The organism is Clostridium aromativorans, from assembly GCF_020908015.1.
Taxonomy (GTDB): Bacteria; Bacillota; Clostridia; order Clostridiales; family Clostridiaceae; genus Clostridium_B; species Clostridium_B aromativorans.
Window position 1 is genome coordinate 1 of sequence record NZ_JAJJPB010000023.1, and the last position, 57671, is coordinate 57671.

54 protein-coding genes and 1 CRISPR repeat array (1 of these 55 running past the window's edge) are annotated in these 57671 nt (G+C 33.6%); of the genes, 15 read left to right on the top strand and 39 right to left on the bottom strand.

Going from position 1 to position 57671, the window contains the following annotated elements:
• Positions 1 to 85: 85 nt before the first annotated feature.
• The 4 genes from arsM to sigI all read right to left on the bottom strand — a co-directional run bounded on the left by arsM (position 86) and on the right by sigI (position 3238).
• On the bottom strand, positions 86 to 904 hold the full coding sequence (gene arsM / locus LN736_RS14500) for an arsenite methyltransferase (protein WP_229981809.1): 819 nt from the start codon (positions 902 to 904) through the stop codon (positions 86 to 88).
• A 27-nt stretch (positions 905 to 931) separates the two neighbouring features.
• Positions 932 to 1375 carry a MarR family winged helix-turn-helix transcriptional regulator gene (locus tag LN736_RS14505; RefSeq protein WP_229981810.1) on the bottom strand — a complete coding sequence of 148 codons (444 nt, stop codon included), beginning with the start codon at positions 1373 to 1375 and terminating at the stop codon, positions 932 to 934.
• 248 nt (positions 1376 to 1623) lie between these two features.
• A complete protein-coding gene (locus tag LN736_RS14510) occupies positions 1624 to 2559 on the bottom strand; it encodes an anti-sigma-I factor RsgI family protein (protein ID WP_229981811.1) in 936 nt (311 codons plus the stop codon).
• Positions 2552 to 3238 carry an RNA polymerase sigma-I factor gene (sigI, locus tag LN736_RS14515; RefSeq protein ID WP_229981812.1) on the bottom strand — a complete coding sequence of 229 codons (687 nt, stop codon included), beginning with the start codon at positions 3236 to 3238 and terminating at the stop codon, positions 2552 to 2554. The genes LN736_RS14510 and sigI overlap by 8 nt, the downstream gene beginning before the upstream one ends.
• A 179-nt stretch (positions 3239 to 3417) precedes the next feature.
• On the opposite strand from sigI, the gene LN736_RS14520 reads away from it, so the two are divergent.
• A complete protein-coding gene (locus tag LN736_RS14520) occupies positions 3418 to 4479 on the top strand; it encodes a DUF5667 domain-containing protein (RefSeq protein WP_229981813.1) in 1062 nt (353 codons plus the stop codon).
• A 48-nt stretch (positions 4480 to 4527) separates the two neighbouring features.
• Here the strand turns inward: LN736_RS14520 and LN736_RS14525 are convergent, their stop codons facing one another.
• From LN736_RS14525 to LN736_RS14540, 4 genes are all read right to left on the bottom strand, one after another.
• Entirely contained in the window at positions 4528 to 5013 is a 486-nt protein-coding gene (locus LN736_RS14525) for an NUDIX hydrolase (protein WP_179977461.1), read from the bottom strand.
• Positions 5014 to 5214: 201 nt separating this feature from the next.
• Positions 5215 to 5730 (bottom strand): ferritin family protein, encoded by a 516-nt coding sequence (locus LN736_RS14530; protein ID WP_150356668.1) that lies wholly within the window; start codon positions 5728 to 5730, stop codon positions 5215 to 5217.
• Between the two features lie 112 nt (positions 5731 to 5842).
• Positions 5843 to 6514 (bottom strand): VTT domain-containing protein, encoded by a 672-nt coding sequence (locus tag LN736_RS14535; RefSeq protein ID WP_150356667.1) that lies wholly within the window; start codon positions 6512 to 6514, stop codon positions 5843 to 5845.
• A gap of 127 nt (positions 6515 to 6641) precedes the next feature.
• Entirely contained in the window at positions 6642 to 7811 is a 1170-nt protein-coding gene (locus LN736_RS14540; RefSeq protein WP_150356666.1) for an MGDG synthase family glycosyltransferase, read from the bottom strand.
• A gap of 185 nt (positions 7812 to 7996) precedes the next feature.
• Between LN736_RS14540 and LN736_RS14545 the strand changes: the two genes are divergently transcribed.
• Positions 7997 to 9394 (top strand): MFS transporter, encoded by a 1398-nt coding sequence (locus LN736_RS14545; RefSeq protein ID WP_150356665.1) that lies wholly within the window; start codon positions 7997 to 7999, stop codon positions 9392 to 9394.
• 6 nt (positions 9395 to 9400) lie between these two features.
• On the opposite strand, the gene LN736_RS14550 is transcribed toward LN736_RS14545, so the two are convergent.
• The 3 genes from LN736_RS14550 to LN736_RS14560 all read right to left on the bottom strand — a co-directional run bounded on the left by LN736_RS14550 (position 9401) and on the right by LN736_RS14560 (position 15877).
• Entirely contained in the window at positions 9401 to 11608 is a 2208-nt protein-coding gene (locus LN736_RS14550; RefSeq protein ID WP_229981814.1) for a methyl-accepting chemotaxis protein, read from the bottom strand.
• A gap of 15 nt (positions 11609 to 11623) precedes the next feature.
• Positions 11624 to 13393, bottom strand: a complete 1770-nt coding sequence (locus LN736_RS14555) for a GGDEF domain-containing protein (protein ID WP_229981815.1) — start codon at positions 13391 to 13393, stop codon at positions 11624 to 11626.
• 225 nt (positions 13394 to 13618) lie between these two features.
• A complete protein-coding gene (locus LN736_RS14560; RefSeq protein WP_150356664.1) occupies positions 13619 to 15877 on the bottom strand; it encodes a cell wall-binding repeat-containing protein in 2259 nt (752 codons plus the stop codon).
• A 231-nt stretch (positions 15878 to 16108) separates the two neighbouring features.
• On the opposite strand from LN736_RS14560, the gene LN736_RS14565 reads away from it, so the two are divergent.
• Positions 16109 to 17266: a YibE/F family protein gene (locus tag LN736_RS14565; protein ID WP_229981816.1), complete on the top strand. Its 1158-nt coding sequence runs from the start codon at positions 16109 to 16111 to the stop codon at positions 17264 to 17266.
• 123 nt (positions 17267 to 17389) lie between these two features.
• On the opposite strand, the gene LN736_RS14570 is transcribed toward LN736_RS14565, so the two are convergent.
• From LN736_RS14570 to LN736_RS14580, 3 genes are all read right to left on the bottom strand, one after another.
• Entirely contained in the window at positions 17390 to 18760 is a 1371-nt protein-coding gene (locus LN736_RS14570; protein ID WP_229981817.1) for a sensor histidine kinase, read from the bottom strand.
• Between the two features lie 3 nt (positions 18761 to 18763).
• Entirely contained in the window at positions 18764 to 19444 is a 681-nt protein-coding gene (locus LN736_RS14575) for a response regulator transcription factor (RefSeq protein ID WP_150356659.1), read from the bottom strand.
• Between the two features lie 113 nt (positions 19445 to 19557).
• Positions 19558 to 20193 carry a TrkA C-terminal domain-containing protein gene (locus tag LN736_RS14580; RefSeq protein ID WP_150356658.1) on the bottom strand — a complete coding sequence of 212 codons (636 nt, stop codon included), beginning with the start codon at positions 20191 to 20193 and terminating at the stop codon, positions 19558 to 19560.
• A gap of 248 nt (positions 20194 to 20441) precedes the next feature.
• On the opposite strand from LN736_RS14580, the gene LN736_RS14585 reads away from it, so the two are divergent.
• The 3 genes from LN736_RS14585 (at position 20442) to dapB (ending at position 24167) form a co-directional block, all read left to right on the top strand.
• The gene (locus LN736_RS14585) at positions 20442 to 21569 is read left to right on the top strand and encodes a betaine/proline/choline family ABC transporter ATP-binding protein (RefSeq protein ID WP_150356657.1); all 1128 of its coding nucleotides are present in this window, start codon (positions 20442 to 20444) and stop codon (positions 21567 to 21569) included.
• Positions 21569 to 23131: an ABC transporter permease/substrate-binding protein gene (locus LN736_RS14590; RefSeq protein ID WP_179977468.1), complete on the top strand. Its 1563-nt coding sequence runs from the start codon at positions 21569 to 21571 to the stop codon at positions 23129 to 23131. Before LN736_RS14585 ends, LN736_RS14590 begins: the two co-directional genes overlap by 1 nt.
• Positions 23132 to 23345: 214 nt before the next feature.
• The gene (gene dapB / locus LN736_RS14595) at positions 23346 to 24167 is read left to right on the top strand and encodes a 4-hydroxy-tetrahydrodipicolinate reductase (protein ID WP_229981818.1); all 822 of its coding nucleotides are present in this window, start codon (positions 23346 to 23348) and stop codon (positions 24165 to 24167) included.
• A 78-nt stretch (positions 24168 to 24245) separates the two neighbouring features.
• Here the strand turns inward: dapB and LN736_RS14600 are convergent, their stop codons facing one another.
• Positions 24246 to 25364: a THUMP domain-containing class I SAM-dependent RNA methyltransferase gene (locus tag LN736_RS14600; protein ID WP_229981819.1), complete on the bottom strand. Its 1119-nt coding sequence runs from the start codon at positions 25362 to 25364 to the stop codon at positions 24246 to 24248.
• A gap of 158 nt (positions 25365 to 25522) precedes the next feature.
• Between LN736_RS14600 and LN736_RS14605 the strand changes: the two genes are divergently transcribed.
• Together LN736_RS14605 and LN736_RS14610 are read left to right on the top strand one after the other, a co-directional pair.
• Positions 25523 to 26548 (top strand): aldo/keto reductase, encoded by a 1026-nt coding sequence (locus LN736_RS14605; RefSeq protein WP_179977470.1) that lies wholly within the window; start codon positions 25523 to 25525, stop codon positions 26546 to 26548.
• 238 nt (positions 26549 to 26786) lie between these two features.
• Positions 26787 to 27491 (top strand): CAP domain-containing protein, encoded by a 705-nt coding sequence (locus LN736_RS14610; RefSeq protein WP_150357881.1) that lies wholly within the window; start codon positions 26787 to 26789, stop codon positions 27489 to 27491.
• A gap of 116 nt (positions 27492 to 27607) precedes the next feature.
• On the opposite strand, the gene LN736_RS14615 is transcribed toward LN736_RS14610, so the two are convergent.
• Positions 27608 to 28120 carry a DUF2284 domain-containing protein gene (locus LN736_RS14615; RefSeq protein ID WP_179977472.1) on the bottom strand — a complete coding sequence of 171 codons (513 nt, stop codon included), beginning with the start codon at positions 28118 to 28120 and terminating at the stop codon, positions 27608 to 27610.
• A 162-nt stretch (positions 28121 to 28282) separates the two neighbouring features.
• Between LN736_RS14615 and LN736_RS14620 the strand changes: the two genes are divergently transcribed.
• Positions 28283 to 28831, top strand: a complete 549-nt coding sequence (locus LN736_RS14620; protein WP_229981820.1) for an LOG family protein — start codon at positions 28283 to 28285, stop codon at positions 28829 to 28831.
• A gap of 54 nt (positions 28832 to 28885) precedes the next feature.
• On the opposite strand, the gene LN736_RS14625 is transcribed toward LN736_RS14620, so the two are convergent.
• On the bottom strand, positions 28886 to 29941 hold the full coding sequence (locus LN736_RS14625; protein WP_378062614.1) for a stage II sporulation protein P: 1056 nt from the start codon (positions 29939 to 29941) through the stop codon (positions 28886 to 28888).
• 73 nt (positions 29942 to 30014) lie between these two features.
• Positions 30015 to 31157 carry a YibE/F family protein gene (locus LN736_RS14630; protein ID WP_229981821.1) on the bottom strand — a complete coding sequence of 381 codons (1143 nt, stop codon included), beginning with the start codon at positions 31155 to 31157 and terminating at the stop codon, positions 30015 to 30017.
• Positions 31158 to 31381: 224 nt separating this feature from the next.
• Between LN736_RS14630 and LN736_RS14635 the strand changes: the two genes are divergently transcribed.
• From LN736_RS14635 to LN736_RS14650, 4 genes are all read left to right on the top strand, one after another.
• Positions 31382 to 32305, top strand: a complete 924-nt coding sequence (locus LN736_RS14635) for a metal ABC transporter substrate-binding protein (protein WP_229981822.1) — start codon at positions 31382 to 31384, stop codon at positions 32303 to 32305.
• Between the two features lie 75 nt (positions 32306 to 32380).
• On the top strand, positions 32381 to 32866 hold the full coding sequence (locus LN736_RS14640; RefSeq protein ID WP_229981823.1) for a dihydrofolate reductase: 486 nt from the start codon (positions 32381 to 32383) through the stop codon (positions 32864 to 32866).
• A gap of 131 nt (positions 32867 to 32997) precedes the next feature.
• A complete protein-coding gene (locus LN736_RS14645; protein ID WP_268253912.1) occupies positions 32998 to 34059 on the top strand; it encodes an FAD:protein FMN transferase in 1062 nt (353 codons plus the stop codon).
• A gap of 1 nt (position 34060) precedes the next feature.
• A complete protein-coding gene (locus tag LN736_RS14650; protein WP_229981824.1) occupies positions 34061 to 35281 on the top strand; it encodes a 4Fe-4S binding protein in 1221 nt (406 codons plus the stop codon).
• A gap of 98 nt (positions 35282 to 35379) precedes the next feature.
• Here LN736_RS14650 and LN736_RS14655 read toward each other — a convergent pair whose 3' ends face one another.
• The 9 genes from LN736_RS14655 to LN736_RS14695 form a co-directional block, all read right to left on the bottom strand.
• Positions 35380 to 36288: a LysR family transcriptional regulator gene (locus LN736_RS14655; protein ID WP_229981825.1), complete on the bottom strand. Its 909-nt coding sequence runs from the start codon at positions 36286 to 36288 to the stop codon at positions 35380 to 35382.
• Positions 36289 to 36367: 79 nt separating this feature from the next.
• Positions 36368 to 36700, bottom strand: coding sequence for a thioredoxin family protein (locus LN736_RS14660; RefSeq protein ID WP_229981826.1), 333 nt, complete (start codon positions 36698 to 36700; stop codon positions 36368 to 36370).
• On the bottom strand, positions 36693 to 37520 hold the full coding sequence (locus tag LN736_RS14665) for an ABC transporter ATP-binding protein (RefSeq protein ID WP_229981827.1): 828 nt from the start codon (positions 37518 to 37520) through the stop codon (positions 36693 to 36695). Before LN736_RS14665 ends, LN736_RS14660 begins: the two co-directional genes overlap by 8 nt.
• A gap of 17 nt (positions 37521 to 37537) precedes the next feature.
• Entirely contained in the window at positions 37538 to 38593 is a 1056-nt protein-coding gene (locus LN736_RS14670; RefSeq protein WP_229981828.1) for a taurine ABC transporter substrate-binding protein, read from the bottom strand.
• Entirely contained in the window at positions 38593 to 39405 is an 813-nt protein-coding gene (locus tag LN736_RS14675; RefSeq protein ID WP_229981829.1) for an ABC transporter permease subunit, read from the bottom strand. The genes LN736_RS14670 and LN736_RS14675 overlap by 1 nt, the downstream gene beginning before the upstream one ends.
• A complete protein-coding gene (locus LN736_RS14680) occupies positions 39359 to 39745 on the bottom strand; it encodes a thioredoxin family protein (RefSeq protein ID WP_229981830.1) in 387 nt (128 codons plus the stop codon). The genes LN736_RS14675 and LN736_RS14680 overlap by 47 nt, the downstream gene beginning before the upstream one ends.
• A gap of 8 nt (positions 39746 to 39753) precedes the next feature.
• Positions 39754 to 41745, bottom strand: coding sequence for an alkaline phosphatase family protein (locus LN736_RS14685; RefSeq protein WP_229981831.1), 1992 nt, complete (start codon positions 41743 to 41745; stop codon positions 39754 to 39756).
• A 340-nt stretch (positions 41746 to 42085) separates the two neighbouring features.
• A complete protein-coding gene (locus tag LN736_RS19150; protein ID WP_229981832.1) occupies positions 42086 to 43753 on the bottom strand; it encodes an acyl-CoA dehydratase activase in 1668 nt (555 codons plus the stop codon).
• The gene (locus LN736_RS14695) at positions 43750 to 45024 is read right to left on the bottom strand and encodes a 2-hydroxyacyl-CoA dehydratase subunit D (RefSeq protein WP_150357868.1); all 1275 of its coding nucleotides are present in this window, start codon (positions 45022 to 45024) and stop codon (positions 43750 to 43752) included. The genes LN736_RS19150 and LN736_RS14695 overlap by 4 nt, the downstream gene beginning before the upstream one ends.
• A gap of 105 nt (positions 45025 to 45129) precedes the next feature.
• Between LN736_RS14695 and LN736_RS14700 the strand changes: the two genes are divergently transcribed.
• Positions 45130 to 46842 carry an ABC-ATPase domain-containing protein gene (locus LN736_RS14700; protein ID WP_229981833.1) on the top strand — a complete coding sequence of 571 codons (1713 nt, stop codon included), beginning with the start codon at positions 45130 to 45132 and terminating at the stop codon, positions 46840 to 46842.
• Between the two features lie 133 nt (positions 46843 to 46975).
• Here LN736_RS14700 and LN736_RS14705 read toward each other — a convergent pair whose 3' ends face one another.
• The 4 genes from LN736_RS14705 to LN736_RS14720 form a co-directional block, all read right to left on the bottom strand.
• Positions 46976 to 48145 carry an ABC transporter permease gene (locus tag LN736_RS14705; protein WP_150357866.1) on the bottom strand — a complete coding sequence of 390 codons (1170 nt, stop codon included), beginning with the start codon at positions 48143 to 48145 and terminating at the stop codon, positions 46976 to 46978.
• Complete coding sequence (locus tag LN736_RS14710) at positions 48138 to 48869, bottom strand: ABC transporter ATP-binding protein (RefSeq protein ID WP_179977484.1); 732 nt, start codon at positions 48867 to 48869, stop codon at positions 48138 to 48140. Before LN736_RS14710 ends, LN736_RS14705 begins: the two co-directional genes overlap by 8 nt.
• A gap of 193 nt (positions 48870 to 49062) precedes the next feature.
• Positions 49063 to 50325 carry a methyl-accepting chemotaxis protein gene (locus LN736_RS14715; RefSeq protein WP_229981834.1) on the bottom strand — a complete coding sequence of 421 codons (1263 nt, stop codon included), beginning with the start codon at positions 50323 to 50325 and terminating at the stop codon, positions 49063 to 49065.
• Position 50326: 1 nt separating this feature from the next.
• The gene (locus LN736_RS14720; protein ID WP_229981835.1) at positions 50327 to 52042 is read right to left on the bottom strand and encodes a bifunctional diguanylate cyclase/phosphodiesterase; all 1716 of its coding nucleotides are present in this window, start codon (positions 52040 to 52042) and stop codon (positions 50327 to 50329) included.
• Between the two features lie 313 nt (positions 52043 to 52355).
• Between LN736_RS14720 and LN736_RS14725 the strand changes: the two genes are divergently transcribed.
• Positions 52356 to 52691: a helix-turn-helix domain-containing protein gene (locus LN736_RS14725; protein ID WP_150358823.1), complete on the top strand. Its 336-nt coding sequence runs from the start codon at positions 52356 to 52358 to the stop codon at positions 52689 to 52691.
• 67 nt (positions 52692 to 52758) lie between these two features.
• Here LN736_RS14725 and LN736_RS14730 read toward each other — a convergent pair whose 3' ends face one another.
• From LN736_RS14730 to LN736_RS14765, 8 genes are all read right to left on the bottom strand, one after another.
• On the bottom strand, positions 52759 to 54003 hold the full coding sequence (locus LN736_RS14730) for an MFS transporter (RefSeq protein ID WP_150358824.1): 1245 nt from the start codon (positions 54001 to 54003) through the stop codon (positions 52759 to 52761).
• 21 nt (positions 54004 to 54024) lie between these two features.
• Positions 54025 to 54276, bottom strand: a complete 252-nt coding sequence (locus LN736_RS14735) for a hypothetical protein (RefSeq protein WP_150358825.1) — start codon at positions 54274 to 54276, stop codon at positions 54025 to 54027.
• Positions 54277 to 54288: 12 nt separating this feature from the next.
• Positions 54289 to 54678 (bottom strand): SHOCT-like domain-containing protein, encoded by a 390-nt coding sequence (locus LN736_RS14740; RefSeq protein ID WP_229981836.1) that lies wholly within the window; start codon positions 54676 to 54678, stop codon positions 54289 to 54291.
• A 27-nt stretch (positions 54679 to 54705) separates the two neighbouring features.
• Positions 54706 to 55068 carry a DUF2089 domain-containing protein gene (locus LN736_RS14745; protein ID WP_229981837.1) on the bottom strand — a complete coding sequence of 121 codons (363 nt, stop codon included), beginning with the start codon at positions 55066 to 55068 and terminating at the stop codon, positions 54706 to 54708.
• A 220-nt stretch (positions 55069 to 55288) separates the two neighbouring features.
• Positions 55289 to 55594 carry a LiaI-LiaF-like domain-containing protein gene (locus LN736_RS14750; protein WP_150358595.1) on the bottom strand — a complete coding sequence of 102 codons (306 nt, stop codon included), beginning with the start codon at positions 55592 to 55594 and terminating at the stop codon, positions 55289 to 55291.
• A complete protein-coding gene (locus LN736_RS14755; protein ID WP_150358594.1) occupies positions 55587 to 56111 on the bottom strand; it encodes a flagellar type III secretion system protein FlhB in 525 nt (174 codons plus the stop codon). Before LN736_RS14755 ends, LN736_RS14750 begins: the two co-directional genes overlap by 8 nt.
• Entirely contained in the window at positions 56092 to 56550 is a 459-nt protein-coding gene (locus LN736_RS14760; RefSeq protein WP_150358593.1) for a hypothetical protein, read from the bottom strand. Before LN736_RS14760 ends, LN736_RS14755 begins: the two co-directional genes overlap by 20 nt.
• Positions 56547 to 57059 (bottom strand): sigma-70 family RNA polymerase sigma factor, encoded by a 513-nt coding sequence (locus LN736_RS14765; protein WP_229981838.1) that lies wholly within the window; start codon positions 57057 to 57059, stop codon positions 56547 to 56549. Before LN736_RS14765 ends, LN736_RS14760 begins: the two co-directional genes overlap by 4 nt.
• Before the next feature lie 337 nt (positions 57060 to 57396).
• A CRISPR array of direct repeats spans positions 57397 to 57671; the repeat unit is 30 nt; unit sequence GTTGAACCTTAACATGAGATGTATTTAAAT (it continues 1667 nt past the right edge of the window).

Sequence of the window (57671 nt, forward strand, 5' to 3'; positions counted from 1 at the left end):
AGTTATTATTTTAGGCATCGAACCTAAAATAACAAGGACTATTCATCTCCCACTTATAGAAGATAGGAGAATTACGCCCTTTTTGTTAAAATTTATACGCTTTTACATGTGCCCCTGCAAAGGCCCCATCAACAACCGCCGCATCTATTTTACTATACGTGTCACCCAAATTTTTCTGTTTTGCAATATCCTCTATAACATCTCTGGTGTATATATTTACTGGTGTTATTTCAATATCTTTAAATCCAACTTTTTTAAGTATTTCCTCATATTTTTTAACCGACAAGGCACCTGCAATGCACCCTACCCACATTTCCATGCTATGCCTTATATTTTCTGGTACATCTTTAAGAACAACAATATCTGCAATTGCCAGCCTTCCACCTTTTTTTAATACTCTATATGCCTCAGACAGAGCTTTTTCCTTACTTTCACAAAGATTTATCACACAATTCGATATGATGACATCTATAGTCTCTTTTTGAAGTGGTATATCCTCAATAAAGCCTTTTAAAAATGTAACATTCGTTACACCCATTTTTTCTTTGTTTTTATTAGCAAGCTCCAACATTTCATCAGTCATATCCAGTCCATAAACTTTTCCAGTCTGTCCAACATATTTCGAAGACATAAATACGTTAATGCCACCGCCACTTCCCAGATCAAGTACAGTTTCACCATTCTTCAATTCTGCAAATAGTAATGGGTTTGCACAACCCAAAGATGCCTCCACAGCCTCTTTTGGTAAATCATTCAAATTTTCTCCTTTATAGATAAGTGAAGATCTGCTTACACCGCTGCAGCAGGAAGACGTCGAACAACAATTATTTCCTATTCTACTATTGACTCTCTTTGCAATACCACCATAATATTTTTTTACCTTATTTTTTATATCAGATTCCATTTATATCATTCTCCCTTCATTTTATTATTAACAACATTCATTTTTGCCAATAGCCTCAACAAGCATTTTTATACTTTCTATTACCTGTTCTTGTTTATCTACTGTTATAGAATCATAAATTTTTTCAAAATACAGATTCATTCCTTCCTCAATGTCTTTAAACATTTTTATACCACTTTCAGTAAGTGATATAGTTACATATCTTCTATCCTGGAAATCAATATCCCTCCTTGCCAAACCCCCAGTAACAAGATTGTTTACAGTTCTGCTCATGGTACTATTTTTAAGATCTAGTAATTGAGCCAGTTCATTCAATGAAATACTTTTTGCACGTCCTATCTCCACTAAAGCATGACATTGAGCCATTGTTATTCTACAACAGGCAAGCTCACTTTCACTCAATATCCCAAGCTTTCTCTCAAGTGTTCTAATCATTTCTCTTAATTGTTTTGGTTTACTTACATTATTCATATATAATCACCTCTTACAATAATTATATCATACAACTATTATAATATACAACTATTATTTAATTTTATATACCAAAAATACATAGTATAAATAAAGAGGATTGAAAAATATTTTAAAATTTCTGTTAATTCGCAGATAAAAATAAAAGCAAATAGTACTTGTCCTACTTGCTTTTATTTTCATAAATATTATACAAAATATCTATCAAATATAACAAAATGAGAGAGTTACAGCTTTTTTCACCTGTTTTACCTCATACTTGAATTTCGCTTAGATGAACCACTTTTATTGGAACCATTCTTATGTCCACTTTCTTTAACTTTCCTATTGTTAATATTTTTGATTGAACTTCGATTTGTTTTAATCTTATTTACACCTGGATGCTGCAGCTGTTTTGAATAAGATTTTCTTTTGCTGTTATATCTATTTGAAATAGAATTATGACTGCTATTAGTACTATTTTTCCATTGAAAGCTATTATTATTTGGCTTTTTATAATTACTTTCACTATTCAAATATCTATTATTTATCATATTGTCAGTACTTTTTACATTTTTATTTGGACCCTTATTTGAATTTCCATTCGTACTCTTATTTGATCCTCCATTTGAATTTTTATTTAAAATTGTACTACCGTTGGACTGAATTTTAACCTTCAAATCAGAGGTTTCCATATTTGATTTGAATTTAGAAATATTTACGTTTTTACCATTTATATCAATAGAAATAGTTTTTGTCTTTATATACTCCTCATCAATAAACTTATCTTTTTTGGATTGATCAATTATTATCTTCAAACCATCATTGATATTCACATTATCTATCTTAATCTGACTCAATATTTTACTCCCGTCATCATTCAATGCTTTAAAAGAAATAATTCTGTTTAAAAAATTTACTTTTAACTCAATATCGGGGTTTATATTTACCAGAACTGTAGCTGACGGACTGTAATAAGCTTTAGCTCCACCACTTATAATTAATACAAACATTATACACGCTGCAGCTAGTATTTTTCTTGCACTAAAAGGATAAAATCTATGTACAATTTGATTTCCCATAAATTCTTCACCAATATTAGGTTTTTTACCATTGCAGTCCACTTTAATAAATTCGCCGTAAGGAGTAAGCAAATTAGCACACTTACCATCTATACTTATTACTACACCTTCTCTTTTATTCATTGCTTTCACCTACTTTTATATTTAAATAAGACTTTATATAAATAAATTTTTCACTATTAAATAATATAAATAGAGCAATAATATATTTTCTCCACTTATCGACAAATTTTCTGTTAAATCCAGTATATGCACATATTTTCTTAATAGGAAGCCTCCTGTTATGTAAAATGTAACTGCTGATTTCATCATTGTTGCATATTTTCAAGGCAATTCCTAAGGCACTATTTCTTGTATCCTTATGTTTTGGACTGCTATTTACAAGGTTATTGAACTTAATTTTATATTTTGCGAGCTCTTTGCTAAACTCAATAATTTCGTCCGCTCTATTTTTATTTTCCCTTTCTATCTCAAAACTGTCTATAGCACTACTATTATCCAATTTTTCCATATCATATTGGTCATTATCAAAAGTAAGCAATGGTAAATTTTTATTTTTTCTAAAATAGTCGATCAGTGCATTTTTGATTATAATTTTTGCATATGTATAAAAATTTCCTTTACATTCTGTATAGTTATCACAGGCCTTGTTGAAGGCAATTAATGCAATGCTGAGTTCATCGTCATTTTCCCATTGAAGATATTTTTTTGAAATAGAGTAGGTACATTTATATATAAAATTTTTATTTTCATTAATAAACTGGCTTTTATTTTTACGAATTAAGTGATTAATATTCTGCATGAAATCACCTCATATATTATATTATACGAAATAAATGAGAACTTTAGGGGGTGTAGCGCAAATTATTTCGTAACCCCCTCAAAATATAATAGAGATATCGTATATTTTAGTGATCGATCAAGCTTAATTAAAATGAAAACAAGAATTAAACTTTTATGCATTTAGAAAGGATGAACAATATGAAAAAATTAATGATTTTAGCAGCAAGCGCAGTGATGGCACTGGGTATAACGAATGTAACATTTGCTTCTGAACCAATATCTCTAAAAGATCAAGCCGGTATAACGCCGGACAGCATCTTATACCCGGCAGATAAAGTTATAGATGCTATACAGATTACATTGTCTTTTTCAGATAGTGCAAAAGCAAGTACATTATCAGATATAGCTGAAGAAAAGTTAGGTGAAAGTGAAATTATGGTAGACAAAAACAATCAGAGTCTTGCAAATACAGCTATCGATGATTACAAAAACTATATGGATAGAGCTGAAAGTAAAATTGAGGATACACTAAATAATAATAAAAATACATATAATCAAGATAAACTAAAAAATCTAGAATATGTGGAAGATAAAATTATAATTAAAGAAAAAAAATCCCTGTATATATTGACTAAACTTCAGAATAAGGTTAGCGGTAATGCAAAAACCGTACTAGCAAAGATCATAGAAATACAGACAGCAAAAAGAAATGCCATATTAGCTGTCAAAAAAGAACGTGTACTCTATATTAATGCTAAAAAGCAATACAATGAGGCTAAAATAGCTCTCGAGAAAGCAAAAAAATCAGGAGACGAAACAGCAATTAAAGCTGCTGAAGATTTATTGGGACAAAAACAACAGGCGCTGGATACAGAAAAACAGAATTTTGTAAAAGCTGTTCAAACAAAGAAAGAAGTTTCTAAGATAAGTGTAGGCAAATTAATAAAAGAATCAAAAATACAGAAAAGGAAAAATTTAAAACTTAATGTAATTAAAAAACCAAACAAAACAAACACCCCTGTAACTAAAACAGCTGTAACTAAAAATACAATAACTAATAAAACATTGGGTACGGCTGTAACAAATCCATCTGCATCAAAACCTGCTGTAGTAAATAATAAAAATGTAAAAAAGCGCTCAGTAAAAGTTGTAAAAAATCGAATTAAAAAAGAGTCATGTAATAATAAAATTAGAGAAAAAAATCAAAGCAAGATAACCAGTAATAGCAACAGACAGAAGTCTGTAAAATTACAGCATTAAAACTATTTTTCAACGGGGTCTGACCCCCTTACAGAAAATGGTAAGGGGTCAGACCCTAGATAAAATGTCGTAGATTTCATCATATTTGAATATCTCTCCACACAAAAGCATATCTTTAAACTCTCCCGCTGATACAAACTTTACATCACTGACTTCTTCCTTCTGAAGAGCTAATTTGGATAGTTCAATATTCATGTATACAAAATAAATATCCCAAATAATATTACCCTGAAATATTCTTCTGATAAAATTCAAGTCATCTTTTTTAATACATATTCCCAATTCTTCTTCTACTTCTCTTATAGATCCATCCACTGTATTCTCTCCGCTGACCATGCATCCTGTTGTCAATGTCCAAATATTAGGAAGGATCTTCTTATTATCAGACCTTTTCTGAATCAATATTTCAAATTTATCATTTATTATCCAGACTTCAGCTGCCAGATGATACTGTCCTCTGCTTAAGATATCAGTGCGTTTTTTCATCAAACCTGTTTTATGCCCTTTGTTATCATATATATCCCACAATTCCACTTGAAATACCCCCTTACATTTTCTCTTAATTATAATTCCAATTATATCAATAAACCATTTTACAGTTCCATTATAACTGAACTACAGCTAATTCTAACAATAATTTCTATTTTTAGGACTAAAAAAATAGTTCCCCAGTTTTAAAACCAGAAAAACTACTTTTTAAAATATTCCATATTAAATTTGACACTCAGCAGTCAGTTACATCCTAAAGCACCTATTCATCGAGTACAAAAAATTATAAAAATTCGCATGCCTTATTTCATCTGTAATAATTTCAGTCAGCATATTTATGTGAATTCTACTCTGCATTGCAAATAATATTTTTCTGTACCTTTCAACTGCTGCTAGCTCTCCATATAGTGCCCTTTTTACGCCGTCACAAAAGTGTTCAGGATATTGCATTTCTTCATTTTGAAGTTCAGATATATTTTCACCGGTCAGATCGTGATAAATTTGCCTAAACATCCTATTGTGCTTACTCTCGTTATCCCTGATTCCCACTATAATGTTTCTGGATTCTTCATTAGGAGAATTTTTTATCAGGTAGTCATAGAAGAGTTCATCTTCCCTTTCTCCAGATACAGCCTCTCTTATCAAATTAATCGCTTCAGGTAAATTGCCCGGATAGGTATAAGGTCTCTCATCAATACCGTTTGGCAAATTTGCTGCATGCCTCATAAAGCAGCACTTAAAAGTATATGGACAATAATTCATTTTTTCACTCCTAATTTGTAAACTATACTTATATATTATTATATATTTAAAATAATAGTTACAAATTTTAAATTCAAACATCTTTTACTGAAAATATCCATATACCTAAATATTAGACTTCTGTGCTGGCAGCGTTATTTCTATTTTGATCTTTTTTTCTTTCTTTTAAAAATACAGTAACTGCCGGAATAAGCGATATTATTATAATGGCAATTATTACATAGGAAAAATTATGTTTTATAAAAGGTAGACTTCCAAAAAAGTACCCTCCCCCTAAAAACAGGGACACCCACAGGAACCCTCCAAGCATATTATAAGTTATAAATTTTAAATATCCCATTTCACCAATTCCCGCTACAAAAGGTACAAAAGTTCTTATTATAGGGATAAATCTTCCCAGCACTATAGCCATAGGACCATATTTTTCATAAAACCTGTGTGCCTTATGAATATGCTCCTTATTGATAAATTTCATATTCTCCCTTCTTAAAATACCACTTCCAATTTTTTTACCTATGTAATAGTTGGCAGTATCGCCTATTACCGCAGCTAAAAAAAATACGATAAACAAAGTAAATATCTCCAGCATATTTTCTGAAGCAAGTGCTCCCGCTGCAAAAATAATGGAATCTCCCGGTAAAAAAGGTGTGACCACTAAACCTGTTTCACAAAATATAACTGCAAATATTATACCATATGTCAACATCCCATAATTTTGTATTATGATATTTAAATACTTATCAAGATGCAGCATAATGTCAATTAAATTCACCATAAAATTCATACTTTTTATCTCCTTTTATTATATAAAACCTGTAAATGTACTCTTCTACAAAATAATATATTACACGCACAAGGTTAAAATATAATTAAAAAAGAATTATATTTCAAATAAAATTTTTTAATGCCGCTTACATATTTATTTTGGAGATTAAAAAGTCTGCATCTTTTTCTGTGACTTCATCAAAATTACTTTTTATACTTAAAATAAAATTTACAATGTCCTCTGCCGCATCTGGGTTAGTATAAATTCTCTGGAATCTTTTGATTTTAATTAGCTCTTGCGAATTATTTGCAATTAAATCAGTTACAGCATCTTTTATTTTATCTGTATCCGCACACACTATTCCAAGATTATGTTTTTCAACAAATCTGGGATTGCCCTCTTCCTGTCCCGGCAGAGCACCTGTTATTATTAAAGGCACATTGCAGGCTACCGCTTCCATGATTACATTAGGACTTCCCCTCATAAACGCGATATCAGAACTCTGCATTAAATCCTGTATATTTTCCGTAAATCCATATATCTCAACTCTATCACCATATTTATGGGCAAGTGCTTTTTCAAGTTTGTTCTCAAGAGCCTTATTCCTGCCTGCTACAATTTTTACTGTACAATTAAAATTTTCCAACAGAATTTCAGCTATTTTTTTCATATTGCCAACACCCTCGCCGCCGCTCATTATAATACATCTAAATGGTTCCTTGCCATTATAATTGATATCTTTTTTAAAATTATAAGTATGATTGCAAAACCTCGAGCGCACTGGGAAACCCAAAACTTTTATTTTCTCTTCAGGAACACCAAATTTCATGCATTTATATTTTGCCTCCCGTGTAGGGCTTATTATGTAATCTGCCCTTGGATCTGCCCATAGAGGGGTTATACTTACTAAATCTGCAATAAGCGTAACAAAAGGTATTGTAACATGATATTTTCTAAGTATATTTAAGATAGAACCATTAAAATTCGGATGTATAGTTAAAATCAAATCCGGTCTTGTCTCTTTTAACAAATCCAAAAACCTATCTTTTATCTTTAGCTCAATAATCTCATTGATGAGATACGGTTTGACAGATGATATATCCCATATAAGTTCCCACAAATTTTCTGATTTTCTAGTTATAGGGCCATATGCTTTGGCCACATTTAATAACGTGGTCCCGCCAAGGGAAAATCCATCTACAATATGAATTTTGACATTTTTGTTGTATGAAAATTTTTCGCATAAAGATTCCGCTATGCTTTTATGCCCATGTCCTGTAAAATCAGATGAAATAACAAGTATACTATTAATCATAATCAGTCCCTCTTATCAGTTAATTTATTATAATATAAATACAATTACTACTCTATTTTAATATATTACACAATTAAATCTAAAACAACATTAAGAATTAGTTAAAATTTTATTAAATCTTAATATTAAGCTAAAAAATAGATTACAATAGATAGGACATAAAAAATAAAGGAGCTGTGGATTTCATGAACATCAATAACATAAAGGCAATTTATACTGTTTTTATATTTATAATATTAGCGGCTTTCGACAATGTAGTAATAGGACTATTCCCTCCACTTTTTTCTTCTATCTCAAAAAGTATGAACGTGCAGATTTCCTCCCTGGGAATTGTTTCAGCCGTCAATATCTTGGTCACATCCCTTTCATCGATTCTATGGGGCTACCTTACAAGTAAATTCAGTAGAAAACTCCTCGTCATTGTAGGCACTATTATCTGGTCAATTTCAATATTTCTAACATCACTCTGTGTCAATTATCTTCAGCTTCTTATTCTTCAGATTTTCACCGGCATAGGGCTTGGATGTATAGCATCAATCGGATTCAGCATTTTAACTGACTATATTCCCAATAAATACAGAGGCATGTTGTTAAGTCTTTGGGGCATGGCTCAGGGATTTGGTGGAATAGCAGGAGCACTAATGGCTTCTCTGATGGCTCCTTTTACAAGTTGGAGAAAACCCTTTGAAGTCGTAAGCATTATAGGTTTTCTACTTATTATACTATATTTCTTTATAAAAGAACCTACTGTAGGCCAAGCAGAACCCGAACTACAAACACTCGCTGAAAGAGGCTGCACATACAATTATAATATTGAATTAAGCCATTTATCTCAGATTATATCAAAGCGAAGTAATATTTTCCTGTTTATGCAGGCATTCTTTATGAATATCGCTACAGGGACTCTAATATGGCTTCCTACTCTATATATTTCAAAAATTCAGCAGCAGGGTTACAACCTAAAAGTTTCAATTATCGCTGCAGGATACCTTTTTGCCATATTTCAATTAGGAGGTTTGGCATCTCCTTTATTTGGCCACATAGGTGATATACTTCAGAATAAAACGCACAGAGGGAGAGCTGCTCTTACATCATATTTTGTATTTGCCATGATACCATTTTACATAGCAGTTTTTATACTTCCCATGAACAGGCTTGAACTGATACAAAGCAGTGCACCTCTACCAATACTCATATCATTATTGAAGGAAATAGTGATAAATCCCTGGATATCCATAATATTTGTTTTATCTTTCCTTGCAAGTGCACTGCAATCTGCCAACACGCCAAACTGGCTGGCCCTGATAACTGATGTGAACCTTCCGGAACACAGAGGTACTGCTTTTAGCTTAGCCAATTTAGCCAATGGCCTCGGGAGAACTATAGGAAATGCAGGTGTCGGAATTATACTTTCTCATATAAAAATCGGCGAACCTGCAAATTACATAATCACTTTGTCTCTGCTGCAGCTGTTCCTGCTCCCTTCAGCCTTTATCTACTTATTGATGACAAAAAGCAATATAAAAGACATAGAAGAAGTCAAAAATACGCTTATGAAACGTGCAAAAGGGCTGTCTTTATAAATCGTATTATATTTTAAACTGTCCTACAATATTCATAAGCTTTTCCGCTTCTTTCGCATTCTTATCCGTATTTAAAGCTATATCCGCATCTTTTTCCTTTATAGAATTCATACTGCTGGATATATTTGACACTGCATCTGTACATTTATCTACAGATGCACCTATCTTCTCTATTATATTGGAAAGATCCTGCTGTGATCTATTTATATCCTCCATAAGTCCATAAAATTTTTTTATGACACCAGTCATCTTAATGCCGTCATTTTGGTATTCTTTGCTTATATCTACCACTTTAATGTAGTCTGTCATGACTTTCTTCTCCACGAAGCCAAGTACATCCCGTGAGGAATCCACCAGTATACCCACTGCCATAATTATACTCTTTATATCATTTTGCATGTTATCTGCCATATCTGAACATTTATTTGCAAGTTTTTTTACTTCTTTTGCTACCACCATAAATCCGCTTCCATATTTTCCTGCATGGGAAGCCTCAATAAGTGCATTTAGGGCAAGTATATTGGTTTTCTTAGAAACATCTTTCATCTCATTCAGCATTTTTGAAATATTTTTTACCACCTTTATAGTTTCAAAGGATTCTTTCAATTTTTCACTGGAATCCTCGTAGTATTTTTCTATATTATGGGCTGAATTTTCTATATCATCTCCCATGCTTACAGCTTTTTTGTTTATATTATCGGCTAAATTAAGTCCTGAATTTGCTTCATTTACAGTATTTTCTATCTTGTTTTTTATTGAAAATATGCTTTCTTCAACCTCTTTGATGGAATTCATAACTCCCTGCATGTTGGATGTTATCTCACTGGTTTTATCAGATATTATTTTAATTTCCCATTCTGATTCTTGAAACATATGATTTACATAATTGCTGGAATTTAGCGCTGCAAGGCCCTCATCTTTAGCATATTCTATCATATTCTTTATATTTTTAAGAGCTGAATTCAAATCAACTACGGTCTGCCCAAACTCATCTTTACTTTTAATATCTATTTTATAACTGAGGTTAAAATTCGAGAGTTCACCAGCATATTCCCTTATATTTGACAGAGGTTTTTTTATCTGACGTGCTATTATAATTCCTACAAAAATCCCAGCCAGTATGAATATAAACGTAGCTGCTGCCATCCTGTACTTAAGGGCGTTTACAGAACTCATTATTTCATTTTTATCAATCACAAGCCCGAGATACCAGTTCACTCCGGATATAGGAGCATAGGCAAGCAGCATCTCTTCTCCCTTCTGTCTGTAATAACCCGAGCCACTTTTACCCTGTATCATATTTTTTTCAATGTCGGAAAGTTCCTTAAGTGAACTGTCCTTTAGAGAATTCTTTATGGTATTGTCCTTATTTAATACCAGAGTCAAATTTTTATGTGCAACTTTAGTACCATCTTTATTTATTATAAAACAGTACCCGCTTTTTCCAACTCTCATACTTTGAACAAACTTATTCAACTCCGAAGTGCTTATATTTGAAAACAATACGCCTTTAATTTTATCCTTACTGTCCTTTATCGGAACTGCCACTGATATTATTTCCTCTCCATCTACATTAAAATAAGGTCCATCAATGGCAGGAGTACCTTGAATGGCCTTTTTCAAATATGCCGAATCCACACTTTCCAGATCTATTTTAGTTTTTCCTCCGGTTTGCATGTAAGCCATGCCACTCAAATCCATAGCACAGAGACTTGAATATCCAAGTTTGGATGCCCTTTTCTGTAAAATTGGAAGCTGAATCCCTGGGTTCATGGATTCTATTTCATTCCTAGAAGCTATCTCCGTCATGGAACGAACTTGCTGCTGCAAAATTGAGCTTAAAAGTTTGGAGGATTCCTGTGCTTTATCTTGCAGTGAAGAATTTATGTTTTTCTCCATAGCCGCATAAAAAGTATAATAAGACAGTATTCCAAAAAATCCGCAGATAAATATTACCAGTATTCCAATTTGAAGAATAACTTTAACAACGACGCTGTTTATTCTTATTTTTGAAAAACAATTTATTTTTTTCTTCAGAATACTAATTATTTTTGCACTGCCCATTTTCATTTTTGGAACAGCATTTATTTTTTTCTTCAAGGTACTGCCTATTTTCATTTTTGGAACAATATTTATTTTTTTCTTTAAATAACATATTATTCTTTCCTTTATCCTAGTAAATATATGTAAAATTTTTGAAACCACTTTTCTCATGGTATTTCCCCCAAACTATTCATTTAAATTGATATTATAGATAACATAATTGCTGTTTTTACTTTTCTTGGCCTTTTTTTTGATTTTACTCATGTACACTCCAATATCATCAACTTTTTTAAGTTTGCTGAAATTTCCATACATGCATCCGAGGGCTATGGACGTAAGAGGAAAAACATCCTTATTGCCTTTTCTGTCAAAAGATTCAATATATCCGTTTTTTTTGTCTTTTTCATTGAAGAAATCAAGTATTTTTGCATCAAACTGCGAAATTATTTTTTCACACAATTTACGTCCTTTTTCAATATCATTTTCAATTACACATACAAAATCATCTCCTCCTATGTGTCCTACAAATCCATTATATACTGAGTATTTTTTTACCTGTTTTTCTATAATTTCTGCAGTTAGTTTTAACACTTTATCTCCATTTTCAAAGCCATAGGTATCATTGTATGTCTTAAAATTATTTAAATCTGCATAAATAACAAAGAAATCACTGTGAGAATGTATTATATTATCAATAACCTTATTTATAATTTTATTTCCAGGAAGGCCCGTCAACGGGTTGAGATTTTTAGCATGCTTTTTTTCAAATTCTAAAGTATATTCAAGCAAATCCTTTATAGTGACAATTCCATAATATTTCCCTTCTTTTGTAACTATTACATAATCATATATTTTTTTGTAGTCTCTTGCCATGGCAATTTTCGATACATCGCTTATTGACGTGTTATAGTCCACTACAGTAGGATCAGAATCCATTATCAAAGATACAGGACGCTTAAGAAATACCGAAATGCCATACTGCGTGGCAAGTACATAGTCCAGATCATGCTGCATCATAAGCCCTATAGGATATCCCCCATTCGTAATGCACACTCCTGTTATATTACAAGTGTCAAAAAATTTTTTTACCTCTTTGGCTTGAGTCGTGGATTGGAAATCGGGATTTTGTTTTGCTATATCACCGATACAATTTTTTTCGAATTGAAACCTGTTGGTCTTCATTTTGTTGTATTTCACTATGGTTGTTTTTATATCTTCGGAAATATCGAGAAAAGTTCCCGACGGTCTCTGTAGAAAATATCCTTGTCCCGAGCAGACACCAAGTTCTATTAATTTTGCAAGTTCGCTTTCTGTCTCAATTCCCTCGGCTATGATATTCATATTTGTGGACTGTCCCAGTGTTACAAATGTTTTCACCAGTTCCTGCTTAAAATTGTCTTTGTCTATATCCCTTATAAAAGAAATATCAATTTTAATGTAATGCGGCTTCGTCTCCATAAGGGTTTTAAGCCCGGAATAACCAGTACCCATATCGTCTATTGCAATTTTATAACCTTGATCCACATAGTTATCCACTGCTCTTTTAAAATCCTTATAATCCTCTATGGCTGTTTTCTCCGTGATTTCAAATATAATTACATCTGGAGACATATTGTGCTTTCCCAAAAAATCTCTAGTAAATCCACTTTTAAATCTTTCATCTTTAAATATCTTTGGATCTACATTTATGAATAAAAGCTTATTTTTATCTATCTTGTTTGCCCTTTCAATGGCTTTTTTCCTGCACAGCAGTTCCAATTCCCATATTTTATTAAAAACTTCTGCTGCATGAAAAAGTTTCACAGGCAAATGCAGGGTTGAATTTTCAGGTCCCCTGCTAAGCGCTTCATATCCCACTATAGAAGCATCCTTTAAGGATACAATAGGTTGAAATACTGTAGTGATGTTTTTGGTATCCAATATTTTTTGTAATTCAATTTCATCTTTTGATTCCATATACTTCACCTCATGCATTTTATTTCTAATGAAATTATATAGTCTTTTTGTTAATTGCATGATAATCTTATGTTAATAATACTTAATGCAGCAGTCCATGTTAAAAGCTTAGAGTTTAAATATCAAAATTTAGATAGGGACAAAAAAGAAGTTACGGTACAGGATGTATTCTGTAATAAAGTGATACTCCTTTTTCCGTAACTTTATTGGTTATTTATCTTCTCATTATTGTAAGAGTTTATTAACAGTAACTTGTGAGACAGATGCTTCTCCTCCAAGAATGGTAATTTGACCCACACCACTCAATTTTCCCTGGATGTAATTTTTAGCACCGCTTAGATCAGATTTTCCAATCAACACTACTGGAGCACTCTTCTCTCCTGCTACTGCAGATCCCGAAAGTGCATCTGCAAAATCACTGCCTGATGCCAGGTAGATATTTGACAAATCATACTTATCATTGAATTTATTAAGTATTGCAAGATTTGTGGAATACCTGTCGGAACCAGATATTCTTACAGCTCCAAGGCTGCTAACCACGCTGTCATCTACAACACCGTTTCCGCCAATTACATAAGGTGTACTTGAATTGTCTTTTACATACTTAAGTATGTCACTGCTCAACTGTTTGCCATCTGTTAGAATTATTGGACTCCCTGATAATGATGCATAGGAAGATACGGATAGTCCATCTGCAAATCCTGCTCCTGAAGCTACGAATACCTGCTTTGGACTTTTTATCTGTTTTGCAACTTCCAGTGAAGTGGCATATCTGTCATTTCCGCTTATCCTTTTAACCACCATTTTCATATTTCTCAGGGAACTCTCTATTGAACTGGATACCACCCCAGTGCCTCCGATTATATAAACCGTTCTTACTTTTAATCTTGAAAGCTCTGATTTAGTATTGGAATCCAGAGTATTACTTGATGTCAAAAGTATCGGTGCATTTTTTAACTTTGCAAAAGGAGCTGCACTCAGCGCATCTGCATAGGACTGGCCTGAAACCAACACTGCCGTATCTGCTTCGTTCCAGTTATTCTGAGATATTTTAGCTGCAGTTTCATACCTGTTCTGCCCTGCCAATCTTGATACATTTTTATGAGAAGTGGTTTTATTTATAGTATAGCTGTCTATAGGAGCCATAGTATCAGTCCTGTATGTGGTAATGGTAAAATTCTTATCCGTTACACTTACATTGGAGAATGTAGGAACTTTATCCTGCTCTTTTTTTGCTTCAAAATAGTTGTTGTAGTTTGGTTCCTGAATCTCATAGTACTTACTTCCACTAGCTGAGTTTGTAGTTATATAGAGCACACCATTTGGATCAGTGACACTGGTGTCATCTTTTCCGCTTACTGCCTGTCCGTCTACCATCTGATAGGATCTTGTATAGCAGTGATCATGCCCATCTAAAACTACATCTATTCCAAGTTCCTGAAATACTTCTGGATGCGTTACCCTTCTAGCCGCTATATCAGCATCTGTCTCATGATTTGCAGAACTGTATATGGAATGGTGCATGCTTACTATTTTCCACTTAACATCTGGATTTGCAGCTATGGCCTCCTGCATGAAAGCTTTATGATCCTCTGCATTTATATCATTGCTGTTGAGCATCAGGAAAAGCGTATTTCCATATACAAAGTAATAGTCATTACCAGTTGTTCCATTACTATTATCAGACTCATATCCGTTATTTGTAAAAATACCGTATTTATCAGATTCATTTGGATAATTGAAATGTGTAGTATGACCTACTCCATATCCCTCATGATTTCCGGTAATTGCAGCAACAGGGATATTTTTTAACTGATCTGGCTTGAAAAATCCGTCATATTCAAGTTCATTTGTCTGACCATTGAGCTCCTTTCCGTTGTTAACCTGATCTCCTACAGACAATATAAAACTGCTGCTGGAAAATTTATCTGTTGCCTTTTTAACTGTATCTACCCATCCTGTCGTATCCTTGTCTATATCACCGCCTGCGCCAATCTGTGGATCTCCCGCCAACAGAAAATTGAAACCCTTTGATATATCCTGGGTGGTATAATTATTGGCAGAACTCCAGGTAGTACCGTCACCTACACGATATACATATTCTTTAGATGGCTGTAAATCTGTAACTGTAACCTTATTGGAAGAATAGCCGTCATTTCCATTGGATTTTTCACCTTTGAAGGTTTGAGCTTTACTCTCCGGAAACTCGTTTCCGGTCATATCGGATTTAAGCGCAACCTGTACCTCAGGGTCCGATGTATCTTTATTGGAATACCATGTGAAATTAACCTGTGATGCATCTTTACCTGGCGCAAAAGTTATATCCTTGATATTTGCAGAGGTCTCTCCCCCTGCTGTAATTGATTGACTTGCCGCAGCATTCGTGTCTGTATCTGCATTAACCGACATTGGTATGGCAATACCTGAAAATGCGAACGAGCAACAGAGTACAAATAATGCGGTCTTTTTTAGATACTGTTTCATGAAACTCCCCCTTTTAGATATGTCATTGTGATGGCCAGAATAAATTCAATCCATGCCATTCATTTTTATATTAGCAGTATATATTTTTTCTATCCGTCACATTTATGTAAATTCAATGTAAAATAATCATAACATTCACATACTTAACTTAAACTTTACACAATCTTTATGAACTTGTTTCAATAGAGCAATATAATAAGTGAATGACTAAAAACTTATGGAGGGGCAGGCATGAGAAATTCTTCAAGAATATCTAAGATATTGCTTTTTATAACAGCCACATTTCTATTTGGCGCTTTTTTATATAACTTCAATGTAAGCCATCCTGTAACTTATAACATTCAAAAGGGTAAGGCCAATGTAAAATATGAAAAAGCCCAAGTGCTGGAAATAAAAAATAATTCTCTAAAACAATTCAACGAATCCAAAAACATATATTTTGGCAGCCAGCAGGTAAAATTAAAAATTCTCTCGGGAGAACATAAAGGTGAAATTAAAAATGTTACAAATTATTTAAGCGACACCCACAATGTATATTTGAAACAAAATATGAAGGTTATAGTGGACATAGCTACTTCTGGAAGTGGATCATACAGCATAACAGTATATAACTATTACAGAGCTCCTGTACAATATGCATTTATCTTTATATTTTTTGCCCTGCTGTGCATAGTAGGCGGGAAAAAAGGATTCAGGTCAGTACTGGGACTTATTTTTACTCTATGCTGTGTTATATTTCTGTTCATTCCCATGCTTTACAGAGGATACTCACCGGTTTTATCCGCAATCCTCATAATAGTCATAACCACCTGTGTTTCTCTTTTCCTGCTAAACGGCAGAAGTACCAAGACACTGTCTGCCATACTTGGAACAATGTCGGGAGTTATAATTGCAGGGATAATTGAAGTTATTTTCGGATACTTTGCCCATTTGACAGGCCTGAATCTGACACAGGTGGAAAGTCTCAACATGATCTCAAATGTATCCGGCATGAAGGTGTATGGTCTTCTAACTGCAGGAATTCTAATAGCCTCCCTGGGAGCTGTAATGGACATCAGCATATCCATAGCATCTTCCATACAGGAAATATATATATCAAATCCTAAGATCAGCAGAAGAGAATTGTTTAACTCAGGATTGAATGTCGGAAAAGACATGATGGGAACCATGGCAAATACTCTCATTCTGGCTTTTGCCGGAGCTTCCCTAAGTATGCTTATAATAATTTATTCCTACAATTTAAGCTATAACCAGCTCATCAACATGGACATGGTAAGCCTTGAAATCATCCAGGGGCTCACAGGGAGCATGACAATAATCTTTACAGTTCCCATAGTATCATTTATCTCTACAGAAATTATAACAAGATTGTATGACAGATTTAATTAATTGGTTCTAGTTCAACTATAAATCTAGAGGGACTGTTTACTATTTCTTTCATTTTTTTAATCACCTTCCTATTTTGATACCACTATGTTACGCATCTAAAATTAAAAAAGGATTAAAAAAAGATTAATTCTCTATAATATCCAGACTCACAGTTATTCTGGTACCTTTTCCCACCGTGCTTTTAATATCCACAGTTCCATTGTAGACATCCACAATTTGCTTGGCTATAGACAGCCCTAACCCGCTTCCGCCAATATCCTTGGATCTGGATTTATCTACGCAATAAAACCTGTCAAATATTTTGGGAATTTCATTTTCTGGAATTCCTATACCCGTGTCACTTATTGATATGTTGATATATTTGCCAAACTTAACGGAACTTATATCTATTTTCCCATGCTCCTTGGTAAATTTTATACTGTTGTCTACAATTATCCTAATTAATTGCTTTATAAGTTTATAATCTGCAATAGCCTGTACATTTTCATTATTGATATTTGATATTATATGTTTTTTATCTATCATTCTAGTCTCTTCAGTAACCTCATCTATCAATTCATTGAGATAGAAAACATTTTTTTCTACCTTCTGCGACTTATTATCATTACGGGCTAAAAAGAGCAATTTTTCTACCAATTCTCCCATGCTATGTGATTCAGATTTAATGGCTTCAATAGATTTATCAAGAGCTTCTCTGTCATTTTTTCCCCATCTGTCTAAAAGATTAGCATATCCCTGAATTATTGCTATAGGTGTTCTGAGTTCATGAGATGCATCCGAAACAAATTGTGTCTGTTTGCTAAAAGATGTTTGAAGTCTATCAATCATGTTATTCAGTGTGGTTGCCAGCCTTTTAAGTTCATCGTTAGGCCCCTGTATATTTATTCTTTCTTTTAAATTGTTAATGCTTATTTCATCGGCAGTTTTTGTGATATTGTCAATTGGATTCAGCATTTTTTTACTTATTATATACCCTAACAAGATGGATAAGGCTATTCCGAATAGATCTGCCGCGGCCATGAAGAAAAACAATATTTTCAAAAAATCATATTCATTGTCCATATCTTTAATTATCTGCATATACAAAATCCCATAATTCTTATCTAATATTTTTGTATTCAAATAGGTAAGATGCTTTTCATGTTTTTCTACATGTTTTATTTTCCCATAGGGTTCAGAAATCTTTAAATGATAGTCAAACTTATCTGATACATTTATTATTTTCCCATTTTTATCCATTATCTTTATAAATATATTTTCATTAGGCAATATATCAGAAAATAATTCACTACTTGAGAGCTGTTTCAGTTTTAATCTGTCAAGTATTATTTGATTTACATCTTCCAGACGTTTAGCTGTCTGCATATACATATAGTGCTCTACTCCATGTAATATATAGGCATTGGATACTGCAAGCATCACTGAAAACATCAAAGCAAATATTCCAGTTAATTTGACAGATATCTTTGCATTTTTTATAATACACAAGTTCATAGTCTATTCTCCCTTTATCGCATATCCAACTCCTCTTATAGTTGTGATTAACTTATTCTCAAATCCATCATCAATTTTACTTCTAAGGTACCTTATAAATACACTGACTACATTTGTGTCATTGAAATAATCATAGCCCCAGATTTTTTCTATCAACTGATCTCTTGTTAGGACTACATTTTTGTTGACTAAAAGAATCTCTAAAAGATCATATTCTTTTTTTGTAAGTTCAATATGCTTTCCATTTCTTGTGACTTCGTGAGTTTTAGTATTCATTACAAGATCATCCACTTCATATTTATAATCTTCTGATTTTTTATCATTATTTCTTCTTATGACACGTATCCTGGCCAGAAGTTCTTCTATAGCAAAGGGTTTTGTAATATAATCATTTGCCCCTATATCCAGTCCCATTACTTTATCCATCACATCATCCTTAGCAGTTATCATTATAATTGGGATCCTGGAAAACTGCCTCACTCTTCTGCAAACCTCCATTCCATTTAACCCCGGAAGCATTACATCCAAAAGCACTAGATCATAATTACCTCTCTGTATCTTCTTCAGTCCTTCTCTTCCATTGTATTCAGCATCAGTAGCATAACCTTCATGATTAAGTTCCATTTGCATAAACATGGACATCTTTTTTTCATCTTCAATTATGAGTATCTTATAGTTTTTCAAAAAATCACCTCAAACATCAGTTATAATAATACTTATATTGAGATTATATATTATTGAGATTAAAATCACATTAAAATACTGTACCTTATCCTGCTTTAATTTCAATCATCTATTTATTTGTCTCCATAGAGAAATTTTTTAATTTTATAATAACTGCTTTCTTCACCTATAGCCAATAAAATATCACCTTCCTGAAATACAGCACAGGGTCCTGGAGAAATAATCAAATTTTTTCCTCTTCTAATACCTATTATGGTAGCACTTGTATTTTGCCAAAATTTGCTCTCAGATATAGTTTTACCAATAACTTTAAGTCCTTTATATACTTTGAACTCAAAGGGTATGAAGGGATTAGAATTAATAAATCTATTAGAGTAATCCGTAAATTCATCTATCTTTTCCTTAATTTTTTTCTCCAATTTACTTTTCTCCACAAATAAATCCAATATTTCTTTTTTTGATAAATTTAGAAAATCTATATCTCTAAATTTTTCTATGAATTTCAAACAATTATCTACAGATTTTATAATAATTCCACTGCCTTTTATCACCTCAACTATATCCATATCATTTAAAAGAATAATGGCCCTCCTGATAGTTTCAGGTGAAACATTATAATGACTTGAAAGAGATGATCTCCCATGAAGCTTATCCCCTACTGAGAAATCTCCAATTATTATTCTATTTGCTATGTCTATAGCTATTTTTTGATATATAGGTTTTACCACACATTCTGATTCTACTGACATTTTAAATTTTTTTTAGATATAATTACCTAAAATAAACCTCCCCTTAATATATTTCATTAAATCAATAAATAGTATAGATTATTATTCTTATCATGTAAATACAATCTAAAAATTTACTTATACAGAATATGAATAAATAAACTATTAATGACAAGTAACAACTTTTATGCTATTATTAAATTGTTACTTTGTCAATTTGCGCTACATTAATGTCAAAAATTGGCTAAATGAAATGGAGGACACCCGTTATGATAGAATTTAAAAATATAACTAAATCTTTTAAGGGTAAAGTAGTATTGAACAACATAAATTTAAAAATTCATAAAGGAGAACTAGTAGTACTCATCGGCCCCAGCGGCTGTGGAAAGACAACTACACTCAAAATGATAAATAAGCTTATAAAACCAACTTCCGGTGATATTTTTGTAAATAATAAAAATATCAAAGAAGAGAACAGTATAGAGCTTAGAAGAAAAATTGGGTACGTAATCCAACAAGTCGGCCTTTTTCCCCATATGACCATACAGGAGAATATAACATTGATACCAAGGCTTCAAAAATGGCCTGAAAAAAAGATAGAAGACAGAACTGAAGAACTTCTGGAAATGATAGGAATGAATCCAGGCGAATTTTTAAACAGATATCCAAATGAATTAAGTGGAGGACAACAACAGAGAATAGGTGTAGCTAGAGCATTTGCCATGAATCCAGATATAGTACTTATGGATGAGCCTTTTAGTGCACTTGATCCTATAAGCAAAAGCCAGCTTCAGGATGAGCTATTTAACCTCCAGCAGGAATTAAAAAAGACCATAGTATTCGTAACCCACGACATGGATGAAGCAATAAAACTGGGAAATAAAATATGTATAATGAAAGATGGAAATATACTCCAATTTGATACTCCCGAAAAAATATTGAAAAACCCCTCCCATGGTTTTGTAGAAGAATTTATAGGCAAAAATAGAATTTGGAATAAACCAGAATTTATAAAGGCAAAAGACATAATGATAACCAACCCTGTAGTAACCAATGCGGAAAGAACTATAGTACAAGCAGTAGAAATAATGAGAACAAACAATGTAGACAGCCTTATGATAGTGGATAAAAATCTAACTCTCATTGGAATTGTAACCCTAAAAGATATACGAAAAGGTATGGACAAAACATTGAAATTAAAAAATATAATGGAGAAAAATATATTTACAGTATATGAAGAAGACAGCATAGTGGATGTACTTCAGGAAATAAGTGACAATAACATAGGATATGTACCTGTTTTAACCAAAAAGGGTGCATTAGCAGGACTTATTACCAGAAGCAGCCTCATAACAGTATTAAGTGCTCAATTTTTAGATGCAGAGGAGGAGATTTAATGAATTCGATTATAGGTTTTTATAATTTCATTGCAGGCAGGACAGGCGATATATTAAACCTTTTTCTCCAGCATATCGAGTTGACTTTGTTATCGGTGGTTATAGCTATATTAATAGGTGTACCTTTGGGAATACTTATAGAAAAAGACAAAAGACTGTCTTCCCTTGTAATAGGTATTGCAAATGTAATACAGGCAATTCCAAGTTTGGCATTACTGGGATTTCTAATTCCCGTCATAGGCATTGGAAGCAAACCTGCCATTGTAATGGTAATTTTATATTCACTTCTTCCCATTATAAAAAATACTTATACCGGACTGTCAGGTATAAATCCCAATATACTAGAAGCTGCCGAGGGAATGGGTATGACTGAATCACAAATACTGAAAATTGTAAAACTTCCCCTTGCGCTTCCAGTAATAATGGCAGGTATAAGGATATCTGCAGTTACCGCAGTTGGACTTATGACCATAGCTGCATTTGTAGGTGCAGGTGGACTTGGATATATGGTATTTACGGGAGTTCAAAGCGTCAATAACTACATGATACTTGCAGGAGCAATACCCGCATGTATACTAGCACTAGCAATTGATTTTATTATTGGCAAAATTGAAAAATCAGCAACAGAAAAGTCAACAGCTAAAAGGAAAAAGAGGAAAGTGCCACTAAAATATAAGAGAGCTGCAGCAATTGTACTCTGCATTTTAATAATATCAGCATCCGCATTCTATTATAATAATACAAAAAATAAGATAGTTGTTGGCGGGAAAAACTTCACTGAACAGATCATATTAGTAGACATGGTTGGGGAACTTATTGAAAAAAACAGTAACATTAAAGTAGATTACAGGCCTAATCTGGGAGGAACAAATGTAGTGATGGGTGCAATGAAATCCGGAAACGTAGATGTAAGTATTGAATATACAGGTACTGGACTCATGGATATAATGAAACACAGTCTAATAAATGATCCCGACAAAGCATACAATACCGTAAAAGATTATTACAGTAAAAACTTTAAGATAAAATGGCTAAATCCAATTGGATTTAATAACACCTACGCACTGGCAGTATCTCAGGATACCTCCAATAAATACAATTTAAACACTATATCCGACCTTGCAAAAATAAGTAACAACTTAAGATTGAGCTGTACTATGGAGTTCACTTCAGGAAGAGCAGATACTTTAAAACCTCTTCAAAATGTATATGGTATCAATTTCAAAGAAATCAACAGTGTAGATGGAGGACTCAGATACACTGCATTAAATCAAAAAAAAGCTGATGTAATTGATGCCTTTTCCACAGATGGACTGCTTAAACAATTTAATTTAAAAGTTTTAACTGATGACAAAAAAGTATTTCCACCCTATTATGCCGCCCCTGTAATCAGAGAAGAAACCTTAGAAAAGCATCCCGAACTTAAGGAGATTTTAAACAGATTAGGCGGAAAAATAGATGACAAAACCATGATGGAATTAAATTATAAAGTGGATAGCCTGGGACAGAAGCCGGAGACCGTTGCTCATGAATTCTTAAAAGAACAAAATTTGATAAAGTGATTCTTAGGTTCAGATGGAGTTTACCGATAAGGAATGCTTTTCTTCACCTGAACTTTAGAATAATCTAATTTTCAAGTAAAGGATATATTTGATAATAATGACAACAAACAACTTGTATGATATAATAAAGTTGTTTATATTAATGTAAAAGTTTCTACATTATAATAATACCGGTAAAAAAGTGAAGATAATATTAGTCAAGGAGGTAATTTATATGATCAAAGTAGCATTAATAGGTATTGGCAGGACAGGAAAACATATAGCAAATCAAATCCTAGAACAGGACAATATGGAAATCGTATGCGCAATTTGCAGCCCTAATAGTAGAAAAGAAGGGATGAAATTAGGAGATCTATTAAAAAATGATAGAACCAACGTAAAAATTTCAACTTCAGATAAGCTGGAAGCTTCAATCTTCGAAAGCAAACCTGATGTAGTTGTAGATTTTTCAACCCCTTCAGCAACAATGAAAAACGCTTTAGCACTGTCTAAAATGAAAGTAAATATGGTCATAGGGACAACAGGATTTTCTGAAGAAAGTATTGACAAGCTTAAAAATATGACTTACAAATTCGATAACGGTATAGTTTATGCTCCCAATATTACTTTAGGTGTTAATGTGGTTATGTTATTGTCTAATATTGCAGCATCCATATTAAATAACTATGATTTTCAAGTTCTGGAACTTCACCATAAAACCAAAAAAGATATTCCATCAGGAACTGCCATAAAACTTTCTAAAGAAATAGAACATGGACTTCAATCATCTGGAGTATTCAATAAAGATATTCCTGTCAACGGTGTAAGAGCCGGAGGTGTGATAGGGAAACATGAGGTACTCATAGTTGGTGATGATGATCAGATAAAAATAAGTCATGAATCCTTTTCCAGAAAAGCTTTTGCATCTGGAGCTATAAGTGCCATAAATTATATTTATAAAAAGTCAGGATACTATGAGATGAAAGATATATTAGACCTTAAAAGGATACTACATAAATACATCGATGCATTAGATGAAAATCTAATAGCAAACTAATCCTGCATGTTAAAATCAAACTTCTCGCCATAACTGAATAATGAACCGGGGAAGTTAAAATAATTCCATCAGCTTCCCTCATTCAAAATTAAAATACTGATAATAATAGCATTTTAACCTACCATTATAAAGTTTTCTGTTCTTGTCAGATTTTTTTCCAAAATGTTTCTCAAATTTTTCGTGAGCAGTTATTATAAAATAATTCCAACCTTTAAGTCTTGAAAATACTCTCCCCATATCCTGATAAAGTTTTTCTACTTCTTTAAGCTCCCCTAGTCTTTCCCCGTAAGGCGGATTGCTTATTATAAATCCACAGCTCTTCTTTGAGCTGAACTTCTGTACCGGTATTTTTTGAAATGTTATGTAGTCCTGCACTCCTGCTTTTTTGGCATTTCCCATGGCAGTTCTAATCACTCTTCCATCTATATCCGATGCCAAAATTTTGAACTCCCTACCGTTTATAGAATTTACTGCAAATTCTCTTAAATCCCTCCATATATGCTGCGGAATTATATCCCATTGTTCTGAAACAAAATTTCTATTTAATCCTGGAGCTATGTTTTTTCCAATTAATGCTGCCTCAATTGCAATAGTTCCGGAGCCACACATGGGATCTGCCAATATCCTGCTGGGATTCCACCTACTAAGCAGCACCATAGCTGCCGCCAAAGTCTCCTTGATAGGTGCTTCTCCTGAATTTTTTCTGTATCCCCTTTTATGCAGCCCCTCACCGGAAGTGTCCACAGTCAAGGTAACCATATCCTTTAAAATGCCAACTTCTATCCTATACTCAGCCCCAGTTTCCTCAAATCTTTCTATTCCATATTTATTTTTCATGGATTCAACTACAGCTCTTTTAACTATGGACTGACAGTCAGGTATACTGTGCAGCTTTGATTTTATAGATTTTCCTGTCACATGCATAAATGCATCCTCTGGCATTAAGCTCCCCCAATTCACGGAAAGTGCACCCTGAAAAAGTTCTTCAAAGCTCTCCGCTTTAAATTCCGCCATTCTTATAAGAACCCTTTCTGCAGTTCTAAGCCATAGATTACAGGTGACTATATCAATCTCATCTCCTTGAAAAATAACTCTTCCATTTTCAATTTTCAAATCCTCATATCCAAGAGTTTTTAGCTCCCCGGCAACTACAGATTCCAGTCCAAATGTGGATGTGGCAATCAATGTGTATTCCATCTTGTCCCTCCTACATACTTTTAAAATATTGCACATGTGCGGTTTTTTATCCAATTTAACAATTATAATACATAAAGTCAAAATATTAAATACATTATACATTAATAATTACAATCTGCTGATCTTAAGCTATAATAAATATATTTGGAGGTGTTTTTATGGATAAAATAAGATTGGGAAAAACAAATTTGATGGTAACAAGAAGCGGCTTTGGAGCACTGCCCATACAGAGGGTTTCCTTTGAAGATGCTAAAAAAATTTTGCGTAAAGCCTATGACAATGGAATAAACTTTTTCGACACTGCAAGAATGTATTCAGATAGTGAGGAAAAAATAGGCTACTCACTTTCTGATGTACGAAAAAATATCATAATATCTACAAAGAGTCATGCAAAAGATAAAAAAACCCTGCTAAAGCATTTAGAAACAAGTCTGAAAAATTTAAAGACAGATTACGTGGACATCATTCAGCTGCATAACCCTGATGAATTACCTGATCCTGATGATCCCGAAGGACTTTATGCTGGTCTTCTGGAAGCTAAAAAACGCGGCATGACCAGATTTTTAGGAATCACAAATCATAAAATAGGCAATGCCTTAAAAGCTGCGGATTCAGAACTGTACGATACCATTCAGTTTCCATTGAGTTCTCTGTCCTCAGATGATGATTTAAAACTCATAAGTGAATGTAAAAAAAGAGATATCGGCGTCATTGCTATGAAAGCTCTTTCAGGAGGACTTATAACCAATGCTGCATCTACATTTGCATTTTTAAGGCAGTTCAATAATGTAGTACCTATATGGGGCATACAGAGGGAATCCGAACTAGATGAATTCATTGCCCTTGAAAAAAATCCACCGGTACTGGACGAATCCATGTGGTCCATCATCAAGAAAGATCGTTTGGAACTAGCTGGAGACTTCTGCCGGGGATGCGGATACTGTCTCCCATGTCCTGCAGGAATTGAGATCCCCACATGTGCCAGGATATCTCTCTTCCTAAAAAGAGCTCCCTACAAAGATTTCATGAAAGATGAATTCAAGGGAAAAATGGATCTAATAAATAACTGCATAGAATGTGGCCATTGTAAGGATCATTGCCCATATAAACTTGATACACCAAATCTTTTAAAAAAAGAGCTCAAAAGCTACAATAGATTTTATGCCGAGCACAAAAATGACTGATTTACATCTAAATTTATACTCATATTCAAATATGAACCTTTATTACCAAAATGTTTTTACAATTATTTGAAATGTTTTTATTGTATTTACAAAACATTGACACAATATTCATATTTATTATTTATACTCTAAAATAAGTTTTTTAATATATTAAAAACTTAAATTGAAATTATATTGAAATTTTCAAATATGAAATCAATATAATTTTTTCAAGTCAAAATTTTTGGGGGTTCATTTTATGAATAAAAAAGTCAAATCGATAATCGCAGCAATGGTTATTGCTGGAACTATACCAGCTATTACACCTGCTGTAGCAAAAGCAGCTGAAAGTACATGTCCTAATTCAGTAAATCAACAGGCTCTGTCAAAAAATGTACTAGCTAATTATCCTCAGCTCAGTAATTTGAAAATTTTTACTTCAGAAAAGTCAATTGGGAATAAAAACACTTGTACTACCAAGGTGCAGACAAATTCCAATAAGGCTTCTGCCAACACAAATCAAAATACTTCATCTGCAAAACCGGTACAAAATAGTGGACAATCTTCTAATATAAGCACTGAAGCAAATGAAGTTATAAAATTAGTCAATGCAGAAAGAAGCAAAAATGGACTAGCTCCACTTAAAGCCAATACCGAATTATCCAAAGTGGCAGCAGTGAAAGCCCAAGATATGATTGACAAAAACTATTTCAGCCACAATTCACCTACTTACGGATCGCCTTTTGACATGATGAAAAAATTTGGTATAAGTTACACAGCAGCAGGTGAAAATATAGCATATGGCCAGAAAACTCCTTCTGAAGTAATGAATGCCTGGATGAACTCTGCAGGCCACAGAGCAAATATATTAAATTCTAATTTTACAGAAATTGGAGTTGGAGTTGCCAAAGATAAAAATGGAACTCCCTATTGGGTTCAGATGTTTATAAACCCTGGTAAATAGTCAATCTTAAATATTTGAAGGAAGTGCTGAAAAACTACTTTAAAAGTATCTTTACAGCACTTCCTTGATCTTCTAAAAAATAATATAGTTGCACATATTCACGATTTCAGTACATATTATTCAATAAGAACTAGTCCATAACAATTGAGCTGATCTTTTCTTTCTTTATTCTTTAATACACCTATAGGAAATCCATTTGCCTTTATCGTAGCAAATACATCTATACCACAGGCCTCCATAGATGGCCTTGCTTCACCTGGATGCCTGCAATTTCCCATATCACATTCTTCGCACAGCTTACAAGGGCCTGCTCCAAAACCAAATGCCTTATAATAACCTGATAAAAAAATATTTTTTTCAATTTCCACTGCAATTTTAGTAGTGGAAGCCAAATCCATCTTGCACTGTATGAGAATAGCCTTGTCATAACAATCAATTATCTGCTGTGTCTCCTTATAAGAAGGAGCTTTAGGCGGACAACAATTGCTTCTGTTATAATTGCCGCATCCAAATTTACACTTCATTATTGTCCATGCAGCTGTTTCTATGGTATCTGTATCAATTATTTTGGCATCATATGCTCCAAGCTCCTTGGCTACTTCGATATATTTCTTCAAATCATCCTTCATTTTAAATTCCCCCAAAATCAAATAATATTTTTCATCCATTTCAAATTAATTATATACCAGATAATCATCCCGTACTCAATATATAATTATCAATCATACTTTTTTTCTATATAATATAATAAAGTGCAATATGGAATAACTGATTACAGGAGGATTGATAGCATGAAAAGTATATGTGTGTATTGCGGTTCAAATTCAGGTACACGTAAAGAATACAGTAAAAGTGCACGATTACTTGGAAAAGAATTGGCAAAAAATCAAATACAGCTTATATATGGAGGTTCCAATTCAGGTCTTATGGGGCAAATCTCAAATGAAGTTTTAAAAAATGGTGGTAAAGTTACTGGTGTTATTCCTGAAATACTTCTTTTAAACGAGCCTCCTAATCACAAATTGACTAAACTCATATATGTTAAAAACATGAGCGAAAGGAAAGAAAGAATGTCAGATCTTTGTGATGGATTTATTGCTCTCCCAGGGGGGCTCGGCACCTATGAGGAATTATTTGATACCATAAGCTGGGCCAGGCTCAAAATTCATAAAAAACCTATAGGATTACTGAATATAGAACATTTTTTTGATCCTCTTTTAGACATGCTTAAAAATTCATGCAGAGAAGGTTTCATAAATGACTTAAGCCTCAAATCTCTATTGATTTCAAATAGTCCCCATCAATTGGTAAATAATATGATAAACTACAAGTCTAGTTAAAAACCTGGGGGAAAATTTTATTATCAAAGTTTTCCCCTAACTTTCAATCTTCAGCTATTTGATGATCTGCGCAATTATCCTCGCTATATACTTGGTAGAGGCTTTGGATTCATCCGTAGTATTTATCTGGGACCCTATCTCCATAAGTATTGCATTGTTGCTCATGCCCTGGTTAAAATACCTTGTTCCATAATTATAATACAAATTAACCCCCCTAGAAAGACCCGGATACAGCTTGTTTGAAAGATCTATTATCTGATTTGCCAGTTTCATATTCTTGTCAAAATGAGGATTTTTTTTCGTCATAACCAGCATAAACTTGGATACATTTTCTCCATTTAATTTTACAGTCACTGAATTTTTATCTTCAGCATAATCCCTGTGCATATCTATTATGAGCTTGAAATCTCCATATTTTTTTAAGTATTTTCCCAAGGTTACCGAAGATCTTGCATAACTTTGATTATATCCCTGTGCATCGTGGACAGTGGTATCATTTATTGCAGAAATGCCGTATTTGTTGAGCTCTGTAACCAGCTGCTGCCCTACGGCACAGACATTTTTAGTATCATCAGAACTATTTGCATCTCCTGGTTTATAGCTTTCCGTAGTATGGGTATGATAAATAAGTATATCCGGCTTTTTGCTGTTCATCTTTCTCTTCAGACTTGGATCAAACACATCTGTACTTTCAGCGGAACTATTATCTCCCCTGCTCAAATTTTTGTCATCGTCTGTTTTAGCTATCTGTTTATCATCAAGCTTAAACTCATTCACGCTGCCATCCGATATACCACCCCCTAAAAAGGCCACTTCCCTTCCCAGTATACTAAGTGGATTTTTATAACTTATATTAAAAGGCTCTAAAACTAAATTTTTCAGCGAAAAATTATTTTCTGCCATATCTTCTTCATCAAAACAGGTGGCTTTAACTGCAGGCATCGCATAATTCAGTATTTGAACATATAACATGTTTCCTCTAATATTGTTATTTTGATTATTATTTGCCTCAACCAAATAGGGCAATACAATTACAAATACCAGGCTTATAATCAAATTGAGCATTTCAAATCTAGGCTTATCTTTTCTGCTAAATTTTTTATAATTCACAATATATTTACTGCTTTAATCAAAAAGCAGTTTTTCCCTCCCTTCACAACTGAAATTCACTATGAATCCATTATCATCTCTTATCCAAAATCCAATATGCAAAGACAGTGATGGGAATCGTAAATATAAGCCCTATACTACTCGCAAAAGTCTTTATTACATCCGAGGCAATCATATCCTGGTTTATTATATCTATAAAGCTGCTTTTACTCACCATATATCCCAATACCAGAAACACAGTGCCACTTATATAGGCCAGTACTAAAGTAGTTGTCATTGTTCCTATAGTGTCCCTTCCCACACTCATTCCTGCTTTTATAATATTTCCGTTTGAAATCCTGGGATTATTTTCTCTTAACTCATTCATAGTTGAAGCTATAGACATACTTATATCCATTACCGCACCCAATGTACCTATAAGTATTGATCCAAACAAAATTCCCTTAAAATTCAAAGTGCCCTTTAAAAGAGAATCCATAAGCAGCTGGGCATCTTCCGTTCCAACTCCCGATACCCTTGCAGAGTTAATATAAACATATGCTATAATACCTGCTATAATGACTCCACTGCTTGTTCCCAAAATTGCAGCTGCACTTTTCCTATTAAATCCGCTCACTATAATCAGGCTTATTATTGTTATAGCAATACAAACAGCTGTTGAGACAACAATAGGATTATATCCTTGTAAAATCAGCGGTAAAAATACTTTTACAATTATCAAACAGGTTATTGTTAAAGTTATCAGGGACTTAAAACCTCTTATTCCACCTATTAAAATAATAGATATCATAAAAAATATAAGCAGGTGAAGTAATTGATTCTGCCTAACTACCTGATATACACTTGCTTCGTTTATTTTCCCACTATTGTCTTCGCTTATCGACAGAAACAATTCATCACCTGTTTTAAATTCTATATTATCCGGTTTGGATGGCTGAATAGTATGTGTTATTTCAACTTTTTCACCATCGTGCTTTCCCTCTGTGATCTCTACCTTCAATTTTTGTTGCTTTTCCATAACATTTTTATCCTCTTTATCTGCATCATTGGAAGATATTACATTTATAACTTTGCCCTTTATTATGCTTTCGGCAGTATTACTATCACTTTCACTTCCTTCTGCTCTTACTGAAATAGTACAAAATAGAATAACAGGAATCATAAATAATACTATAAAAAGTAAAAAGCATTTACGTGTTTTAAACAATTTTATCACTCCTCGTACAATTTAATGTTTATTAAATAATATTCAAGTATTTTAAAAATATAACAGCCATATATTTCGAAGTTTTCAGTAAAATTTTTGCCTATTGACATAAACCAGCATATGGAGTATATAATTTAATTACATTTTATTTCTTGACAATAATTCAATACTCCATTATAGTAAATGTGTAAATGCAATTCATATGCATTTACATATTTTAAGGAGGTCATGAAATGTTTAAAAAAAATAAGTTATTTATAATAGCTGCTATTCTCAGCAGTATTATGTTTGTTTTTTCAGGATGCAGTAGTTCAAGTGGGACAAACACCGATAATAAAAGTCAATCGAAGCCAAAAGTAGTGGTATCTTTCAACGCCATGAGGGAATTTGCCTCAGCCATCGGAAAAGATAAGATAGATATTACAACCATAATTCCAAATGGCACAGAGCCTCATGACTTCGAACCAACTGCAAAGGATCTTAAAACCCTTAGCAGTGCCAATGTATTCATATACAGCGGACTTGGAATGGAATCATGGAAAGACAAGGTCATAAATTCAGCAAATAATAAAAATTTAATTGCAGTTGATGCCTCAAAAGGTATAACTCCAATTAAAAATACAGATGCAGACGAGATAAAGGAGCACGGTCAATATGATCCCCATGCATGGATAAGTTTAAAAAACGCTGAGATCCAATCAAAGAACATAAAAGATGCTTTAGTTAAAGCGGATCCTTCAAATAAAGATTTTTATGAAAAAAACTACAAGAGCTTTTCAAAACAGCTAGAGGATCTCTACAGTGAATACAAAACAAAATTTTCAACTGTTAAAAATAAAAATTTTGTAACCGGTCATGCTGCTTTTGCATATCTCTGCAGGGATTATGGGTTAAAACAAAACAGCGTGGAAGGTGTATTTGCAGAAGGAGAACCTTCACCACAAAAATTGGCAGAGCTTGTGAATTACTGCAAACAGAATAATATAAAAACCATATTCGTAGAGGACATGGTAAGTCCCAAGGTTTCCAATACACTAGCCAAAGAAGTAGGAGCAAAGGTAGAAAAAATATATACAATTGAAAGTAAAGAAGATAACAAAAATTATATTCAAAGCATGAAGTCCAATTTAGAAATGATATATAACAGCCTTAAATAACATTTCATCCACATATTATGCTATAATACAGTAAATACATTCTGAATAAGTACAGACAAGGAAGTGAGCTCCCCTGTGATAAGTTTAATTGCAGCTATCAATAAAAATTACGTAATAGGAAAAAACAACAAACTGATATGGCACATACCAGAGGATCTAAAAAGATTTAAAAAAATAACTCTGGAAAAAACTATCATAATGGGGAGAAAAACTTTCGAGTCACTTCCTAAAATACTGCCTGATAGAAAACATATTGTAATAACAAGAAATAGAAATTATTTCATTTCGGACAGTAGAATTGTGGTTGTACATGACATTGAGGACATCTTGAAATACAAAGCTTGTCCTGAAGAGGTATTCATAATAGGCGGAGAAAAAATCTACAGCAGAATGCTTCCTCACTGCAGCAGGCTGTATTTAACTGAAATAATGTCTTCTGAAAGTGGAGATACATACTTTCCAAAATTCAACAAGGCAGATTACAGGGTAATTGAATATGAAAAACACTGTGATAACAACATTGAATACAATTTTTTAACTCTTGAAAAAAAGCTCCCCTGAAATATTCCATTTAAAATTAATTAACATTTTTATAAGAAATTTCTCAACAAATCTTAACGTAATATTAAGGTTTGTTTTTTATTATAAATCTATACTAAAAAAGAATAATTTAAATTTTGCAGGTGATATAATTGTTTCAAAACATAGTAAATATTGTTATAACAATCACTACACTTATATCAGTGATTATTTATGCATTCATAATTCACAATAAAAAAACTTCTATAGTAAAAAACAGTTATGTTCTGGGAACCATAGTGCATATACAGATATTTGGAAACAGATCCGAGCAATTAGCAGAAAAAGCATTGGAAAAACTCATGGATATTGATGACAAAATGTCTGTATTCAAGGACTACAGTGAAATATCAAAAATAAATAGAAATGCCGGGTTATCTCCTCAAATCATCAGCAGCGATACCTATTTTGTAATAAAAAAAGCTGTAGAATATGCCAGGCTGTTAGGCGGATCTTTTGATCCCACTATAGGTCCTTTAACATCTCTATGGAATATAGGTACTGAACGTGAAAGAATTCCGCAAAAAGATGAAATAGATAAAAAATTAAGTCTGGTCAACTATAAGGACATAATTTTAGATGAAGGTACCAGATCCATCAAATTGAAATATAAAAATCAGTCAATCGATGTGGGAGGTATAGCCAAGGGATTTGCAGCAGATACAGTTAAAGGCCTGTTGTCCAAACATCACGTTAAAAGTGCCTTAATCGATCTGGGCGGAAATATCTTTGCCCTGGGTCGCAAATGCAACGGCGATTTATGGAGCATAGGCATTCAGAACCCCTTTAAACACCGTGGAGAATACATCGGAATAATAAATGTTAAAGATAAATCCATAGTCACATCCGGCAATTATGAAAGGTATTTTATGAATAGCGGCAAAAAATTCCATCACATACTGGATCCTAAAACAGGATATCCTTCAGAGAGCAGCATTGTAAGTGCTAGTATTATATCCGGCAATTCCATTGACGGCGACGGATTATCCACAGGCATCTATATTATGGATGTACATAAATCCATGGATTTAATAGAATCCCTGCCGGGCATAGATGCAATATTGATTACCAGTGCAAAAAAAGTGTATATTACATCAGGTATTGTTGAAAATTTCAAGCTGACTGACAACGAATTTAAATATATCAAAAATTATAAGCAAGAAGGGATCTGCTAATATGACAAAAAAGATTAAAAAAATACAAATTTCCAGACACATTATACAGCTGATTTTGTTTTTTCTGCTTCCTGGTATGTACATACTGGCCTTTAGTGAACTAAAATCAATTTTACAGATGATTGCCAGCGGTAATTTTAATTTTATTCAGGCTTTTCCAGGATTAATGGAATTTATAATAACAGCTGTCCTCACCGTTTTAATAGGAAGATTTTTCTGTGGGTGGCTCTGTGCTTTCGGTACTTTCAATGACTGGGTTCATATAATATCAAAAAAGATCTTTAAAATTGACTTTAAAATAAGTGAACAGCTTGATTCTATATTGAAATATGTGAAATATATAATTTTATCTATCATCCTGATCCTCCTATTTAAAGGTGGAAACACTATTTTAGACGGTTCAAGTCCCTGGGATGCCTTTGCACAGATAAGTGATTGGTCCACTGTACTGTCGTCTTTAACCGTTGGATTTATACTTTTGGTTTTAATAACCCTGGGAAATATTTTTATTGAAAGATTTTTCTGCAGATATCTGTGTCCCCTGGGCGCCGTATTTTCCCTGATATCCAGAATGGGCATATTTAAAATAAACAAACCCGGTAACAAATGCGGCAAATGCAGAATATGCACAGATAATTGTTCAATGGGCTTAAAGCTCTACAGCATGAACAGTGTCAGGGGAGGCGAATGCATAAGCTGCCTAAAATGTATAGAAACATGCCCCAGGAGAAATCCCCGTGCAAGCATACTGGGTGAAGATGTGAACCCAGCAATGGCAAGTTCTTTTGCCATTGTCGTCTTCACAGGCATATACGGTTTAACCAATTTGGGAGGTTCAATCTTAACACAGAAAGGCTTAGCTTCCGCAAATAATGTAGTCTCCAGCAGTAAAAACAAAACGTCAAACAGCAATAGTCAAACTGCCGTAAATTCAAATACTTCACAAAAAGCTAAGTACAAAGACGGCACCTATATTGGAACCGGCACAGGATTTCACGGCGGTACAACAAAAGTCTCCGTAACTGTAAGCGGCGGCAAAATCACTGATATAAAAACAATATCAACAGATGATACTCCAAGATTCTATCAATACGCTGAAGGCACCATACCTAATGAAATAATTTCAGCCCAGTCAAGTTCAGTTGACACTGTATCCGGAGCCACCTACAGCAGCAGAGGACTCATCGAGGCAGTTCAAAACGCATTAGATAAAGCTGTTTAATATTTTATAGAAGATTAAACCTGAGTTTGTCATAGGCAAGCTCAGGTTTATATTATTTTTAGCCAAATACTGAAATCTACAAATGATTATATATTCATCTAATCACTAAATTCACATCTTTGGCACAGTGATTTAATTGTATTTATCAAATCTTTTTCAATATTGGAAATTCTGTGTCTCTTGTTAATTACCATTATGACTTCTATTTCCAGGCTTGCATTATTTATAAGAATCGTATTTATTGAATCAGAACCTTTGTAATAATTAATCATCATTTTGGGCACAAAAGATATGCACGTACCATTACCTACAACTTTTTCTATTACATTTAAATTATCAAATCTATAGGCCACCTTTAGATTCCCATATTTGTGTAATGTTTGTGAAATGCCGCATTTCGTCTCATATCCGGTATTATAAAGTGCCACAGGCTGATTTAATGCTTCTTCTATAGAAATTGTCTCTTTATCTCCAATTGTAGAATTCTTGCCTGCAATCACCATGAGATTATCTTTGAAAAGTTTCTTTATGATAATATCACTAGATTTTACATATTGTTCTGTTTTCAAGTTAATACTTATATCCGCTCTTCCTGAAAGTAAATCATGAAGTATGTCATTTGACTCTCCCACCTTTACCATCAAATTTATTTTGGGATGTTTATATTTAAATGTGGTGAGTATATTTACCATTATTGTATTACAAAAGCTAGGTTCAACTGCAATGCTTATATCTCCAGTAAGTTTCATGGCATTATTTCTGGTAATATTTTTTATTTCTTCTACCTTATCTATAATGCCTGCTGCTTTTTCTATCACACTTTTACCTATCTCTGTAGGTACCATTCCCTTATTAGTCCTCTTAAAAAGTGTAACTCCCAATTCAAGCTCCAGCTTTGAGATAGATGAACTAATTGCAGGCTGTGACATATAGTTCCTTTCAGCAGCCATTGAAATGGATTTAAATTGGGCAACTTCCACTATATAGTAAAGCTGATCTAGACGCATAATATAATTTTCCTCCTTAGAATACCTGCACTTTAGGCAATTATATCATGCAGCATTACTGTTTACAAATTTATCCGAATCAGGTCAAAATACCATTTACTATTTCAATTAAACCTTCTTTTGAATTCAATCCACGAATTTTCTTTACAATTTCTTCATCATTAAATATAACTATGTTGGGTATTCCCTGCAGCCTGAACCTGTAAAACAACTCCTCATGTTTATCCACATCCACCCAGTATGCTTCAATCCTGCCCCTGTATTCATAAGCTACCTGCTCCACAATTGGTATTTGTTCCCTGCACACCTTACATCTGCGGGCCCCAAAAAGTACCAGTGAGGGTATATCATTTTCAAAAGTGAATCTATCAAAATCCTTTTCACCAATTTTTTTCAATGCCATCCTATTCATCTTTTTCGTCATCTTCCTGTATCTGATCTATTAAATATTCCCTCATTTCAAAAAACTCTTTTTGTAATCTAATAGATCTAAAATCCCCTTCTTTAGGCCTTGCCACAGGGTTTTTATATTCCCTGACTATTCTTCCCGGATTAGAATGCATAACAATAATTCTGTCTCCAAGTAAAAGTGCCTCATCTACATCGTGAGTAATAAAAAACAGGCATTTTTGAGTCTGCTGCCATATAAAATAGAGATGTTTCTGCATTTTTTCACGGGTAAGAGCATCAAGAGCACTAAAGGGCTCATCCAAAAGTATTATTTTGGGATTGGCTGCCAGTGTCCTTGCAATGGCAGCCCTCTGTTTCATGCCTCCGGAAAGCTGGTGGGGATACAATTTGGCATAATCCTTCAAACTCACTAGTTCCAAATAATGAGAAGCTATTTCGACTCTTCTGCCTTTAGTCATTCCCTTCATCTTCAATCCAAACTCCACATTCTTTTCTATATTTAGCCAGGGGAGCAAATTAGGCTGTTGGAATACCACACCCACCTGTGGATCCGGATTTGTATGCGGACTGCCATCTATAAAAACAGTTCCTTCAGAGGGCGTCAAATATCCTGCAATAATATTTAGAAGAGAAGATTTTCCGCATCCCGAAGGTCCAAGTACACATACAAAATCATTACTATACAGCTGAAGATTTACATTTTCAAGAGCACGGATATCTTTTCCCGACTGATTATAGGTTAGACTTATATTTTTCAGAATTATATTTGATTCAGTACCTTCCTGCTTTAAAAATAAAGGCATACGTGCTGGCTGTATCATAACCATACTCCCTCCATTTATTTATCATATAATTTAGTCAATATAGCCTTCTGATATACGGACAATTCCGGTGAAGATTTTATTGCCTTTTGTGTCAGCAGATAATCGCCTGTGCTCTTTAACAATTTTCCAAAGTTACCTGGCTTGCTTGAGGTTCCAAAATACTTTGGATCCGTCTGATCTTTGGAATCCAGAACAATTATTTCTTTCATGGATTTAAGAGTATCCTGCTCCGACAATCCAAGCTCCTTTGAAAGGGCTGCGGCAGATTTTTCCGGCTGCTCCTTGTATTCATGTACAGAATCATTTAAAACAGAAATATACTGTTTCATGACATCAGGATATTTATCTGCAAAGCTTTTGCTTACAATGCCAAGCTCACCTGTGATAATTCCCTTTTTAGCCAGGTCTCCCGAGCTTACAATGACTTTACCGCCATCAGCCAGAAGTTTTGATTTGGTGGTTTCCCACACATATGCTCCCTGAATATCACCCCTCTGCCATGCAGCCAGTATATCAGGCATCTGCATGTCAAGAAGTGTAAGCTGCGACTCTTTAATATTATTCAGCTTTAAGGCACCCAGCAAACTAAAATGTGAAGTTGAACTGAAAGTAGTAGCTATTTTCTTTCCCTTTATATCGTCAATGGAATTTATTCCCGAATCCTTTTTTACTACAAGTGCTTCACTGTCACCTATAATATCATCCAGATAGTATATATAATATGGAAGTTTATTTGCTATTCCCGTTGCTGCAGGGGGTGTACCTATAGTTGCCAGCTCCAATGATCCACTTGCCATAGCTGTAATTATATCACGGCCTGCATCAAATTTTATCCATGAGATTTTTGTCCCGGGAAATTTTTTCTCCACAGCTCCCGTGGCCTTTGCAAGAAGCTCTCCATTTGGAGATGTCATATATCCAATACGTATTTCTTTGGGCTTGTTTTGTCCGGCTGAAGAGCTTGTTTTATTGCTGCTCTGATCACCACCTCCCTGACATCCTGCTGCAAAAGTCAAAATCACCGCAATTAACAACATAAATACAATTTTAAAATATTTCTTTGTTTTCATCATTTCTCCTCCTCTTCCCCAACCCAGGGTGAAACCTTTCTAAGTGCAAGTCTAATGCAGGCATCAATAAATATGGCAATCAGGCCCATAATTACAATTCCCATATAGACAACATCATTCCTTAAAAATTTACTTGCATCCAGCACCATCCACCCGATTCCAGAAACTGCAGCAACCATTTCAGCTGCTACCAGGGTAGCATAGGATACTCCCACCGCCGTCCTGAAGCCCGTCAATATATCCGGCAGACAAGATGGAAATATCACATAAATAAACAATTTGAATTTAGATGCCCCAAGGGACTTGCAGCCGTTTATTCTGTCCCGGGGTATCTTTTTAACACTGAATACCGTATTGATAAACAATGGGGCAAATCCGCTCAAAAAAAGCAGTATTATTTTTGAAACATCAGTTATTCCAAACCACAACACCAAAAGTGTATAATAGGCAAGAGGCGGAAGCGGCCTGTAAAACTCAATAAAAGGATCCAATATGGCCATCAGAAGCCTTGAGCCGCCTGCCGCAAGCCCCAATGGTACCGCCGTTATAAAAGCAAAAAACAGTGCTGTAAACAATCTTTTCATACTCGAAAATATATGAAAAAATAAGGAATGACCTTTATAGCCTTCTCCCAGTATTTGAATAAATACCGACCAGACATCCCCTGGTGATGGTAAAAACACAGGATTGAACAAATTCAGCTTACTGCCTGTATACCATACCAGAAATGCCACAACAACTGATGTTATGGAAATAATTCTATATTTATATTTTTGTATGGTAAAATTGTTTTTTGATATTTTCTTTAACATAAAAATCATTCCTTAAATAATGAATTATTATTTTATCTAGAACCTCTTTACTGCGGAAGCCTGTAATTTTTCTTGCTGCCTCCCCATCTTTAAATATTAAAATAGTGGGTATACCGCTTAATCTAAACCTCTGAACCAATAACTCATGTTTATCCACATCAACTGAATAAATATTTAACCTGTCAGAATACTCCTCTGCCATTTTCTCCAAAATTGGATGCAGCATTTTACAGGCACCGCATCTATCTGCGTTAAAAAATACTATTGCCGGAGTATCGCTGTCAAAGGTGAAACTGTCGAAATTTTTCTCGTCAATGCTCAAAATAGAACTCTTATCCATAAAATGAATCACTCCTCCAGGGCCTGATATATTATTCCACCTTCTGCATTTTTAGGCACGGGAATCCCTGCCAGATAGCTTATAGTTGGAACTATATCCACTACTCCCACATTTCTATCAATGATTTCTCCACTTTTTATCCCGGCTCCTACTGCAGCAAACAATGCTTTCATGGAATGTCCCAAAAGTTCGTGGTTACTCAATCCATTTCCATGACATCTGGTAAATTCAGGCTCCAGTATATAAAATATATCTCCAGAATTTTCACCACCCAGTCCAAGGACCTCCATATCTTTTCTGTTCAATGCAAAGCTTATGACTCTTCTTCCGGTTTTAGGATCCCTGTAATTGTACAGATCATCTATTATTTTTTCTACCAATTTGTCATAATCTTTAGGATCAACAATTCCTTCAGGATCCCTTCCCTTTAAATTTATATATATAAATGTAGCTCTTTGGGAAATCGCAGTGGTATGCTGCCAATCTATCTGCAGTTTTCCATCCACCTCTTTTAATTTAGTATATCCAAGCTCTCCCATTACACCTGTATTGATTCCCCACATATCCCCTATTAGAGGAAATTCTGTTTTAGGATTTTTTCCCACACCACCGTGATCGGAAACAATAAATATGGTTGTTTGCCCGTCAAGTCTCTTCAGCATTTCTCCTATAAATTTGTCACTCAATTCATATATTCTGTATATTAAATCCCTATATCTTTCGTATTCTTTCGAAGTCTCCTCAAATGTATAATCCAGATAAAAATGATTGTACATGTCAATTCCATGCATATGAACATAAAAAAGATCCCATTCTTTATTATCAAGCAGATAATTAATAGCTTTTACATGCCAGTCATACATCTCTGTAATGGATTCAAACATAATTTCATCGGCGGTCTTGTTCAATCTGTCATAATTGGTGGGTTGAAGCATGGGTCCTACTTTATCATATATTTCCCCTCCTATCTTGTCCGGGTAGAAATATTTTCCACTGTATAAATCCAGTACAAAGGAATAATAAAATTTCAGCTTGCTTCCATCGCTTTCCAGGTTGATTATTCTTATTTTATAAGCTACTTTGGTACTTTTGCCATCTATTCTGTAATTGTCATAGATCCAATTGCTCCATTCACCTGCTTTTGCCTCTCCAATTGGATTTTCATCTTTTTTTCTCCTATATATCTTTACCTTATTATAATTTTTACCGTCCCCTGCTACTATAAGTCCATATCTTCTGGCCATGCCGCTGTTTACAGGAAGCACAACTTCCTTTGCTCCATCAGGTGCATTTTTCCATCCAGAAGCCCATCTAATGGGAGTTGTTATCTGATCCGCATTTGGAACGTCTGCAGAGGATTCACCGGTCTCTTCAGAAGTCACAATGTCAGGTTCAGTATATCCATATCCATCGTACTCCGACTTGCTTATGTCAGCTTTTATAGATGAAACCTCCCCCTCAACTCTGCAGTCGGTACCTGTATTGTCCAATACATGGGGTATTTCTTTTATTGGAAAATCACCTTCAATACAGTTATATACTTTTTCATAATCCACATATCCCCTTAAATTTGTATATATACTTGTCCCATCTACATATATATCATTTTTAGTCTTTGGCGGCCATGCAGTGGGATAATTAAACAATATGCTTTTTTTGCCTGAACGGGCATAAGCTTCCCATATGGTTTCTGCCTTTAACAGCTCAGAATTAAAACCATAATCCAGCTTATCAAGCGGATTCCCAAGTGTATGATTCCAAAAACAAGTTATACCATGAGTATTGGGAAATGCTCCAGTAGCCAGAGATGCCCAGTTTGGAGGAGTGATTGCCGGCAGGACACTTCTCATGGAATAATCTTTTGTCGTGACACCCCGGGATATTACCTTCTTAAAATTCGGCAGCTTTCCTTCTGCTACATATTTTTTTACCTGCAGTGCATCTGCTCCATCCAGCCCCAGCAGGAGTACTTTTTTAGCTTTTATATTACTATATGACATTTTTTACCTCCCAAAAATACATAATAAAATAAAAAAACCGGATAACAAATTAAATACACAGCTGCGTACTGTATAAAAACTTGCCTCCAGTTTTCTGGTCAACAATTTTAAATTTAGGTACATACTATAGCATTTTGTGTTCACTGTCAATTAATTAATATTTATGCCCCCGATAAATCTCAGTTATTTTACTGTTTTGCAATGGATTTTACCCCTGACATTATTGCCCAATTAAAAGATACATGATATTGAAATCAGCAGAAAAAAGCATCTGATACATAGGTACCGGTGCTTATTTGCATAATTTATGATTTTTTATAAAATTCCCATACAACTTCGATTAAATGCTTTCCAGGGCTATGAGCGCTGCCCCTACAGCACCCACTATCTGCGGTTCCTGTGGTATAAATATTTTGCTGCCAAGCTTTTCTTCGAGACATTTCACCACACCTATATTTTTGGCAACTCCCCCGGTCATCATATAAGCTTCTTTTTTGCCAACTCTGTTTGCAAGAGAAAGTGTCTTTGTTGCAACTGACTTATTCAGTCCATGAATTATATCCGGTATTTCCTTATTCTGCGCAATAAGCGATACAACCTCAGACTCCGCAAACACAGTGCACATACTTGTTATATCTATATCTTCCTTCCAATTCAAGGATCTTTTTCCCATTTCATCTAATGGAACTTCCAGAGTGCGGCTCATCATCTCGAGAAACCTTCCCGTACCTGCCGCACATTTGTCATTCATGGCAAAATCCATCACTTTTCCCCCATCATCCAGCCTTATGACCTTACTGTCCTGCCCTCCTATATCAATTATGGTTCTAATCTCATTATTCAGAAAATAAGCTGCCTTTCCGTGACATGTTATTTCAGTTATTTCTCTATCTGCAAAGGGAATGCTTACACGTCCATATCCCGTGGAAATTATTCTGGAAAGCCTGTCACGTTCTATTCCTAATTTTTTCAGAGCTTCTTTCATGGCCTTTTCTGCCCCTCTCTGACTTTTGGCACCAGTTCTGACTATTGAATAAGAAAGTATTTCTCTGTTTTTATCCATTATAGCAACATTTGTGGATGTGGAACCGCTGTCTATGCCTGCGACTAAAATATCATCCTTTATATTGGCACCATAATTTCCTCTATGTTGTGTATTCTTTGACTTGATTGTCTCAACAAAAGCCTCTATTCTGGTTTTCATCTGTCCATTCCCCTTTTCTGTATAATCGGTCTCTATTTTCAGCATAGGTATGGAAATTGATTTTTTTAATACAGCATATTCAAAAGAATAGGCATCACAAAATTTTGTGGTATGATATATTATGCCATCTAGCTCACCTGAATTTTCAGATAAAACCCTAATTCTATCCCTATTGTCCACCATTCTCATGCAGGGAAATGAATTCAATAAAAAAGAAGCATAGCTCAATAGGAAGTCCTCATCTTTTTCAAGTACAGTTGATTTTGTAAAATTTCCCGTACAGGTAAAATCAAAATCCACAGAAGCACCGGCTTCTTCAATTTGTCTGAGGGTAGAACTCTTTATTCTGGAACCCATAAGCGCAATTTTGATACCCGCTGATTTTTTATGTATCTCATCTTTTCTGGTATTGACCAATTCTATAAATTTACCCCTGTCAAACTTTTTTCCTGTAAATTTTTCCATTGACCTTATAAATTTCATCATTTCATTTTTCATAATGAGATCAGAGGCCCTATTTCTTTTTCTTGGAACATCTATAAGGTATACATATTTAAATTCAGCTGTGCTTTTAGCCACATCGTACAATCGTTTAATACTGTCACAGCAGTTTACAAGTACTAAATTACAGATTCCCGAATCAATACACTCCTCAAGTACTGCCTTTGCATAAGTGCATATATTGGGATGCATCAGAGTTTCAGCCCTGTTAAATCCGGAAACACGGGGAGCAATTTTTACTGCTTCCTGCCCAAAAGAACTTATAATATGAATTGGAGTGTATTTACATACATAACCTATCACTTTGCCACCTTCTGTCTATTGCTCAGTATTTCCATAAATGCTTCAACTCTGGTCTTAATTTGACCTTCATGGGCATTTCGTCTGTCTACACCGTCTCCATCTATAGATAGATAAGGTATATTTTTCTGTTTTAAAGCCTGCTTTAAAAGCATTGTACCACCACTGCACTCTTTACACCCAAAAGAACACAAATTTATGACGCCGCTGGCATTAAAATCTCGGGTCATCTTCATTATGTTTTGTATTTTCCTCTGGAAAGGACCATTGAGCCTGTTTTTGAGGAATTTTCTAGCCAAAGCCTCAAATGGATGATTATAATCCATCTCATCCAAATTATCTAAATTATAATCACAGGCAAGAAGTTGACAATCAGGATTCAGGTTAAGATAACTTTTTAGTGTTTCACTGTAAAAAGGCATGATATGGCTCCACAACACCCTTTTTCCACTATAATCAGGATATTTTTCTATATCCTCAGCCTGCATTTTATAAAAATTCAGTATTTCTGCCCTGCCTATTCCAAGATGAGATGCAAATAATTTGTACATCTCCAGTGTAAGAGTATTTGGAAAATACTTGTATTTAAGTCTCTCGTAAAATTTACGCATATATACTTTAGTGCTATTCTCAATTTTTATCACTTCTTTAAATTTATCCTCATCAAATTTTAATTTCATTATATCCTGGATAAATTCCACTATTTCATGGAGCTGTCCCACCACATATGCTTCCGTATCCTCATTATATTCATAGGGTATATCTAAATAATAATAGGGTATGTTGTACTTATGAGAAACAAACCTTATGGTATTAAGATTGCCATCACATATCATAGAGGAGGTTAGGGAAAATCTTGGTTTTGGAATAACTTCCTCCTCTACGGCCCCTATAAATGCCTTGTGATAACTGCAGAGGGTGTCGGAAATACCTGATCTCTCAGCACAGTCTATAAACACATCCTCACATTGGGTACCTGAAAGGAAGGAAGAAAATCCTTCAATTAAAAATGGATTTATACCCATGGCATAAAATATTTCAACAGGTGAAAATATGGTAACAAAAGCTGAATTGTCAGGATTTTTAAGGGGGTTAAGTATAAAATCAACGCAGAGTTGATTTAAATAATTAAGAGAAGGAGGTATCTTCTTATCCCTAAATTTTGAAACTAAAAATTTTTCAAAAGAAAATCCAAATTTTAATAAATTAAATGCCTTAGAAGGATTATCTACACTTTTTTTTATATACTTTCCATAAGATTTAATCAAGTCCATTTTAAAAACCTCTCTACCTTTAGTCCTGAAATTATGTTATCATATTATATTGTAAAATGCAAAATTTGCAAATTACCATTGGAAAATACAAGAGGAGGAACTATTTTGAAAAATTATCGTGAACTTCAGCAATTGCTATTATCAATAGATGGAAGAGGTTATTCTGCCTACAAGGAATTAAGAGGTGAATACAATTTTGGGAAATACGTACTTTCTGTGGATCACGTCCAGTCGGATCCCTTCGCCCCACCATCGAAAGCACGTATAATCATGTCCAGAAAGGAAGCAGGTTTCCCTGAAGAATTTTTGAATTCAAAATATAAAATAATAGCAGTATCCGACTTTTTGACAAGAACTTTTTCACACAATATTAAAAATTTCAATGGAGCTCCAAATATAAAAAAGTTAAGTACATTTCTATCCATAGACACCTGTGGGCAGGAGATGCTGGAGAGAACATCTGCAGTCATAAAGCAGGATCATATTGAAGCCAGATTTGAAGTTGAACTGCCCGCTTCCGGGCGAAGAATTCGCGGTAAATCCGCCGTTGAAATTTTTTTCGATATACTCCCCGGAATTGTAAATTCATCACTGCTTTTTAAAAACATAAATGGAACCAAATTAAAAAAACAAATTGATCTAATACTCGATCAAGAATTTATCAGAGAAGAATTAAACAAAAAAGGTCTTATAGCTTTTATCGCCAACGGAGCCATTTTACCAAGGGAAAACGGAATATCCGACAGACCGTTAAAAGAGGCAGGTGCAGTTCCCTTTAAAAGTCCTGAAAGCCTTGAAATAGAATTGTCTCTTCCAAATCACGGTACAATAAAGGGAATGGGAATTCCAGAAGGCATAACCTTAATTGTAGGAGGTGGATATCATGGAAAATCCACACTTTTAAAAGCCCTTGAACTTGGAATATACAACCATATTCCAGGCGACGGCCGGGAATACGTAATAACCAGAAATGATGCTGTTAAAATACGTGCAGAAGACGGCCGCAGAGTGGAAAAGGTAAATATCAGTCCCTTTATAAACAATCTTCCAAACAATAAGGACACCTTGAAATTCTCCACGGATAATGCCAGCGGAAGCACCTCTCAGGCAGCAAATGTGATGGAAGCTCTGGAATGTGGAAGCAAGCTCTTATTGATAGATGAAGATACTTCCGCCACAAATTTCATGATAAGGGATGGGCGCATGCAGAAACTCGTTTCAAAGGATAAGGAGCCCATTACCCCTTTTATAGACAAAATTCGCCAGCTATACCACCAGTACAAGGTTTCGACTATATTGATTGTAGGTGGATCTGGAGATTATTTTGACGTGGCAGACCATATAATCATGATGGATGAATACATCCCAAAAGAGGTTACAGAGCAAGCTAAAAATATTGCAGATAGTTCTGGATATAAAAGAGAAAAATCAGGTGAAACCATTTTTGGAGATATAACTCCCCGAATACCTCTAAAATCCAGTTTTGCCCATACAGGAAGATCATTTAAGATAAAGGCCAAGGGAAAGCATATAGTTCTCTATGGTAGATCATCTATAGATCTTTCGGCTCTCGAACAGCTTATAGACAGCAGTCAGACCAACTGCATAGCATTGATGCTCGATTTTATTTCAAGTAAACTGATAAATGACAAGACGTCAATTTCACAAGTTGCAGATGCATTGTTTCGTCAAATAGAAACTTCGGGGTTGGATTTTCTATCACCTCATACAGGCCATCCCGGAAATCTGGCACTTCCTAGAAAATATGAGCTCTGTGGGGCGATAAACCGTTACAGAGGCCTTAAGATGAAAGAATAAAAGAATAATTATATTCAAGTATCAGAGCTCAAAGTGCATGTATATAAAGCAGGGAAGATTTTCAGTTGTTACCGAAAATTTTCCCTGCTTTCTCTGTTCATTATCAATTACAAATTGCTCATTGTACTAATTATCAGGATCTAAATACAACTTCTTCCTTGGAAAACATGACTTTTGCCAAAAATATAGTGGCTATCACATATACAACGTGCCATCCCAGTACTATGGAGATATGTACAGGACTAAATATTCCCGCAATGGCTTCTTTCATAACTGCCACTGCATTAACTATGGGAATATTAAAAAATAAAATTCCTATAGTTTTGGCGTCCATCATAAATGGTATATATGTCAAAATCATAACAGGTACTATAAACCCTCCAAGATAAGTATTGGCTTCCTTCATGGAACGGGCAAATATGCTTATAGATATTTCAATTGAGCTTAGCGCTATGAGTACAAATACAGATACCACTCCCATGACTACAAAGGCACCTATTGAAATTGTAACTCCTCCTCCATCTGAAAATATGTAAAGCATGGAACCTACCATGGAAGCTAATGTAACTATCAGTGTAATAAGTGCCACAGATGAAATAGCCATAAGTTTCCCCCAAAATATAGACATTCTTCCCACGGATGTCGACAAAAGAGGTTCAAAAGTTCCCCTTTCTTTTTCACCTGCCACCAGATCCGCTGCTATTCCTATAGTAGGACTTATCATAAAAATAATAAGCAGTGTTGGCAGTACACTTAAAATACCAAAAGCTATGGGATTATTGTCCCTTTTACTTAGAGCTTCTTCCTTTACTTCAAAAGGAGTCAATACCTGGCTGCTGATGCCTTTTGCCTGAAGTCTTCCATCAACAACAGATTTACTGTATTTATCAAAAATATCCTTTATCATGGAGGATGCCATGGAAGATTTATTTGAATCCTGATCATATATTATTTTGACATCCGTTTTACCTTCAGCTGCAACTTTCGAATCAAAGTCCACAGGCACATTTATTATAAGGGATATATCACCCTTTTTAAGTTTTTCGTCTGCATTTCCACTGTTATCTATTGTTATATTCTTCATATTTTCTAACATCTTATAAATTGAAGAATTTTCATTTCCCCTATAGGCAATGGTTATGTTTTTCTGAACGGATTCTGTGGTGTCTTTCATAGTAAAGTCTATTATCTTAAACATGGCAGGATACATTATAATGGGAAGAAGTATTGTAAATATAAGAGTTTTCCTGTCCCTGAAAATATCTGTAAGTTCCTTTTTTAAGATTATCCAGAAATTATTCATGTATATCGCCTCCCACCAGTTTCATAAATATCTCCTCCATGTTGCCACTATTATACTTTGATTTTAAATATTCCACAGTTCCCTGTTCTACAAGCTTACCCTTATGAATTATTACAACTCTGTCACAGAGTTTTTCAACTTCTGCCATAGAATGGGAGGACAGCAGAATTATCTTGTTTTCACTTTTGCATTTAAAAATAAATTCATGTATGACCCTAGCTGCAGAAACATCTAATCCAGTGCTTGGCTCATCAAATAACATCACTTTTGGAGAATGTATTATAGCCCGTGCTATGGACACCTTCTGCTTCATACCCCTTGAAAATTTACCAGCTTTTCTGTCTATATATTCCGACATCTCAAGATCTCTTGTCAATTCAGTTATCCTTTTGTCTATTTTTTCCTGTGACATCCCATATAGTCTTCCAAAATATTCTATATTTTCCCGGGCCGATAATCTATCGTATATCCCAACTTCTCCTCCAAACAGAATTCCTATTTCTCCTCTGACCTTCGAAGGTTCCTCAATCACATCATATCCATTTACCACTATAGTTCCACCGCTTGGTTTCAACATTGTAGAAATCATCCTTAAAGTTGTGGTTTTTCCTGCACCATTTTCGCCCAAAAGTCCCACTATCTCTCCTTCATTGGCACTGAAAGACAAACTATCTACAGCTTTTACCTCCTTGAATTTCTTACTTACATTTTTTATTTCAAGCATATTTACCTCCTTTTACATATGAAGAAAGTATCTTCGGACACACCTGTCTTCATATATATCATTAAATTATACGATTTGTCAATGAATATAAAAAATTACTATAAAGAATATATAAAAAATATTATTCATAGTAATTCTTAAATAAAGTTTCTTTTGTACTATTTAGTGTATTGATAATCCGCTCCATACTCTCTTATACCTTAAATTTTAACAACATTTTATTCAGCTTCTGGGCGAGATCAGCCTGAGTCTGAGCAGTAAATGCTACTTGTTCTATTGCTTTTGTAGTTTCATCTACACTGGACTTTATTGATTCTACATGACCCGAAGACTGCTGTGATGTATTTGCCATGCTTTGAACAGCTTCACTTACCTGATTCACCGTTGCCGCAAGTTCTTCTGACATGGATGCCATTTCATCGGACATTTTGCTTAAAAACTCTGCATCCTCGTAATATTTGCTTCCCAATTCCTCAAAGTTTTCAAATCTGCTGCTTACATTTTCATTTACAAATTTTAGCACATCTTTACTATACTGTGCAAGGTTTCTAAAAGCTTCTTGAACCTTTACTATAGTATCTTGAATTCCAACTACAGCTTTTGAAGACTGCTCTGCCAATTTTCCAACTTCATCTGCCACCACTGCAAATCCTTTTCCCTGTTCTCCTGCTCTGGCTGATTCTATAGAAGCATTCAGTGCAAGAAGATTAGTCTGTTCAGCTATACTTGCAATAGTGTCTGCCATAACTTTTATATTTTCTACCACTTTTCCATCCTCTATAGCTTTAATAACATTATTTGCTTTACTTTCATATAATTCATGTGATTCTTCCACAGCATCTTTTCCTTCTTTTCTTGCAGTCGAAGCTCTCTTCTTAAATTCATTTGCATTATTACTTCCTTCCAATGCTTTTTGAGAAAGTTCATTTATACTCGAATTCACTTCCTCCACAGAAGCTGTTATCTCTTCTGCAGCTGCACTGTTTCCTTCAATACCAGTTGCCACACCGGTGATGGAGTTATCTACATCCTCAGCCTTTGCAGATAACTCTTCAGCTACAGCAGAAAGCTCCTGACTTGAACTACTCATATGCTGGGAATTTTCTTCAATTTCTTTTATAAAATTTCTCAGATTTCCCTGAGCTTTTTCCATAGCTCTAAATGCCTTTCCAAATTCATCATTTCTATCAATTTTATAATCACGGGTTAAATCAAATTTGGATAGGCTTTCTGCAAGATTTACCATTTTTACTATGGATTCATTTATGTCCCTGGGTATAAAAAGCTGAAATATCACTGCAAATACAATTCCAACTATAATCAATAGAGTAGTAACAACACCCTTATAGGAAAATGACAGTATCCCTACGACACCTATAGCGGCAATTATTATAACCATAATTCCAAAACATAATGATAGCTTTGTTTTCATTCTCACGTTTTCTAAAAATTTCATATTAATTCTCCTTATTATATGATTCACTAATATTATCCCAAATCTCATATGAATTTTTCAAGTTCTTAATTAACTTTTCAGAATCTACTGGTCTGCTAAATATATATCCCTGCATTTTATTACACTTAATGCTTTTTAAAAATTTTAACTGTTCATATGTTTCTACCCCCTCTGCTATCACTTCAATATTCAAATCTCCCGCCAAATTTACAATGCTTTTTAAAATCATCTTACTTTTTTCACAGTTTTGTATATTACAAATAAAGGATTTATCTATTTTAATACCATCAATTGGTAAATCCTTTAAATAGTTTAACGAAGAATATTTCGTTCCAAAATCATCTATAAATATTTTTATTCCCATATCTTTTATTTTAGAAAGTACACTCAACATTTTTTCAGATAGATCAATTAATATTCTCTCAGTAATTTCAAAGCAGATATAATTTGCTTTTATTCCAGTATTCTTTAAGACAAAATCTACAAAATCCAAAAATGAATCTTCCTCAAGCTGCTTCTTTGATATATTTACAGACATGTAGATTTTTTCATATCCTAAATCATTGCATCTTTTAGCCTGTACAAAAGCTTCATATAGCACAAATTTGCCTATTTCATTTATCATTCCATTCTGTTCCACAATATCTATAAAATAAGAAGGAAATTTTATAGTTCCATTATAATTCCACCTTATCAATGCTTCTAATCCGTAGATTTCCATTTTGTCAATATCAACTTGAGGCTGATAATACAAAATAAATTCTTTATTAACTATGGCTTTTACAAGATCATTTTCAATTTTCACTCTATCCATAATTTCAACATTCATCTTTTCCTCATAAAACTCATATTGATTTTTCCCAAGTTTTTTAGCCTTCATAAGAGCCATATCTGAATTTCTCATCATTTTATCGCCATTTATCACACCATCAGTATAAAAAGAAATACCAATATTCAATGCTATGGATACTTTTTCTCCATCAATCTCCATCATTTTATTAAATAGGCTCAAAAAATATTCTGCTTTTAATCTTGCTTTTTCAACATCTCCACAGCTGTAATCTATAATAGCAAATTTGCTATCCTCTACTTTACATAGTATTTCATTATTTAAATTATTCTTAAATATATCTGATACTTTTTTTAATAGAGTTTCTTCAAAATCTTGCCTGTATACATCCTTTATTTTTTCAAAATTATATATACAGATATAAAACAATACTAGGTTCCTTTTGCTCTTTAAGCTTGCATTATTGAAAAATTTATTCAATTTAACGGTCATAAACAATTTATTGGGAATATTGGTTGTAATATCATAATATGCCAGATACCTTATCTCAGACTCATATATCTTTTTATCAGTAATATCTGAAATATAATTTATCATCAATCTCTGTCCTTTACTATAGTCAAAAATTTTACCTTTATGAAGCATCCATTTTATTTTTCCCGACTTGGTTCTAATTTTATATTCACATTCAAAATAGTCAGCCTTTTTATGTACACTCTCTTTCAAAGCATTCATAAATTTTCCTAGATCTTCTGAACAAATAATTTTTTTTAGTTGTCCAAAAAAATTAATCTCTTCAGAAACAACATATCCTGTCATACTTTCCCATAACTTAGGAACTGCGAATTTGTTACTGCTCATATCCCATTTTACTATAATTCCATTGATATTATCCAATATGAAATTTCTCTGTTCTTCTATTGACAATTGATTCACCTACTCATGTAAAATTATTATATGAAATATTCCAATTAAGGTAATTACAGTAAAAGGAATAGGCAAATAAAACTTATATATTTTGTTATATAGTAAATACTAATATACGCTCTTATTATTCAAAAAAGTACACGCGAAAATTTAATAATCTTGTTTTTATTTTTCATAATATATCATTTTATACATAAAAATGTATTATATTTTATAGTATACACATTTTTTAATACAATTACAAGTGTATTTTACACTTGTAATTTGTTATATGTTTTATTAAAAATAGCTAAAGTCAGAATAGGTGATGCAGATGAAAATAGATTATAAAAAAATGGGAAATCGTATTAAATTAACAAGAAAGAAGAAAAAAATTACCCAGGAACAGCTAGCTGAAATGACTGGTCTTTCAAATAATTACATAAGTAATATTGAAAGGGATCGTTCTATACCAAGCATTGACACTTTACTAAAAATTTGTAATTCTCTCGGAGTAACTCCTGATTTTATACTATTAGATTCAATATATACTTCTAATGAATATTTAAAAGATGAAATAGCTAAAAAACTCAACAAATGTAATAATAAAAATATAAGACTTGTTTCAAAATTTTGTGATTTGCTTTTAGAAGAGCAGGAAGAGGAATAGTAAAGATTTTAATAAGCCACTTTAATCTTTGTGAAATGACATTTAAATCATTTAGTTATATCTGGTTTTAAGGCTCGTAAACTTCCGGTACTGCTCTTTTCATAAATACCAATGTAACTGCAAATACCACAGACATTACTACAATCAGTATATAATAGTAGGGAAATTTGTCAAGAAGAACTCCATATATCACGGAACCCAGAGGTATAGCACCTTGTCCAAATACTCCAAGTATTGAAAAAAATCTGGAACGCATTTTATTTGGCACAATTTCCTGAAGATTTGTATTCAAAGGTGTGTTCAATCCTGAATTGAAAAATCCTCCCAGGAACATTATACATGTCAAAAGCATAAATAATTTCAGGCTATGCCCTCCTAGATAATTTACAGTAATGGGAAATACAGCTACTGGAAACATAAATAAAATCATAGTCTGAAGTACAAGTGAGTTCTTCATTATAAATTTTCTGCTGAATTTCACAAGGTATGTGGCTATCAGTATATTACCTATCAGTATTCCAAATGTGAAGAATGAAATAAGATAACCGTACTGCTGTGAAGTAAATCCTATTTCCTTCTTCATAACATAGGGAAGTACTATGTCCAATAAAGGTGCCACCAGGAAATTTGTCACCATGGCAAGTGAGAATAATTGAAGCAGTGCTTTGTTTTTCTTTATAAAATAAAGTACTTCGCTGTTTTCTGTAAAAAATGATTTAAAGGTAAGTGCTTTGGATTTCCTGTCTTTATTTTCATAATTTATAAGAGTACAACTTATTCCAGATATAATAAATGATAATCCATTCAAATAAAATATCACTTTTATTCCAAAAATCCCATATATAATTCCTCCAAGAGCTGGCCCTATGATCATGGAAACCGCATCAATACCTCCCCTGGCAGCTATTCCATTCATGAGTTTATCTTCCTCCACAAGCTCTGGGAGAATTGCCGTTGAGGAAGCATTGAAAATACTGTCCATAATCGAAATAAATATCTGTACTGTAAACAAAAAAGCTAAATTCAAGCTGCCCCTCATGGCAAAATATCCTAAAAATATTACAAAACAACCCCTAGCATAGTCCGATACCATCATTACATTCTTTCTGTTTTTTCTGTCACCTAAAATCCCTGCAAAGGGCAGAGCTACAATATTAGGAATCAAATTTATTGCTGAAAAGAATCCCATCATTATTCCTGAATGGGTCACATCCAAAATATAAAGGGGTAATGCTATCTGCTGTATTCCAGTACCTGTATAAGATATAAATCTTCCAAGCATATACGATAGTAAATTTCTATTATATTTCATACTTACCTCTCCCAATTCAATTTACAGTGTTATCACAACTTCAGTACCGTCTTTTGACTTCACTTCAACAATTTTCAACCCTCTGTAATCTTTTAAAACTCCAATACATTTTGAAAGCTGTCCAAAATCAATTACATCCACATATTTTCTTTCTTTTTCAGGAACATATTTTTTTATAAAAGGCTTGTTGAATAATGACAGTCCGAATTTGACAAGTATCAACGGTAAGGGAATTACAAGCCTCTTGTTCCCGGTTCTTATATAAACTCTCATGAGCTGCACTTCCTATTCTATGCTTACCTCTACTATGTCTCCATCTGCACTTTTTACATCCACTATTTTTCCTGAAAGCCCATTGTCTATGGCTTCTGAAATAAGATTCAGATCTATATTCTCCATTCCCTCAACACTGTCACTTATGGGAATCTTGCCAACAGTTTTTAGCATTATCTTTATAAATTTTACTGGAAGTTTCACATTCACATTGTCCCCTTCATGAGAATTCACTTTTATCCTCAACATTTTTTCCATGATGTCTTCATTGGAATTTGCCGCTGTACTTTCAACAAGCTGTGCATTTTTATCTTTCAAGGATTCTATAAGCTCCTGTGCCTCATCTGCTGTGAGCTTGCTTTCTTCTACCATCTTCAATATTTTTGCTATTTCTTCATTCACCTTCTAATCCTTCCTTTCATATCGTATTTATTCGTTCATCATCTTTATAGCTTGATCCGCAGTTATTTCTCCTCTATCCAGCATATCTACTATTTTTTTCTTGTCAATCTTAGAATTCTGAGACACATTGTATCCCAGGGCCTCTATCACCTCATCCAATTTTGATCTCACTGTAGGATAGGATATACCAAGCTCCTTTTCAACATCTTTTATATTTCCTCTGTTCTTTAAAAATATTTCTATGAATCTGAGTTGATCTTTCGTAAGATATTCAAATTTAGACATTTCAAAATCATTTTCGATTACAGTGCCACATTTTGGACAATGAAGTTTTGAAATCAAAAGTTTTGCTTCACACACCGGACATTTTTCAATTACTTTATACGCCAAATAATCACCTTCTCTTTTATAAAGACAGTATATCATGAAATATTTATATATTCAATACAAATATTGATTTTTTTATTTATTACTTTTAAATATATTAATATATTTAATTTTAATATTAATTATTTTAATAGTAGTTACCAAACGGAGCATAAATAAGCACCATAAAAAAGCCCTTTATGAAATGAACTTGATCATAAAAGGCCTAAATTTTCTTATATTTTTAAAATACAACCCTAAATTGAGGATAACTTGTAATGGCGAGCTGAAGAGCTCCCATAATCATAGCAAAAATACAAAGTACTATTACAATAATTATAGCCCCCGCATCATACATCATTTTTTCTTTCTTATTTATAATATATGAGACAATAATTTCTATTCCAATTGAAATCAAGATTACTGGCCAGAAAGACATTATAAACCTATAATCTATCATTTTAAATAAGCTGCTTATCAAAAACATTGTCCCAAATATAACGAGCATGATACCTGAAGTTAATGTGCCAACTCTTCTCCCCCTAATCATCTGTATCAACCTCTTTCTTCTTCCCCATAATAAGTTTTACTCCAATAACAATTATAGCCACACCTACAATCATCTGAGGGACAATTCCTGTGAAATTACTTATGATCTCATAGATTCTCGAATCTATATAGGGCTCAATAATAGGTCTTATATTGTCCCAAATAAGGTATATCCCCATGCAAATTAGCAGTATACCAAAAAATAATCTCTGCTTTTTAAATAAACTTTTGTCCCACTCGAACAATTTATCTATGGAAAATATATAATTGTCCTCTATATGCTCAAATTCTTCCTGAGGCATACTCTGTTTGTTTATACAGTCAAAAAATGAATAAAACCATATTAGTGGAAGAATGAACAAAAGTGGTCCTATATTAAGCCAGCTAGAAAAAAATATCACAGTAAAAAATACTGCCATAATTGACAATCCCATTTTCATAAACCCCATATACATATGTCCTGCGCCAGGCAGAAAAGAAAAAACTACAGTTAAAAAATTACTTTTTTTGGATTTCATTATCGAATACCTCCATATCAATTATCTTGCTAGTGAAATTTCCAAGTTCCATATTTATGGAATTCACCACTGTAAATTCAGGTGATTTTATTTTCATTGTCTTCACTCCGGTATTTGCCATAAAATTGAGAGCACTGGAAAAGACAAATACAAGTGCTATACAGGCTGCCATTGAAACCTTAAGTGCGTAGAAGAAAAACTGCCTACTCTTTTCATGTTTTCTATTTATCTTATTTTTTATCTCCTCCTCAAACCCACCTGGTACTTTCAAAAAATCGTCTTGAGCAAAACTATCTGCCAGCTTTTCTGCACATTTTTCACAATTTCCTATATGCTCTGATAAAATAGCAAGTTCTATATCACTTAAACTTCTCTCATTAAATTTTTTTAAAGCAGAATTTTTTATGTGGCCCTTGCTATTAAACAAATCATCACTCAAATCAACTCCTCCTTCCATAAAATTTTAAGAAGTTTTTTTGATCTGTATAATCTTGTCTGAAGTGTTTTCAAATTCTCTCCCGTATCTTTCGCCATATCTGAAAGCTTTATGTCTTTACAAAAATAATTTACCGCTACGGTTTTGTAAGGTTCTTTTAATCTGCTGCACAGCTTATATATTTTTCTGTCACTGTAGTTATTCAACATATTTTCTTCAGGAGAGCTTTTCGTATCCTCTATATATTTATAATCCTCGCAAGTAAGATCCTCCATTTTTTTGACAGGACTTTTAATATAATCCCTGCATTTGTTCACTGCAATTTTTGCGACCCATGCTTTGAAATTCTTTCCATCAAATTTATTTAATTTTTCATAGGCAGTTAAAAAAGTCTGCTGAGCTATATCTTCTGCATCAAAATAATTTTTTGTAAAAGAAAAACAGATGGTAATGACTAGACCTTCATATTGTTTAATATATTTTTCAAATTGATTTTCTTGAATAATCATCACCGCCTTTTTTAGCCTTACAATAATACAACGATTTATAAATAAAAAACACTTCAACAATTCAATTTTAACGTAAAATATTTTTGATAATCTATAATTTTTATAATACCCATTTTATAATTCAAGTACAAATTATAATCTTCATTTGATTAGACATCTTCTGTTTTCCAACCTACAAATAATAAGAAATTATTGCTAGCCCTTAGATTACAACGCCTCCATAAATCTTGTACTATTTATTTGTCTATAATAAAAATCGACTGGAAAAGTTTCGTTAAAATCCTTTATTTATAGTACTTCAAAGGATATAATAGAAATGTAAAATGACTATTTTACACAGGTTGAACCTTAACATGAGATGTATTTAAATGTATTTGCTGTAGGTTTAACTTGTACGCTAGGTATGGTTGAACCTTAACATGAGATGTATTTAAATAAATGTGGACTAAGAATAAGTGAGATACTAGGTTTGGTTGAACCTTAACATGAGATGTATTTAAATTCTTAAAATCCTCCTCTATTTAAACGACTAAATCATGTTGAACCTTAACATGAGATGTATTTAAATTATATTTATATTAACTCTACAGGTAAATATTGTATAGTTGAACCTTA

Excerpts from the sequence above, each read along its gene's own strand:
- LN736_RS14680 (WP_229981830.1), bottom strand. The coding sequence starts at position 39,745 with ATGGATAAGAGTTCTATTTTGAGCATTGACGAGAAAAATTTCGACAGT.
- arsM (WP_229981809.1), bottom strand. The coding sequence starts at position 904 with ATGGAATCTGATATAAAAAATAAGGTAAAAAAATATTATGGTGGTATT.
- LN736_RS14705 (WP_150357866.1), bottom strand. The coding sequence starts at position 48,145 with ATGAATAATTTCTGGATAATCTTAAAAAAGGAACTTACAGATATTTTC.
- LN736_RS14585 (WP_150356657.1), top strand. The coding sequence starts at position 20,442 with ATGATAGAATTTAAAAATATAACTAAATCTTTTAAGGGTAAAGTAGTA.
- LN736_RS14565 (WP_229981816.1), top strand. The coding sequence starts at position 16,109 with ATGAGAAATTCTTCAAGAATATCTAAGATATTGCTTTTTATAACAGCC.
- LN736_RS14735 (WP_150358825.1), bottom strand. The coding sequence starts at position 54,276 with ATGAGAGTTTATATAAGAACCGGGAACAAGAGGCTTGTAATTCCCTTA.
- LN736_RS14655 (WP_229981825.1), bottom strand. The coding sequence starts at position 36,288 with ATGCGTCTAGATCAGCTTTACTATATAGTGGAAGTTGCCCAATTTAAA.
- LN736_RS14695 (WP_150357868.1), bottom strand. The coding sequence starts at position 45,024 with ATGGACTTGATTAAATCTTATGGAAAGTATATAAAAAAAAGTGTAGAT.
- LN736_RS14560 (WP_150356664.1), bottom strand. The coding sequence starts at position 15,877 with ATGAAACAGTATCTAAAAAAGACCGCATTATTTGTACTCTGTTGCTCG.
- sigI (WP_229981812.1), bottom strand. The coding sequence starts at position 3,238 with ATGCAGAATATTAATCACTTAATTCGTAAAAATAAAAGCCAGTTTATT.
- LN736_RS14755 (WP_150358594.1), bottom strand. The coding sequence starts at position 56,111 with ATGAAATCCAAAAAAAGTAATTTTTTAACTGTAGTTTTTTCTTTTCTG.
- LN736_RS14730 (WP_150358824.1), bottom strand. The coding sequence starts at position 54,003 with ATGAAATATAATAGAAATTTACTATCGTATATGCTTGGAAGATTTATA.
- LN736_RS14660 (WP_229981826.1), bottom strand. The coding sequence starts at position 36,700 with ATGAATAGGATGGCATTGAAAAAAATTGGTGAAAAGGATTTTGATAGA.
- LN736_RS14675 (WP_229981829.1), bottom strand. The coding sequence starts at position 39,405 with ATGTTAAAGAAAATATCAAAAAACAATTTTACCATACAAAAATATAAA.
- LN736_RS14540 (WP_150356666.1), bottom strand. The coding sequence starts at position 7,811 with ATGATTAATAGTATACTTGTTATTTCATCTGATTTTACAGGACATGGG.
- LN736_RS14555 (WP_229981815.1), bottom strand. The coding sequence starts at position 13,393 with ATGGAATCAAAAGATGAAATTGAATTACAAAAAATATTGGATACCAAA.
- LN736_RS14505 (WP_229981810.1), bottom strand. The coding sequence starts at position 1,375 with ATGAATAATGTAAGTAAACCAAAACAATTAAGAGAAATGATTAGAACA.
- LN736_RS14725 (WP_150358823.1), top strand. The coding sequence starts at position 52,356 with ATGAAAATAGATTATAAAAAAATGGGAAATCGTATTAAATTAACAAGA.
- LN736_RS14710 (WP_179977484.1), bottom strand. The coding sequence starts at position 48,869 with ATGCTTGAAATAAAAAATGTAAGTAAGAAATTCAAGGAGGTAAAAGCT.
- LN736_RS14530 (WP_150356668.1), bottom strand. The coding sequence starts at position 5,730 with ATGAATTATTGTCCATATACTTTTAAGTGCTGCTTTATGAGGCATGCA.
- LN736_RS14520 (WP_229981813.1), top strand. The coding sequence starts at position 3,418 with ATGAAAAAATTAATGATTTTAGCAGCAAGCGCAGTGATGGCACTGGGT.
- LN736_RS14550 (WP_229981814.1), bottom strand. The coding sequence starts at position 11,608 with ATGAGAAAAGTGGTTTCAAAAATTTTACATATATTTACTAGGATAAAG.
- LN736_RS14650 (WP_229981824.1), top strand. The coding sequence starts at position 34,061 with ATGACAAAAAAGATTAAAAAAATACAAATTTCCAGACACATTATACAG.
- LN736_RS14590 (WP_179977468.1), top strand. The coding sequence starts at position 21,569 with ATGAATTCGATTATAGGTTTTTATAATTTCATTGCAGGCAGGACAGGC.
- LN736_RS14665 (WP_229981827.1), bottom strand. The coding sequence starts at position 37,520 with ATGATACAGCCAGCACGTATGCCTTTATTTTTAAAGCAGGAAGGTACT.
- LN736_RS14685 (WP_229981831.1), bottom strand. The coding sequence starts at position 41,745 with ATGTCATATAGTAATATAAAAGCTAAAAAAGTACTCCTGCTGGGGCTG.
- LN736_RS14510 (WP_229981811.1), bottom strand. The coding sequence starts at position 2,559 with ATGAATAAAAGAGAAGGTGTAGTAATAAGTATAGATGGTAAGTGTGCT.
- LN736_RS14535 (WP_150356667.1), bottom strand. The coding sequence starts at position 6,514 with ATGAATTTTATGGTGAATTTAATTGACATTATGCTGCATCTTGATAAG.
- LN736_RS14635 (WP_229981822.1), top strand. The coding sequence starts at position 31,382 with ATGTTTAAAAAAAATAAGTTATTTATAATAGCTGCTATTCTCAGCAGT.
- LN736_RS14615 (WP_179977472.1), bottom strand. The coding sequence starts at position 28,120 with ATGAAGGATGATTTGAAGAAATATATCGAAGTAGCCAAGGAGCTTGGA.
- LN736_RS14580 (WP_150356658.1), bottom strand. The coding sequence starts at position 20,193 with ATGTCAGTAGAATCAGAATGTGTGGTAAAACCTATATATCAAAAAATA.
- LN736_RS14570 (WP_229981817.1), bottom strand. The coding sequence starts at position 18,760 with ATGAACTTGTGTATTATAAAAAATGCAAAGATATCTGTCAAATTAACT.
- LN736_RS14620 (WP_229981820.1), top strand. The coding sequence starts at position 28,283 with ATGAAAAGTATATGTGTGTATTGCGGTTCAAATTCAGGTACACGTAAA.
- LN736_RS14610 (WP_150357881.1), top strand. The coding sequence starts at position 26,787 with ATGAATAAAAAAGTCAAATCGATAATCGCAGCAATGGTTATTGCTGGA.
- LN736_RS14715 (WP_229981834.1), bottom strand. The coding sequence starts at position 50,325 with ATGAAATTTTTAGAAAACGTGAGAATGAAAACAAAGCTATCATTATGT.
- LN736_RS14600 (WP_229981819.1), bottom strand. The coding sequence starts at position 25,364 with ATGGAATACACATTGATTGCCACATCCACATTTGGACTGGAATCTGTA.
- LN736_RS14605 (WP_179977470.1), top strand. The coding sequence starts at position 25,523 with ATGGATAAAATAAGATTGGGAAAAACAAATTTGATGGTAACAAGAAGC.
- LN736_RS14750 (WP_150358595.1), bottom strand. The coding sequence starts at position 55,594 with ATGATTAGGGGGAGAAGAGTTGGCACATTAACTTCAGGTATCATGCTC.
- dapB (WP_229981818.1), top strand. The coding sequence starts at position 23,346 with ATGATCAAAGTAGCATTAATAGGTATTGGCAGGACAGGAAAACATATA.
- LN736_RS14545 (WP_150356665.1), top strand. The coding sequence starts at position 7,997 with ATGAACATCAATAACATAAAGGCAATTTATACTGTTTTTATATTTATA.
- LN736_RS14670 (WP_229981828.1), bottom strand. The coding sequence starts at position 38,593 with ATGAAAACAAAGAAATATTTTAAAATTGTATTTATGTTGTTAATTGCG.